Below are 47,078 nucleotides of genomic sequence, written 5' to 3'. Positions count from 1 at the left end.
GTTCCCCAGGAAAATCAACCACTTATACCGTTCCAATCCCAAAACGTTGGGACGCTACTGATTCTTCGTATGGGCTTTCGTAACCACTCGAGCGTGCTGCTGCAGTGGGGCTACACATCTCTCACTTATCGGCGCGGCGCGCGGCTCATCACCGGCCGGCTTCGGTACGGCGGTGCGGTGTACTACGACCCGCTTCCGTACGCCGCCAACGCAGCAGCCGAGGTATTAGTCAACGCACCGCACCCTTTATCCTCGGGGGTTGGTAGAAGGCGTTCTCGACACACTCCTTCTGTCGCCGGTGACAGCCGTTGACAACCCACTTGGTGAGGATCGCCAATTCAATGTCCGAACATAGAGCGACGATCACATGGGCGCGTCACGGCGTCGACTTTGGCTACAAGACGTTTCCACGCGACCACGTGTAGCACTTCGAAAGCGGCGTCGAGGTTCCAGCATCTTCCGCGCCCGGATATCTCGGCAACGCGCAGCGTGTTGACCCCGAAGCGGCGTTCGTCGCGGCGCTGTCGAGCTGCCACATGTTGACATTTCTTGCGCTCGCTTCGAACAAGGGATTCGTTGTCGACAGCTACGACGACACTGCGGTCGGACATCTGGAGAAGAATGCGAACGGCAAGCTGGCAGTCAGCCGTGTGGAACTGCATCCGAAGATCGTGTACAGCGGTGCCAAACAACCGACGCAAGCCGATCTCGACTGGCTACACGACAAAGCGCATCGCGAGTGCTTCATCGCCAATTCGGTGACAACTGAAGTCAGCGTGGTGTCGGCGTCCTGAAAGCCTGCCGATTGGCCGCCGGATCGACGACGGTGCGGGGCTCCCCGAGCCAGCGCACGCCTTTGCGCACGAAGCGCATCACTTCGCGCATGGAGACCTCCAGATGGAGCGCCGGCGCGATGGAGTAGTAAATGACGTGTGCCGGCAGGTCACGCTCCCGCTGACTGACGCGCTCCGTCTCGAATAGTGCCTGCTCGACGGTGTCCAAATGGAAACCGCGGAATCAACACGCCCAGGCTGATGTAATCGGTCAGGCGTGTCGCGGAGGGAAGCCCTGCGACCGTCCCCGCCATCTCCGGCTTTGAGATAAGTGTCCGAATCGTCTATGCGATGCGAGTCATCAAGTGAAGAGTGTTGGCTCTAGCTGCAGATAAGGAGGAAGCGGCGCGTAATGGGGGCGCCGTCGGCCCTGCCGGCCACCTGGAGCGTGTCGGTGCCTATCACACACCGTGGGGCCTGGATTCGTACTTCGTAGCGTCCTTCGGGCAGCGAGAGGGCACGGGCGCTGTCGGCGCGCAGTTCGACTGACGGCCCCCCGTCCAAGGGGGTGAACGTGACCCGCGCATCGCGGGGCGTCACGTCGTAGCTCACCACGGCACAGCCTCGAACGGGCAGGGTCAGGTTTACGCGGTCACCGGCTTTGAGCGAGAGCAAGGTGTCTCGAACCGCGACCGTACACGACGTTGCCGCGCTGGCGATGACGGCCCGCACCGAGAGTTTGGAACCGGCCGGAAAGTCACCGCTGTAGTGCCCGGTCCCGACCAGACGATTGTCGATGTACAGCCGCGCGGAATCGGGAGCGGAGATTTCGACGCGCGCGGTGCGAACCGGCGCGGCGCGCGTGGGGCGCGTGGAGGGCACTGTGCGCAGGCTGTCACCGACGGGCGGAGGCGTGGCGCGCGATGCGGCAGGATTACCAAGAGGAACATCGCGCGCTCCGCGGGCACTGTCGGCGATCGGTCCGGAGCCAAGCGTCGGAGCGGCCGTGAGCGACGCGGAGTCGCCGGCGGTGCCTTCGCTCAACGCGGGCGAGGCGGAGCGATCCCGCAGCGTCAGCCAGGCAACAGCGGCACCGATCACGAGGATCGTGCCCGCGACGGCGACCCGCGATGTCGAGGCGCGCACGGCCGGAAAGGCATCGACAGTATGCGAGCCAAAACCCGGTGTGAATCCGCTGCGCTCGGACGCGCTGGAGAGCGAACCGAGGGCGTCGAGCAGCTGCGTGGCCGACTGGTAGCGCTGCTCGGGTTGTTTGGCGAGGAGGCGTAGAATCACCGCCTCGAACTCCGGGCTGATATCAGGGACAAACGTGCGCGGTGGTGCGGGCGCCGTCTCGATGTGGTGCTTGGCGACGGCGTACCAATCATCGCCGTCGAATGGCAAGTGGCCGGTGGCGGCGCGATAGAGCGTGACGCCCAGCGAGTAGAGATCGCTGCGCGCGTCGATCTCCTGTCCGCGGGCCTGTTCCGGGCTGAAGTAATGGGGCGTGCCCATGACGTGATTCGTGGCGCTCAGGGACGGTGCGCCGGCCAGAGCGCGCGCCAAGCCGAAATCGGCCACGACCGCTTCACCGTCGGTCCCGAGCAGGATGTTGTCGGGCTTGATGTCGCGATGAATCACGCCGCCGGCGTGCGCGACGGCGAGGGCGGCAGCGACGTCGGTGCCAAGTCGGATGCATTCGGCCTCGGGCAGTCGGCCGGCCAACGCGAGTCGGCGCCCGAGCGTGAGCGGATGAAGATCCATGGCCACGAACACCGTGCCGTCGATCTGACCGACGTCACGGATCGTGACGATATTCCGGTGTCGCAGACGGGCGGCGGTGGCGGCTTCCCGACGGAAGCGCGCTTCCGCGATGTCCTGTCCGGAAAATTCCGGACGCAGGATCTTGAGGGCGACCGGGATCTCTAAATCCTGGTCTACCGCCTCGTATACCCACGAAAAGGCCCCCGAGCCGAGAAACCGGGTGACCCGATATTTGCCGATTATTTGCCCCAAATAGCGTTCAGGCACGTCGAGGTCCTTTACAGGCGGGGCAAGGTGGACTAAGCTTTTGTGCTTCCTACTATTGCGCGCACAAAAGGCTGCGCACGACACGCGCTGAGAATATTACGACGATGGCGTTCGATAAGGCACTCACGATAGACAAGTACCGGTCCCACGATGTGGATACCGGATCGACCCGGGTTCAGATTGCCATCCTCACGGATCGCATCAACTACCTCACGGGACACTTTCGTACGCACGCGAAGGACCATCACGGTCGCCGCGGGCTACTCAAGATGGTGGGCAAGCGTCGTCGCCTGCTCGACTATTTGAAACGTACGGACGTGCAGCAGTATCGCACGCTCGTGCAGGAACTTGGTCTCCGATACTAAGTCGGACCACGCCATGTTGTCGCGCGGGGGCATTCATGCCTCCCGCGCGATTTGCGTTCTCATGAGGCTATTCAGCAGATGATGCATCGAATCGAGCGGACGTTCGCCGGTCGCCCCCTGGTTATCGAGACCGGTCGGATGGCGAAGCAGGCGGCGGGTTCCGCGGTCGTACAATTCGGCGAAACGATGGTTCTCGCCGCCGTTACCGTGAGCGAGAACCAGAGTCCGCTCCCCTTCTTCCCCTTGACGGTCGAGTACAAGGAGAAGACCTACGCCGCCGGCAAGATTCCGGGCGGATTCATCAAGCGCGAAGGGCGTCCCCACGATCACGAGATCCTGGCGTGCCGCATCATCGACCGCTCGATCCGCCCACTGTTCCCGGAAGGCTTCAAGAACGAAGTGCAGGTGTTCGTTTACGTCATCTCGGCCGACCAGGAGAATGACGCCGACGTGCTGGCGCTGCTCGCCACGTCGTTTGCGCTGAACGCCTCGAAGATCCCGTTCATGGGACCGATCGGCGGCGTACGCGTGGGTCGCGTGCAGGGACACTGGGTGCTCAACCCGACGTTCCAGCAGCTGGCCTTCTCCGATATGGAGCTGATCGTCGCCGGTTCGCAGGATTCGATCGTGATGGTGGAAGGCGGCGCGCTCGAAGTGTCGGAATCCGACGTGCTCGAATCGCTACGTCTCTCGCACGACGGCATCCGCGAGCTCATCGCGATGCAGAACGAACTGTTGGCCAAGGTGCAGGTGCCGAAGATGGCGTGGACGAAGACGGTCGCGCCCGAGACGGTCATCACCCGCGCCACGGCGCATGCCTCGGGTCGTATTCGTGAAGCGCTGAATCAGAAGGACAAGCACACGCGCATCGAAGCGATCGAAAAGGTCAAGAAGGAAGCGGCGGCCGAACTGCTCGTCGAGTTCCCCGACAACGCGAAGGACATCTACAGCGTCCTCGGCGATGTCGAGTACAATGAGCTGCGCGCGCAGGTGCTGACCACGAATCTGCGCGTCGACGGCCGCAAGCCCGCCGAAGTGCGCGGCATCAGCATCGACAACAGCGTGCTGCCGCGTGCGCACGGCTCCTCGCTCTTCACGCGTGGCCAGACGCAGGCGCTCGTCGCCGCGACGCTCGGCACCGCGAAGGATGCGCAGCGTCTCGACACGATCAACGAAGCGGGCGAGACCACGCGCTCCTTCATGCTGCACTACAACTTCCCGCCGTTCTCGACCGGCGAAGTGCGTCCGATGCGTGGCACCAGCCGTCGCGAGATCGGCCACGGGAACCTGGCCGAGCGCGCGCTGCAGGGCGTGCTCCCCGACTTTGCCGATTTCCCGTACACGATCCGTATCGTCTCGGAAGTTCTCGAGTCGAATGGTTCGTCGTCGATGGCGTCCGTATGTGGCGGCTCGCTCGCCCTGTTCGATGCCGGCGTTCCGATGAAGGCGGCCGTCGCCGGCGTGGCGATGGGTCTCATCAAGGAAGGCGACAAGTACGCCATCCTCACTGACATCCTCGGCACCGAAGATCATCTCGGCGACATGGACTTCAAGGTCGCGGGCACGAAGGACGGCATCACGTCGATCCAGATGGATATCAAGATCGAGGGGCTCGACCTCAAGATCATGGAAGAGGCACTGTTGCAGGCCAAGGAAGGCCGTCTGCATATCCTCGCCGAAATGGACAAGGCGCTGGCCGCGCCGCGCGCCGAGCTCTCGCCGTACGCGCCGCGCATCGTGACGGTGCAGATCCCGGTCGACAAGATCGGCGAGCTGATCGGACCGAAGGGCAAGAACATTCGTGGCATTCAGGAAGAGACCGGCGCCGAGCTCACGGTCGACGACGATGGAACGGTAACGATTGCCGCCGTCGGTGCCGAATCGATGGAGCGTGCGCGTCAGATGGTGCAGGCCATGACCGCCGAGGCGGTGGTGGGCGACACGTACGAAGGCACGGTCAAGACCGTGACGGCGTTCGGCGCGTTCATTGAAATCATGCCGGGTACCGAGGCGCTCCTGCACGTGTCCGAGATGAAGTGGGAACGCGTCGAGAAGCCGGAAGACGTGGTCAAGAAGGGCGATCGCGTGACAGTCAAGTTGGTCGATCGCGATGAGCGTGGTCGTCTGCGTTTGTCGATGAAGGCGCTGCTCCCGCGCCCCGAAGGCATGCCGGAAGAGACGCCGGGTGAGCGCCCGCCGCGCCGTGAAGACGGTGGCGATCGTGGTGGTCGTAGCGGTGGACGGAGCGGTGGTGGCGGTCGCGATCGGCGCTGATACGTCGGGTGCTCAGGCGCCCACGTTGCAACGCACGGACCTGCCCAATGGACTGACCGTGCTCTCGGAATCCGTTCCGGGAGCGCGGTCGGTTGCTTTCGGGGCGTGGGTCCGCGCCGCAACGCTTCATGAACGACCCGAACAGATGGGCGTGTCGCATCTGCTCGAGCACATGGTGTTCAAGGGAACGCGCACGCGCACGGCCCAGCAGATCGCCCTCGCGCTCGAAACGCTGGGTGGTTCGCTCGATGCGTACACCGAGCGTGAACACACGTCGTATCAGGCACGTGTGCTCGACGAACATCTTCCCGAGGCCGCATCGGTCATCGGGGAGTTGATCTTCGAGCCGTTGTTGCGTCAGGCGGATCTCACCCTCGAGCGAAAGGTGATTCTCGAGGAGATCAGCATGGTCGACGACACGCCCGACGACATCATCTTCGATGTGCACAATCGTGCCGTCTGGGGTGATCATCCGCACGGCTTCCCGATCCTTGGCACGCGCGCTACGGTGAAGGCGCTCTCGGTAGCCGATCTCCATGATCTGCACGAGCGTGCGTACCATCCTGGTCGCCTCGTCGTTGCCGCATCGGGACGCGTGGAGCATGATCAGCTGCTCGAAGTGCTGCACAACACGGGGTGGAGCACGAGGGCACGCGGTGACATGACGCCGTTTCCGCTCGACCCCGTCGAGGCGGCCGGGCCGCACGCCGAGCATGTGTCGCGCAAGGACATCGCGCAGACGCACATCGTGCTCGGTTCACAGGGTATCGCCTTCGGCGACTCCCGCCGCTACGCGTTCGCGTTGCTCGACATGCTCATCGGCGGCGGCATGAGCTCCCGCCTGTTTCAGAAGGTGCGCGAAGAGCTGGGGCTCGCGTATAGCGTGCAGACCTTCAGCAGCTCGTATGCCGACACCGGCGCGCATGGCGTGTATCTCGCCAGTGCCCCGGACACGGCGCAGGAAGCGCTGGATGCCGTTCGCGATGTGCTGCGTGATGTCGCGGCGAACGGCCTGTCGGAGGCCGATCTGGCCGCTGGCAAGCGCCAGCTGCGCGGACAGCTCGTGTTGTCCATGGAAGGCGTGTCGTCGCGCATGTATCGGGCGGCGCTCACGGCGTTGTACGGCGAGCCGTACCGCAGCATCGACGAGCTCAAGGCGCTGGTCGATGCCATCGACCTGGAGCACGTGCGCGACGTCGCGCGCGAGTTCTTCGACCCCGATCGACAAATTCTCGTCAGCCTCGGCCCCAAGGCCGTTCGCTGACGTCTTACCCTTCCCGGACATGACGACTATGCGCCTCGGTGTACCCAAAGAAATCAAGACCAACGAGAATCGGGTGGCCCTCGTCCCCGCCGGCGCGGAAGCGCTCACGGCGTCAGGCCATCAGGTGTTCATCGAGTCGGGCGCCGGGATCGGCAGCGGCTTCGATGACGACGCGTACCGCGCCGTTGGCGCCGAGATCGTGCCTGACGCCGCGACGGCGTGGGGCAGCGCCGAGCTGCTGTTGAAGGTGAAGGAGCCGATCGAGAAGGAGTGGGGGTTCCTGCGTCGCGACCTGACGCTCTTCACATACTTCCATTTCGCGGCCGACGAGAAGCTCACCAACGCGCACCTGGCCAGTGGCGCCACGTGCATCGCGTACGAAACGGTCGAGCTGCCGAACCGTGATCTGCCGCTTCTGATCCCGATGTCCGAAGTGGCGGGCCGGATGGCGGTGCAGGAAGGCGCGAAGTACCTCGAGAAGCTCTACGGTGGCCGCGGCGTGTTGTTGGGTGGTGTGCCGGGCGTCGCGCCGGCCAAGGTAGTGATCCTTGGTGGCGGTATCGTGGGTGTGAACGCGGCGAAGATGGCGGCGGGGCTAGGCGCCAAGGTCGTAGTGCTCGATCTGTCGCTGGAGCGACTGCGTTACCTCTCCGACGTGATGCCGGCCAACGTGCAGCTGGTGCACTCGAACCGTCACAACATCCTCGAGCAGATCAGCACCTGCGATCTGGTGATCGGTGGCGTACTGATTCCCGGGGCCAAGGCGCCGAAGCTGGTGCGCCGTGAGGACCTGGCCCGCATGCGTCCGGGAGCGGTCATCGTGGACGTGGCCGTAGACCAAGGTGGCTGCGTCGAGACGATCCATCCGACGACGCACGAGAACCCGACGTACACGGTGGATGGAATCATCCACTACGGGGTGGCGAACATGCCGGGAGCGGTGCCGCGTACTTCGACGCTCGCTCTGACGAATGCCACGCTGCCGTACACCCTGCTGCTGGCCAACAAGGGTTGGAAGAAGGCGCTTCGTGAGAATGGTGCGCTTCTGAAGGGGCTCAACATGACCGAGGGCAAGCTCACCTATCAGGGCGTTTCCGACGCTTTCGGTATGGAGTTCACAGACCCGGCAACGTTCGTCGCATAGCGCGACCCGTGGGACCATCAGAGGCCACCGGGACGATTGTCCGGTGGCCTCTCGTCGTTTCCATCCCGGATTGCGTGACGTGAGCTAGGTCACGCTGCCGCAACGGCTTGTAACTGCTCTGACGCGTACGTACCTTACCGATCACTGCTGCTGCCGCATGCCCTTTCCCGGCGCCCCGCGCCGTCGAGCACATACCTGGATGTTCTGGCCCTTCAATAAGTCCAACTCGTTCTTCCCGGCGAATGCCATCGCCGTCGATCTCGGCACCGCCAATACGCTGATTTACGTGAAGGGCGAGGGGATTGTGCTGAACGAGCCCTCGGTCGTCGCGCTCGATCGCGAGACGAAGAAGATCAAGGGCGTCGGTCTGGAAGCGAAGCGCATGCTCGGTCGCACGCCCGACGGCATCATGGCGGTCCGCCCCATGAAGGACGGCGTGATCGCCGACTTCGATGTGACCGAGAAGATGCTGCGCTATTTCCTGACGCTCGTCATCGACAAGCACGTGTTCAAGGTGAAGCCGCGCGTCATCGTGTGCGTTCCCTCCGGCATCACGGAAGTGGAGAAGCGCGCGGTGCGTGACTCGGCGCTCGGTGCTGGCGCCAAGGAAGTGTTCATGGTGACGGAGCCGATGGCGGCGGCGATTGGTGTCGGACTTCCCGTGGAATCGCCCACCGGCAACATGGTGATCGACATCGGCGGTGGTACGACGGAAATCGCGGTGATCGCGCTGTCGGGCATTGTGAGCGACACCTCGATTCGTACCGGCGGTGACGAGCTCGATATCAGCATCGTACAGTTCATGCGCAAGAACTACAATCTGCTGATCGGTGAGCCGACAGCGGAGCAGATCAAGATTCAAATCGGTTCGGCGTATCCCGTGGGCGACGAACGCGAGATGGAAGTGAAGGGTCGTGATCTCGTGTCGGGTATTCCGAAAACGGTGCGCGTGCACTCCAGCGAAATCCGTGAAGCGATTCAGGAACCGATTCAGCAGATCGTTGACGCGGTGCGCCGCGCGCTGGAGATCACGCCGCCCGAATTGGCGTCGGACATCGTGGATCGCGGCATCGTGATGACCGGTGGTGGTGCATTGATCCGCGGGCTCGACGTGTTGCTCAGTCAGGAAACCGGATTGCCGATTCACGTGGACGAAGATCCGCTGACGTGTGTGGTGCGTGGTACCGGCAAGATCCTCGATGACGAGGAGAAGTACTGGTCCGTGCTCACGACCTGATCGCGCGGTGGCCCGAAGCGTCCGCTCCGATGGGCGACTCGATACCGGCCTCGGGCTGGTGTGTGTCCTCTTGGCTGTCTTTGCCCTGATTCTTCCGCGGCGTACGCGCGAAGGTCTCGCCGCGACGTTGCGTACGACGGTACTGTCGCCGCTCGTGACGCTCGAAGGGCGTGCCTCGTCCGTGCGTGCGGCGATTGTCGCGCGTAACGATGTTCTGGTCACGCGCGGGCAGGTGGCTACGCAAGCATTGCAGGTGAAGGCTGTGGCTGACGAGAACACCACGTTGCGCAAATTGCTCGGTCTTTCGGCGCGGCTGCAGGATGGATTTGTGCCGGCCGAGTTGTTGCCGTCGCGCGGCGCGGGCGATGAGTTCACCATCGCCCTGGCAACCGGCTCCGATGCGGGCGTCCAGCCGTTCCTTCCCGTCGTCACGGCGGATGGTCTCGTGGGCATGGTGCAGAGTGTAGACCGCGCCACGAGCTTCGCCATTACGTGGGCGCACCCCGACTTTCGCGTGAGTGCAATGAGCGCGGACGAAGGCGCGTTCGGCATCGTACAGCCGCACCTCGGAGCCGGCGCGGAGCGCTGGCTGCTCGAGATGCGTGGTGTGCCATTTCGCGCCAAGCTCGAACCGGGCACCCTGATCGTGAGTTCGGGCCTGGGCGCCACGTATCCGCGTGGCATTCCCGTCGGTACCGTGCTCGGCGAGCTCTCCACGCCGGAGAAGTGGGCGCGCACGTATCTGGTCAAGCCGTCGGTGCTGCCGGCAGCGATCGGTCCGGTGCTCGTGCTGTTGTCGTCGCGTACCCAGCGCGGCGTGAACGGTGTGTGGACGACCGTGAGCGCGGCCGACAGTGCGGCGCGCGCTGTCGCCGCCGCCGGTGATTCGCTGGCACGCGTCGCCGCGCTCGATGAACTTGCCGCGCGCCGCGCGGCGCTCGATGCGGCGGTCGATACGTTGGCCGATTCGACGCTGGCCTTCGTGGCCGGCGGTCGCGGCACAGCGGCCGACAGCGCGCGCGCCGACAGTGCGCGCATTCGTGCCCGCGCCGACAGCGGCGCTCGTGCGCGTGTGCGCCCCGACACGAGCAAGCCGCGCCCTACGGTGCCGCCGCCTGCGCCGCGCACCGGCCCTCCGCCGGCGGGCTGGCAATGATGCAGACGACGAGGCAGGTCGCATGAGTCGTCCGCAGCAACAGACGCCGGGCATCGGCAGCGCGCTCCGCGCTTGGTTGGGATTCACGATTCTGCTGACGGCGCATTTCGCCGTGCGTCCGCTGTTCAGCGGCCGCGCGAACGTCGACTTCGTCGTTATCGCGATCTTGTTCTCGGCCGTCCGTATGCGCCCCGGCCTGGCGGCGCTGACCGGCTTTGCGACCGGCCTCGCCGTCGATGCACTCGCACCGGGGTCGTTCGGGGCAGCGGCACTCGTGCTCACGCTCGTCGCCTTCGGCGCCTCGTGGCTCAAGGCCGTGTTCTTCGCCGATCATGTGGCGCTTACCGGACTGTTCATATTCGCCGGCAAGTGGCTATTCGACATCGCGATGACGTTGCTCACTGGCGGCCCGTCCGGCGCCTCGTTGGTCGTAACGCTGTTGCTCTGGTCTCCGCTATCCGCGGCGCTGACCGCGTTGCTGGCGGTGTTGTTGCTCACGGTGTTTCGTCCGTTGTATCGACCGCACACCTATTGAGGCTCTCCATGCATTGCATCCGGAACACCCGGACGTCGGGCCGCGTGTGAAGTCGTGAGCTACCATCCGAACGCGATTCTTCGTCGTGCGCGTCTCGCTCGCGTGCTGCTGTTCGCCGCCTTTGTGGCGCTCGGTGGCGCGTTCTTTCGCGCCCAGGTGCTGCAGAATGCCGAGTACGTGCTGCAGTCGGAGAACAACCGCTTGCGTGAAGTGCCGCTGCCCGGTGCCCGCGGCACGATCTATGACCGGCATGGCGAAGTGATCGCTGAGAATCTTCCGGGGTACTCGGTGTCGATCCTGAGTCCGACGGAGGATTCGCTGCGGTCGGCGCTCACCACGCTGTCGAAGGTGATTCAGATCGACTCGGCGCAGCAGGAGCTGGCCGTGCGGCGTTTCCGTCGTGCGCGTACGCGGCCGGCGGTGATCTTCAACGACGCGTCGTTCCAGGTCGTGTCGGTGCTGGAAGAGCGTCGCGTCGAATTTCCCGGACTGATCATTCAGAGTTCTCCGAAGCGGTACTATCCGGATGGCGCGGCGATGGCGGCGCTGGTCGGATACACCGGCGAAATCTCGGAAGCCGATCTCTCGAAGGATAAGTACGAGAGCTACAAGGCTGGACAGCAAGTCGGCAAGACCGGTCTCGAACTGCAGTACGAGGCGCAGCTGCGTGGAAAGGAAGGCCGTCGATTCGTTGAAGTCGATGCGCGGAATCGCGTGGTGCGCGACGCCGGCGTGCGACCGGAAGAGCAGCCGGAAGCACCGCCGGCGCTGCGCACGAATATCGACCTCGATTTGCAACGGTACGCGCATCAGTACTTCGGCGATTCGCTGCGTGGCGCGGTGGTCGCGCTGGAACCGACGACCGGTGCCGTGCTGGCGCTGTACAGCGCCCCCTCCTACGACATCAACAAGTTCATCGGTGGCGCATCGAGCAGCTTTGTCGAGAGTCTGCGCCTCGATCCGCATCGGCCGCAGTTCAATCGGGCGATCTCCGGAACGTATGCGCCGGCTTCTACGTGGAAATTAGCGACGGCTATAATGGGCTTGGAGCGCGGCCTGGTCACGATGGAGACTCGCATGCCGCAGCCGTGCACGGGTGGCTACTACTACGGCCGCGTCTTCAAATGCTGGGACAAGCGCGGGCATGGTGATGTCACGCTGGCGCAGGCCATCGCGAAATCGTGCGATGTGTATTTTTATCAACTCGGCCTCAAGATCGGATTGTCCAATCTGCTGGCAGGAGGGATCAGTCTTGGCTTCGCCGACAAGACACAGATCGACCTGCCCAGTGAGCGAAAGCCGACGTGGTTCGCGAACACGACGTACTTCGACCGAAAGTACGGCGCGCGCGGTTGGAATCGTTCCGTGCTGTTGAGCTTGTCCATCGGACAGGCGGACAACGCGCAAACGCCGGTGAGCATGGCGCGCTTCTACACAGCGCTCGCCACCGACGGCTCGGCGGCGACGCCGCAGATCGTTTCGCGCGAGCCGGAGCGCAAGCAGATCCTCAATCTCGACAAGACGCAGTTGGCGGGCATCCAGCTGGCGCTGGCTGATGTCGTCTCCCGCGGCACCGCTGCCGGAGCGCAAATTCAAGGACTCACGATCGCCGGTAAGACGGGTACGGCACAGGTGAACGGCCAGCTCGACAATGCGTGGTTTGTGGGATACGCACCGGCCAACGATCCCAGGATCGTGGTCGCCATCATCATCGAGGAAGGATTGCACGGCTCTACCGCCGCGCGCGTGGCGACCAAGTTGATGGAGCGGTATCTCAAGGCGCGGTTGACGATGACCGCCATCGTCAACGACTGAGGCAGCGAGCACATGGCCGGAATCTCCGTGTTGCGTCGAAAAGGTATCGACGTTCCGCTGCTGGTGATCGCGTTGCTGCTTACCGGTTTCGGCATCGCGATGGTGTTCTCGGCAGGGCAGATCGACAGCCCTTCGCCGATCATCGAGAACGCGTGGAAGCGGCAACTCGGGTGGTTCGGCGTGTCGCTGGCGGCCACGTGGATCATTTCGCGTGGGTCGGTGCGCTTGATCGAGTGGAGCGCATGGCCGCTGTACGCACTGAGTTGCACGCTGCTCCTGCTGGTGCTGTTCGTGGGCACGGGCGCCGGAACGGCCGCCAGTGTGAAGGGGTGGCTCAGCATCGGTGGCGTGCGTATCGGACAGCCAGCGGAATTGGCGAAACTGGCCACCACGCTCATGCTCGCGCGCGTTCTCGCCGCGCAACGTGAATCGATTCGCTCGCTGGTCGACCTGTGGCGACCGCTACTCGTGGTCGGCATTCCGTGGCTGCTGGTCATGGCGCAACCCGACCTTGGCACCGGCATCGTGTTCATCGGTATCTGCTTCGCGATGCTCTTCTGGGCCGGCGTCGCGTGGCCGCTGTTGCTGTTGTTGGCGAGCCCCGGCATCAGCCTCGTGCTGGCCTTCAGCACGGGCATCTGGGGCGCGTGGTTCCTCATTCTCGTCGCGTTGGTGCTCTGGTACCGTCCCTACCTGCTGGAGGGCGTCGTCATCGTGATGATGAACGTCATCATGGGTGGGGTGGCACCGATTCTGTGGGACAAGCTCAAGCCGTATCAGCAGAAGCGACTACTCGTATTCCTCGATCCGAACGTCGATCCGCAGGGCTCGAGCTATCACGTTATTCAAAGCAAGGTGGCCATCGGCTCCGGTGGACTGTTCGGCAAAGGCTTTACGCTGGGGAGTCAGAAGCGTCTCAAGTTCCTGCCTGAACGACACACCGACTTCATCTTCTCGGTGGTCGGAGAGGAGCTCGGGTTCATCGGCGTCAGTATCGCACTCACGTTATTTCTGGCGCTCTTCCTGCGAACGACGCGCGTGGCATCGCGCGCCAACGACGCCTTCCCGAGTCTTGTGGCCTTCGGGCTGGTCTCGGCGTGGTTCGTGCACGTCATGGTGAACGTCGGCATGACGCTCAATCTGATGCCAGTCACCGGTATTCCGCTGCCGTTCTTCAGCTACGGTGGTTCGTTCCTGCTGGTCAGTTGGACGGCGGTTGCCGTCCTCCTCCGAATTTCCGCCGAAGGACGCGGTCAGCCAGACGCGATCGGTCTCTGAACGATCAGGGAAACGATCTCGGCTGTGCGCAAGGGCTAGCCTTCGAAGGCTAGACCGCCAACATTAAGAGTCTATGGCTTGGTTCAGGAAGGATAAAACGCCCCGACAGCCGCGTCGCGAGCGCCTCGAGATTCCTCCCGACACGTGGGAGAAGTGCGAGGCCTGCGGGCATACGGATATCCGCGACAAGTTTCTGCGGAATCTCAATGTCTGCCCCGCTTGCGATTTCCACCGCCGTGTACGGGCGTGGGATTACGCGGCGATGTTACTCGATGAAGGCTCGACCGTCGAGGTGGGAAGCGAGTTGCGTTCTGTCGATCCGCTGGGCTTCCCCGAATATCCTGCCCGCCTCAAGCGCGCGCTCACGAACGCTGGCGACAGCGATGCCATTCTCACGGTCGCGGGGCTCCTCGAGGGGCTACCCGTCGGGATCGGTATTATGGACTTCGCGTTCATGGGCGGGTCGATGGGCTCGGTGGTCGGCGAAAAGATTGCGCGCCTCGGGCAGCGGTCGCTCGAGAAGAAGCATCCACTGGTCATCGTCTGCGCCTCGGGCGGCGCGCGCATGCAGGAGGGCATCCTCTCCCTGATGCAAATGGCGAAGACGTCGGCCGTGCTGTCACAGCTGGCCGAACGGCGGATTCCCTACATTTCCGTGCTCACCAATCCGACCACCGGTGGCGTCAGTGCGAGCTTTGCGATGCTCGGCGATGCGATCCTGGCCGAGCCGGGGGCGGTCATCGGCTTCGCTGGACCACGCGTGATCAAACAGACACTGGGGCAGGATCTGCCGGAAGGATTCCAGACTGCGGAGTTCCTGCTGGAGAAGGGTATGGTTGATCAGGTCGTGCACCGGAAAGAGTTGCGCGATACGCTCTCGCGACTCATGCGGCATATGACCGGACGTCCCGCGGCGGCGGGGCACGTGCAGGAAAGCTTACCTTCAATCCACTGGCCCCCCCGCCGACGTCAGCGGCTGAACGGGCCTCGCTGCCCGATTCGGCATATCACGACGCGCTCCGCCGACTGTTCTTGCGTACCGGCGGCGCTTGGCGTCTCGGGCTGGAGCGTGTCTCGGAGTTGCTGGCGTTGCTCGGCAATCCCCATCGTACCTATCCCGTATTCCACGTGGCGGGCACGAACGGGAAGGGCAGCACGGTCGCCACGTTGGACGCGATGCTACGCGGATCCGGATTGCGCGTTGGTCGCTATACGTCTCCGCACCTCGTGGATTTCGCTGAGCGTGTGGTGATCAACGGTGCGCCGATGCCACATGACGCGATCACTGCCTGGCTCGATCAGTGGGAGCCGGAGATGACCCGCCTCGGTGCAACCTTCTTCGAGGCGACCACATCGATGGCCCTCGACTGGTTCGCCGCGCAGCGGGTCGATGTGGCCATCGTCGAAGTGGGTTTGGGCGGTCGGCTCGACGCCACGAACACCGTGGAGCCGCTGGCGAGCGCCGTGACGCAAATCGGCTTTGACCACATGGAGTTTCTCGGCGATACGCTCGAGCTGATCGCTGGCGAGAAGGCCGGCATCTACAAGCGCGGTGCGGTGGCGGTCGTGGGCGAGACGCGGCCAGAGATTCGAGCGCTCCTCACCGCTCGCGCCGAGGCCGTGGGTGCAGGTCCCGTGCTGGTCACTGGTCGTGACTGGCAGGTGCGGGACATTTCAGTCGGCGGTGTCGGCACGAGCTTCACCTTGGTTACGCCAGACGGTGAGCGTCGATTGACGACACCGTTGATTGGCGACTTTCAAGCCCACAACGCCGGTGTGGCTCTGGCAATGCTGCGTGGAGCCGGCGGGCGCTGGGTCGATATCGAGCGAAACGCGGCGGCGCTGTTGCCCGGGGTGCGTCTGTCGGGACGCTTCCATCGCGCTGGTCCGTGGCTCTTTGATGTGGCGCATAACGCAGACGGCGCGGCGACGGTGGCGGCCAATCTGCTCGAGGTCGGCGTGCCGCTGCCGGTAACTGCCGTGGTGTGTGTGCTGCGCGACAAGGACTGGGCGGGGATCCTGCGGGCGGTTGCGCGGGTGGCGACGCACATCGTGGTGACGATGGCTCCCACGGCACCGGTGGCGCGTGCCTGGAATCTGGACGAGGTCACGGCATGGGCGGCGGCAGCGGGGTTGCCGGTGCAGCGTGTGGACAATTTCGCCTTGGCGCTCGACTACGCGCGCGAACGGGCCGCCACGGTGCTCGTGACGGGATCATTTCATACGGTCGGCGATGCCATGGAGCGGTTGCAGGTCGATCCGCTCGCTCGGTAACTTTCAAGGATGCCTCCAAAGCTCCTCCCGGGTTTCCGAGATTTCTATCCCGAGCAGTTCGCCGAGCGAGCCCACATCTTCGCGACCTGGCGCCGCGTCGTGCGGCGCTATGCGTTTCAGGAGTATGACGGGCCACCCCTCGAGCCGCTCGAGCTTTACACGCAGAAGAGCGGCGACGAAATCGTGGGCCAGCTGTTCGGGTTCGTCGATAAAGGCGGACGCGCCGTCGCGATGCGTCCCGAGATGACGCCGACCTTCGCACGAATGGTCGGTGCACGCGCGCAGACGCTGCGCAAGCCGGTGCGTTGGTTCTCGATGCCGCAGCTGTTCCGCTACGAGCGGACGCAGAAGGGTCGTCTCCGTGAACACTTTCAGCTCAACGTCGATATCGTCGGTGAGTCGGATGTGCTCGCGGACGCCGAGCTGCTGTCGATGGCGGTGGAGATCATGGCGGCCTTCGGGCTGACGGCCAGTGATGTGCGCGCGCGCGTCAGCGATCGCCGGTTGCTGAACGGTCTGCTGGCGCACCTTGCCATCGACGAGGCGACGTGGCCGGCGGTGTATGCCGTGCTCGACAAACTCGAACGTCAGCCGCAAGAGATCTCGGCCGAGAAACTCTCGGTCGCCGGCTTGCCACCCGTGACCGTCGAAGCGATTCTCGGGTTCGCGACGCTCGACTTGGCGACGCTGCAGTCGCGTTATGGACATGCGCCGGATGTGGCGCCGCACGTGGAGCGGTTCGCGCAGTACGTCGCACATTGTGAGGCACTGGGGATCGGCGCGTGGCTGCGCTTCGATCTGACGATCGTGCGCGGCCTCGCGTACTACACCGGAATCGTGTTCGAACTGTTCGACAACGTCGGAGAGTTTCGGGCGATCTGCGGCGGCGGCCGATACGACAATCTGCTCAAGTCGCTCGGCGGCATCGATCTGCCGGCGCTCGGTTTCGGCATGGGCGATGTCGTGCTCGGTGAGCTGCTCAGGGCACGCGGGCTGATGAAAGCCGCAGCGCCCGCCGTGGCACTGTGGATCGCGCAGGCGCCGGACAGCGCGTCGTATCCAGCCGCGATGCTGCGCGCGGCATCGCGGCTGAGAGCCGATGGCTACTCGGTGGAGTTCGCGCTGCGTGAGCAGCGTGTGGAGAAGCAGTTGGAAGCCGCCCGGAAAGCCGGCAGTCTCGCCACGATCGTGGTGGACACGACCGGTGACGCCGTGAACTATCGCGCGCGAGCAGTTGGTGCACAGGAAGAGATCGTGCAGACCCTTGATGCCCTGAGCACGTGGGCATCGTCGACGTTGAATCGAACGGATACCGCCCATGAGTGACGACAAGAAGCTGCCCACGCGCGCTGACAACTTCAGCGAGTGGTACAACGAGTTGGTCCTGCGTTCGGAGCTCGCCGACTACTCGCCGGTGCGCGGGTGCATGGTCATTCGACCGCACGGCTACGGCATCTGGGAGCGTATGCAGCGCGCGCTCGACGACATGTTCAAAGCCACGGGCCACGTGAATGCCTACTTCCCGCTGTTCATTCCCGAGAGCTTCCTCTCGAAGGAAGCGGAACACGTGGAAGGCTTCGCGCCGGAGTGTGCGGTCGTCACCATGGGTGGCGGTAAGCAGCTCGAAGAGCGGCTCGTGGTGCGTCCCACGTCGGAGACGATCGTCTACTCGATGTTCGCGAAGTGGGTGCAGAGTTACCGCGATCTGCCGTTGCTCTACAACCAGTGGGCCAACGTGGTGCGTTGGGAAATGCGCACGCGTCTGTTCTTGCGTACGATGGAGTTTCTGTGGCAGGAAGGCCATACGGCGCACACCACGCACGACGAGGCCGAAGAGGAGACGCGTCGCATGCTCGGCGTATACCGGGAATTCATGGAAGGTTACATGGCCATGCCGGTGATCACCGGTCAGAAGACGAACTCCGAGAAGTTCGCGGGTGCGCTCCGGACGTATTCGTGTGAGGCGATGATGCAGGACAACAAGGCGCTGCAGGCCGGCACCTCGCACAACCTCGGGCAGAACTTCGCGAAGGCGTTCGATCTCAGCTTCCAGAACGAGCAGGGTGAACAGGCGTTTGCGTGGAATACCAGCTGGGGCGTCTCGACGCGTCTGGTCGGCGGCCTCGTGATGACGCACGGTGACGACGCGGGACTGCGCCTGCCACCGAAGCTGACGCCGATTCAGTTGGTGATCGTGCCGATCTGGAAGACCGAGGAGGAGCGCGCGGCCACGGTGGAGATGGCCAAGCGCATCGCCGACGATCTGGGCAGCTTCAAGCGTCCGGACCACGAGCGGATCCGGGCACATGTCGACGACCGCATCGGCGTGAAGCCCGGCGCCAAATACTATCACTGGGAGCTCCGCGGCATTCCGCTGCGCATGGAAATCGGCCCCCGCGATCTGGCGTCGAACACCGGTATGCTGGTACGTCGCGATACGCGCGAGAAGCGTCCGATCAGCTTCGATACGCTTCGCACCGAGTTGCCGGTCGTGCTCGACACGATCCAGGCGGACATGTTGGCCGCCGCCCGCGCACGGGTCGAGGCGAACACGATTCGTGAACGCATCAGCTACGACCGGTTCAAGGAAGTCATGGACGGCCCTGGCGCGTTCGTGTATGCGGGGTGGAACGGCGACCCTGCCGTCGAGCAACAGGTGAAGGAAGAGACCAAAGCGACGATCCGCGTGATCCCCGATCCGGAGTATCGGTCGCCCGAAGCGCCGACGACGTGCATGGTCACGGGTGAGCCGGCGAAGTACGAGGTCGTGTGGGCTCGCTCGTACTGAACGACGCGATGCCTTCCTCAGGATCCGAACCGGCATTCCCCCGGCGGGGCGGTGTGCTGTACGCGGAACAGGTGCCCATCCCGGTCATCGCGGCAGCGGTGGGTACCCCGACGTACGTGTATTGCGCGAACACGATTCGCGCACGATTGCAACGCCTCGAGCAGGCGTTCGTGAGCGTGCCGCATCGCATTCACTTCGCGATGAAGGCGAATTCGAACCTCGCCGTGTTGCGTCTGCTCCATGAGCTCGGCGCTGGCGTCGATATCGTGTCGGGTGGGGAACTGTTCCGCGCCCGCGAAGCCGGCTTCACCGGCCGCGATGTGGTCTTCAGCGGTGTCGGCAAGACCGTAGGAGAAATCGAGCACGCGCTCGAAGCACGCGTGCTGCTGATCAATGTCGAGTCGGAAGCGGAGCTGGTCACGATCGACGCGGTGGCGGGCCGCCAGGGCGTCGTGGCGCCCATCGCGATCCGGGTGAACCCCGAAGTGACCGTCGACACGCCGCACGCGTACATCAAGACCGGCGAGAAGGGACAGAAGTTCGGTATTCCGCGCGATGACGTGTCGCGTCTCGTCGCCATGGTGCACGATCTGCCGAACGTGGAGCTCCGCGGCTTGGGCATGCACCTCGGTTCGCAGATCGGTAATGCCGATCCGATGCGCGACGCACTGCCGCGTTTGCTCTCGGCGATCGCCGCGGCTCGCGCCGATGGTCATGCCATTGCCTACATGGACGTCGGTGGCGGATTAGCCGTACCGTATCACGCCGATGACGCGGATGCCGACGTGGACGATTACGCCGCGATCGTGCTCGCAGCAGCCCGGGAGACCGGGCTGACGCTGCTGCTCGAGCCGGGGCGGTTCCTGGTGGCGGAGTCCGGCGTACTCATCACGGAAGTGCTGTATCGGAAGCACGCCGCCGGCAAGGATTTCATCGTGACAGACGCCGGTATGAACGATCTCGTACGTCCGGCGCTGTATCAGGCGTACCATCGGATCGACGCCGTCGAAGCCACCGAAGGAACCGTCGTCGCGGATGTCGTTGGACCGATTTGCGAGTCGGGAGACTTCTACGCGAAAGACCGACCGATGCCGGATGTCGTGGCCGGTGCCTTGCTCGCCGTGCAGACGGCCGGTGCCTATGGCTATACGATGTCGTCCAACTACAACTCCCGTCCGCGCCCTGCCGAAGTCCTGGTGGATGGAGATCGCTTCGCCGTGATCACCGAGCGCGAACGCCTCGAAGATCTCGTACGCCTCGAGCGTGCGCACCTCCAGTGGAGAACTGCCTGATGCGGATCGGCTTACTGTCGGATACCCATGACCGCGTGCCTGCCGTCCGCGAACTCCTCGAGCAGATGATCGCCGGTGGTGTATCGATCGTGATGCACGCCGGCGACTACTGCTCGCCGTTCACGTTGCAGCCGTTCCACGATCTGTCGGTTCCACTACTCGGCGTGTTCGGACGCAATGATGGTGATCACGATGCGCTGCAGGCGGCCGCCAAGTCCGGGTTCGGCGCTACGGAGCTGTACGAATCGCCGCACAGCTTCGATCTCGGTGGCAAGTCGGTCTTGCTCATCCACGACCTCGCCGATGTGCATCAGCGCTCGATCGACGGACATGAAGTGGTGGTACACGGGTTCACGCACATCCCCGAGATGAAGTCGCGCGGAGATTCCTTGCTGGTGAATCCGGGTGAAGGGTGCGGCTGGCTGAACGGCGCGCCCACGGGTGCGATTCTCGATCTCCATACCAAGGCCGTCGAGTTTCTCAAGCTTACCGGTCCGGAGTGGAAGTACTGATGAACAGCCGTATCCTCATCCTCGATTGCGGTTCGCAGTTTACGCAGTTGATCGCCCGCCGTGTGCGTGAAGCCCGCGTGTACTCCGAGATTCATCCGCCGTCGAAGTCGCTCGAGTGGATTCGTGCCTGGAAGCCCGACGGCATCATCCTGTCCGGTGGACCGAGTTCCGTCACAGACGAAGGGGCCCCGACGATCTCTCGTGCGCTGCTCGACATCGCGCCGGTGCTGGGCGTGTGTTACGGCATGCAGTTGATCGCGCATCTCGAGGGTGGTGCCGTGGTCGGTGGCGGCCGTCGCGAATACGGCCGCGCGGAAGTCACGATCGTCGAACCGTCCGGGCTGTTCGATGGGTTCGGCGCCGGCGAGCGCACCACCGTCTGGATGAGCCATGGCGACCACGTGGAGCAGGTGCCGCCCGGCTACGTGGCCACCGCACACAGCGGTCACACGCTGGCGGGTTTCCGCCACACCACGCGGCCTATCCACGCCGTCCAGTTCCATTCGGAAGTCGCCCATACGGTGCGCGGCGCCGAGATCATTCAGAATTTCCTGTTCGGCGTATGCGGGTGCACGCCCGATTGGACGCCGGGACATTTCATCGATCAGGAAGTCGCCCGCATTCGGGAACTCGTCGGCGACAAACAGGTCATCTGTGGGTTGTCCGGCGGCGTGGACTCGAGTGTCGCGGCGGCGCTCGTACACAAGGCGATCGGCGATCAGCTCACGTGCATCTTCGTGGATACGGGTTTGCTGCGCTTGCACGAGCGAGAGCAGGTCGAGCGCACGATGCGCGCACACCTTGGTATCAAACTGATCACGGTACGGGCGGAAGATCGCTTCTTGACGGGGCTGGCTGGCGAGGGCGATCCGGAGAAGAAGCGCAAGATCATCGGGCACACGTTCATCGACGTGTTCGAGGATGCGTCGGAGGAGGCGGGGCAGGGCGCCGAGTTCCTGGTGCAGGGGACGCTGTATCCGGATGTGATCGAGTCGGTGAGTGCGAAGGGCGGACCGTCGGCCACGATCAAGACGCACCATAACGTGGGTGGCCTCAAGCCGGACATGAAGTTCCGTCTGATCGAGCCGCTGCGTGAGTTGTTCAAGGACGAGGTACGTAACGTCGGTCGTGAGCTCGGGCTGCCCGAGGAGATGGTCGGCCGTCATCCGTTCCCGGGCCCGGGTCTCGCTATTCGCGTCCTTGGCGAAGTCACGCCGTACGCCGTCGATATTCTCCGGCGCGCCGATGCCATCTATCTCGAGGAGATTCGCGCGGCCGGACTCTATCAGGAGATCTGGCAGGCCTTCGCGGTGTTCCTGCCCGTACGCTCGGTGGGCGTGATGGGCGATGGTCGGACGTACGAACATGTGATCGCCTTGCGCGCGGTGACGAGCACGGACGGCATGACCGCTGACTGGTTCGCGTTCCCGCATGAGGTGCTTGGCCGGATTTCGAGTCGTATCATCAACGAGGTCGACGGCGTGAACCGTGTAGTCTACGACATCAGCTCGAAGCCGCCGGCCACCATTGAATGGGAGTAGTGCGATGCGCCTGACGAAACTCTCCGCTTTCCTGGCTATTGTTGCACCGATGTGTCTCACGATGAGCGGGACACTCGATGCGCAGTCGGCCCCCACGCACGGAGTGCGACCCGCACGACTGGTGATCCGCGGGGCGACGATCATCGAGGGCAACGGCACGCCGGCCGAAGGCCCGAAGGACATCGTGATCGAGGGGAATCGCATTGCGCAGATCGTTTCGCTCGATCCGGTGGCGATCAAGGATGGTACGGCGCGACGTCCCGCAGGCGACGTGATCATCGATGCCACCGGAAAGTATGTGATGCCGGGGCTCATCAACATTCACGGTCATGTGCAGGATGAGCGTGGAGGTATTGCGCAGCCGCTCGAGTATCAGATGAAGCTCTGGCTTGGCATGGGGATCACCACCGTTCGCGATGTCTCGAGTGACACTCCGAAGACGATCCAGTTGCGGGCGCGCAGCCTGAGTGGCGATCTGGTCGGGCCGCGTTTGTACGTGTATGCGCGCTACGCGTACATGCCGGTGCCGCGTAACGAGGTCGAGGCACGGCAGCGGGTTCGTGATCTCAAGGCGCAGGGTGCCGACGGACTCAAGTTGTTCGGGATGGACAAGGATGTGTATCCGGCGGTTCTCGACGAAGCGAGAAAGCTCGGACTGCGCACCGCACACCACATGGCCGTAGACGAGACCAACGCGTGGGACGCCGCCGCGGGCGGACTGACGAGCATCGAACACTGGTATGGCGTGCCGGATGCGGCCATCACCGATGGACTGCAGCAGTTTCCTTCAAACTTCAATTACGCCGACGAGGGCATGCGCTTCCGGTACGCCGGTCGGCTCTGGCGCGAAGCCGATCCGACGCGACTGCAAGACGTACTGAAGGCCATGGTGAAGGGGAATGTCGCATGGAATCCGACGCTCGAGATCTATGAGGCCAGCCGTGACCTGCAGCGCGCGGAAACGCAGCCGTGGTTCGCCGAGTATCTGCATCCAACGCTCGACAAGTACTTCAAGCCGGATCTGTCGAACCATGGTTCGTACTTCGCGAATTGGAGCAGCACCGACGAAGCGTACTGGAAGGAGAATTATCGGATCTGGTTTCAGGCTGTGCGCGATTTCGAGCGGCTTGGCGGTGTCGTGGGCGCCGGTGAAGATGCCGGCTTTATTTATCAGGTGTACGGCTTCGGCCTGATTCGTGAACTCGAGCTGCATCAGGAGGCGGGATTCGCCCCGCTCCGCGTGCTGCAGCATGCCACGGCGAACAACGCGAAGATTCTTGGCGAAGAATCGCGGCTGGGGCGGGTGCGTCCTGGTTTCCTCGCCGATCTGGTGGTGATCAACGGCAATCCGCTCGAGGATCTCAAGATGTTCTATCCGCCTCGGGCCGATGCGGCGGCGGGACCCGGTGGTGGCGTGGCGTGGACGATCAAGGACGGCATTCCCTACGATGCGCCGCGCTTGCTTCGCGAGGTGCGCGAGTTGGTGTCCTCGGCGAAGCGCACCAACGGGCGTTGATCGTCGCCGTCGAGTCCAGTCGGGACTGGCGAGGGGATCTGCGTGACATGGCGCGAATCGCCATGCCGATTGTATTGATCAATCTTGGCATTCAGGCGATGGGCGTGGTCGATGCGCTCATGGTCGGCAAGCTCGGTGGTGCAGCGATCGCAGCGGTCGCGTTGGGCAATTTCTATTTCTTCAACGCCAGTGTGTTCGGCCTGGGCCTGCTCTGCGCGATCGATCCGGTCGTCGCGCAGGCGGTCGGTGCCGGTGATCACGCGGCGGTCGCGCGCGGTGTGCAACGTGGGTTCGTGCTTGCTGCACTCGTTTCCATCGTGGTATTGCTGGCGCTGCTGCCGGTCGAATGGATGTTGCTCGCCCTGGATCAGCCGGCCGATGTGGTGAAGGAGACGACGGTTTACACGCATCGGCGCGCGCTGGCGATCGTGCCGTTCTTCGCGTTCAACGTGTTCAGACAGACGCTGCAAGCGATGGGCCCGGTACGGCATATCCTCGTTGCCGCGGCGGTCGCCAATGTCGTGAACGTCGTCGTGAACTGGCTGCTGATTTTCGGCAATGCCGGTGCGCCGGCGCTCGGTGTCGAAGGGGCGGGCTATGCGACGGCCATCTCGACGTGGGTGATGGCGCTCGTACTACTCGCATTGGCGTGGCCGCTGCTCCGTCCGGCGATCGTGCCGTGGCGTGCGGAGTCACTGCACTGGGCGCCCTTCTTGCGCGTGCTTCGCATCGGTGTGCCGATCGGTATCCAGTGGTTCTTCGAAAGCTTCGCGTTCGGCCTCACCGCGATTTTCATGGGCTGGATGGGCACGGCATCACTCGCCGGTCATGAGATCGCGCTCAACATGGCCGCCATGACGTTCATGGTGCCGCTCGGCATTTCGGGCGCGGCGGCGGCGGTGGTGGGGCGAGCGATCGGACGCGGCGACATGCCGTCGGCGCGTCGCGATGCCGTGGCGGCGATCGCGTGCGGCGGCGGCGTGATGTGCATCAGCGGCGTGATCTTCATGGTCGCGCCGGAATGGCTCGCGACGCGATACACCACGGAGGCCGCCACGGTGGCCGTCGCGGTGTCGTTGATCCCACTGGCGGGCATGTTCCAGGTGTTCGACGGCCTTCAGGCGGTCACCAGCGGCGTGCTGCGCGGCACGGGCGACACACGTGTGCCCGCCATCCTGCATCTGGTCGCGTTCTGGGGAGTCGGAATCCCGCTCGGGATGTACCTGGGATTCCGGACGCCACTCCGAGAACGCGGGCTATGGATGGGACTCGTCGCCGGCTTGGCCGCCGCCGCAATCCTGCAGAGTCTTCGCGTCGTGAACCGACTGCGATTGGACATCGGCCGCGTCGTCGTCGATCACTGACCGCTGATCGACGGCAACGCGAGCGCCGGTTAGACGCGTTTCTCTTCGAGTAACGCCATGAACTCAGCCGGCGAGGCGACCTCCAGTAGGCGACCTGGCACGTCGCTCTCCTTGCTGAACTGCGCGATCTTCCCCAGTACCGGCAGGTACTGGTTCGAGACCTCGAGCGGCGGCGCGACGATGAGGAAGAAGAAGTTGACGGGCTTGTCGTCGATGGCCTTGAAGTCGACGCCGTCTGTCTTGCGGCCAAAGGCCACTCGCAGGCGGTTGACGACGAGGCTGCGACAATGCGGAATCGCGATTCCACGGCCAATGCCGGTGGAGCCGAGATTTTCGCGCCGCTTGAGCATCTTGAACAGCATGCCCTCGGATTTCTCATCGAGCTTGAGCAGCCCAATCAGTTCCTTGAGAATTTCGTCCTTGCTCGTACCCTGAAGCTCGAGCTGGACAGCGTCTTCGGAGAAAAACTCGCGCAGTTCCATAGCCTTCTATCCTAACCGTGCGGACGCCGCTGTCAAACCTCCGCGTTGCTCACCCGATGGCGCCGCGCTAGCTTCAACTCTATGCCCCGCAAGACGTTTCCCTTCCGTGTGCCCTATTCGGTGCCGCTTTATCTCGCGCCGATGGCCGGCGTGTCGGAATCTCCCTTCCGGCGCTTGTGCCATGCGCACGGTGCCGACGTGGTCGTCACCGAGTTCCTGTCGGCTGAAGGCATTCGCCGGGAAAACGAAGCGACGATCAGCAAGCTACGATTTTCGCCCGATGAACACCCGATCGGCGTCCAGATTTTCGGCGCGGATCCCGCAGCCATGGCCGACGCTGCCGCACTGGTCACCGACCTTTTCATGCCGGACTTCGTCGACATCAACTTCGGGTGTCCGGTCAAGAAAGTCGTTCGGCGCAATGGCGGTTCGGGATGCCTCCGCGATCTCGATCTCGTGCAGGAAATCATCCGCGCCGTCTCCAGGGCGACGTCGCTGCCGGTGACGTGCAAGATCCGCAGTGGATGGAGCGAAGAGATGCGCGACCCCGTGGGCATCGCGCTGCGCTGTCAGGACGCCGGTGTCCGCGTGCTGGCGCTGCACGCGCGGACCCGGACACAGATGTATACGGGGCAGGCCAATTGGGACGAGATCGCCAAGGTGGCCGAAGCGCTGGATATCCCGGTGCTCGGCAACGGCGATATCAAGACGGCCGCCGATGCCAAACGCATGCTCGATCACACGCAGGCCGACGGCATCATGCTGGGGCGCGGGTCGTACGGGCAGCCGTGGGTGTTCAACCAGGCGCGTGCGCTGTTCGAAGGACAGCCCATGCCGGAGACGCCGGGCGTCCATGAACGCTTCGCGATCGCGCTCGATCACGCCCGGTTGGTGCAGGCGTATGAGATCGACGCCATCGGTGCGGCGCTCGAATTCCGCAAGCATCTGGGCTGGTACGTGAAGGGGCTCCCCAATTCGGCCGATTTGCGGAAACTGCTGCACCAAGTACGCGACTTCAGCGAGGTTGAAGAGATCTTCTCTAACTACTTGCTGCACTACGAGGAGTACCGGGCGCAGCGACTTGCGGCCGTTGATCCGGATGTCTCGGATCTAACCTGCGAGGTAGCGTAAAGGCGCCGGGTCGGGCGGGGAGTTGCGGGAACCGACCGTGCTCCCCTAGTGTACAGCATAGTGCAGTACCGTTAGCCGGGGGTGACTGGCTTCGACGGGGTTGGTGAAGCTCTGGTTGCGTGCCCAGGTCCTCGAGCACCTGGTAAAACACTCGGGAAAATTCCAATCGCGAACAACAACCTCGCGCTCGCCGCCTAACCTTCGGGTTACCGGCAGTGCTCACAAGGCAGCCCGCCCGGGGCGGCATGTGAGTATCGAAAATCTGGGCTAGTCCGACGTCGCGCCTGCAGGCGTTGGGCAAAACTTTAGCAGGCTTGTTCGGACGTGGGCTTTCTGTTGGCCAGCGGACGGAGACCTCAATCAACAGAATACGCACGTAGACGCTGGGGTCGATTCAGTCTCGGACAGGGGTTCGATTCCCCTCACCTCCACTTAGGCGCCTCACCGCACTCGCGGTGGGGCGCTTTTGTTTGTGGCACCGCCGCGCCAGTACCCTCCGAGCGCCAGGTCGCCGGCAGCTGTTTCATCAGCCGTGCCTTGAACTTGTGGTAGTCCACCGTGATCGTGTGGCGCGGCTTATCGAGCTGCGCCTGGTCGGGATGGGCCAGTTCCTCGGCGATCGCCGCTTCGAGGTCGCTCGGGGGATCCCAGGCCCCGGAAAGGCGTCTCGCCAGCACCTCGGCCGCCGGCCAGATGCAACCCAGTGGTTGGAAGAGCCCCACGAACGAGAGCGTGCCCGTCGAAGCGCGCGATGTCCGGCCGCGGGGTGATGTGGCCGTGGCGCAGCGCGTAGAACAACTCCGAGTTGACCGTGGGATGCGTGGCACCGAACGCCTGATCCGGTTCGGGCAGGCCATAGTCACGATTGGAGCCTTGCAGGAGACGCAGGAGAAACTGATTGACCTTCGACCGAGCGGCGCGCGGCATCCACTGCGTGCGTTGTCCAACGACGTCACTCAATTGTCCGAAGAGAAACTTCGGGAACGATCCTATGACCTTGGCGCCAAGAGATGTCGGTCGTCGCCGACACACGTGCGGTTTCCACCGTCACACCGCACGCTGAATTGCCGCTGCCGATCACGAGTACTCGTTGGCCTGCAAACGGTGCAGCCCGATGGAAGTCGTGGGAATGCATCGTCGGTGAACCCGGCATCGAGCAGGTTCTTCACCGCGGCAATGCCGGATGGGCCGGCACTGATCACCGCGATGCCTGCCCTGCGCGGCAACATGGTCAGGCGAGCGCGGCGTGCGCGGCAGCGAGGCGGGCAACCGGCACGCGATACGGTGAGCAGGACACGTAGTCGAATCCGGCCTGGTGGCAGAACGCGACACTCTGCGGCTCACCACCGTGCTCACCGCAGATGCCGACTTTGAGGTCGGCACGTGTGGCGCGGCCGTCGCGCACAGCCCAAGAGATCAGTTTCCCCACGCCCTTGCGATCGAGGACTTGAAACGGATCCTCGGCCAGCAGTCCCTTCTCTATGTAATGCGGCAGGAAGCGGCCGGCGTCGTCGCGACTCAGACCGAAGGTGGTCTGTGTGAGATCGTTGGTACCGAACGAGAAGAAATCCGCCTCGGTGGCAATCTCGTCGGCCGTCAGCGCTGCACGCGGCAATTCGATCATCGTACCGATGAGGTATGGTACCCGCTCGCCCATGACGCCCATGACTTGTTCAGCGGCGCGCTCGATGATCGCACGCTGATGGCGGAGTTCAGATACGTCGGAGACCAGCGGGACCATGATTTCCGGACGCACGTCGATGCCGCGGCGATGCGCGCGCACGGCGGCTTCGAAGATCGCACGCGCTTGCATTTCGGTAATCTCAGGGTACACGATACCGAGTCGACAGCCGCGATGGCCAAGCATCGGGTTGGTCTCGTGCAGCCCTGCCACGATGCGAGCCAGCTCCGGACGCGTCAGTCCCAACGACTGCGCCAGCATGGTGGACTCCTCGCCGCCATGCGGAAGAAACTCGTGAAGCGGCGGATCGAGCAGGCGGATGGTGACGGGAAAACCATCCATCGCCTGAAAAATGCCCTCGAAGTCGGCCCGTTGCATCGGCATCAACTTCTCGAGGGCGCGACGGCGTCCGCTCAGGTCGCGCGCGACGATCATTTCACGCATCGCGGTGATGCGTTCACCTTCGAAGAACATGTGTTCCGTGCGGCACAGGCCGATGCCTTCCGCGCCGAAGTTGCGCGCCACACGGGCATCGCGCGGCGTATCGGCATTGGCGCGCACGCGGAGGCGACGATCTTCGTCGGCCCATGTCATCAGCTTCGCAAACCCGAGATACGTGGGCGCCTCGGCGGCGGCGAGCACGCCATTGGTCACGCGCATCACTTCGCTGGGTTGCGTGGGCAAGTCACCGGAGAACACCCGACCGGTACCGCCGTCGAGCGTGATCCACTCCCCCTCGTTGATCACGTGCTCGCCGATCCGCATCAGACGCTGCTCGTGAGAGATCTCGAGTGCCGCACAGCCTACGATCGCGCACTTGCCCATGCCGCGCGCCACGACTGCGGCGTGACTCGTCATGCCACCGCGGGCGGTCAGCACCGCTCGCGCCGCGACGATGCCATGAAAGTCCTCGGGCGTCGTCTCTTCACGCACGAGAATGACCTGCTCGCCCGCCGCATGACGCCGCTCGGCCACATCGGGGTCGAACACCACCATGCCGCTCGCGGCACCCGGACTGGCCGGCAAGCCGACCGCGAGGGCTGTGGCGCGCACGTCCGAACTGATCACCGGATGCAGGAGCTGGTCGAGCTGATTGGGCTGCATGCGAAGCACGGCTTCGCGCTGCGTGATCAACCCCTCGTTCACCATGTCGAGTGCGATGCGCAGCGCGGCGGCCGTCGTGCGCTTTCCGGTGCGTGTTTGCAACAGGTAGAGTGCGCCGCGCTCAACGGTGAACTCGATATCCTGCATGTCCCGAAAATGCTGTTCGAGGCGATCCTGCGTGGCCATGAGGGCGGTATACGCGCCGGGAAGCATGGTCGCCATGTCATCGATATGGAGCGGCGTACGGATACCGGCCACCACATCTTCGCCCTGCGCGTTCACCAGAAATTCGCCGTAGAAGCGGCGTTCCCCCGTGGACGGATCGCGGGTGAACGCGACGCCGGTGCCGGAGTCTTCGCCCATGTTGCCGAACACCATCGACACGATGTTGACGCCCGTACCGAGCGTGTGCGAGATGCCGTTCACGCGCCGGTAGTCGACGGCCTTCTTCAGCGTCCACGAATTCCACACGGCCTCGATCGCGCCCCACAGCTGCACCTGCGGATCCATCGGAAAGTCGTGCCCAGAGGTGAAGCGGATCAGTTGCTGGTATTCGTGCACCAGTGACCGCAACGCGTCGGCACTGAGCTCGCTGTCGGTTCCGACGCCGGTCGTGAGGCGCTTGCTGCCAAGCAGCTGCTCGAACCTGGCAATCGGCACGCCCAGCACGACATCGGCATACATTTGCAAAAAACGGCGATAGGAATCATAGGCGAATCGCGTGTTGCCGCTCGCCTTCGCCAGCCCTTCGACCGTCTCGTCGTTGAGACCGAGGTTGAGGATCGTCTCCATCATGCCCGGCATCGATACGGAAGCGCCGGAGCGGACCGACACGAGCAGTGGATTCGACGCGTCGCCAAAGCGCTTACCGCTGACTTCCTCGAGACGCACGAGCGCGCGAGTGACTTCCTCGCGAAACGCCTCGTCGACCAATCCATCGGCGAGATACGATACGCACCGATGAGCGGCAATGGTGAAGCCGGGTGGAACGGGAACGCCGAGATTCGTCATCTCGGCGAGATTCGCGCCCTTTCCACCCAATAGTGTTTTCATCTCCCGCGTACCGTCGGCGCTACCGTTTCCGAAGAAATAGACGGAGCGGGTCATTCAGTTCTCCCTTGCAGTGTGTGACACGATGATCAGGCGATTCCGACGGGAAGACCCGCGCCGCCGCCGGCGCGTAACAGTTCCGGTTCGCTCGGCGTCGCGGTCGGGTACTTGCCCGAGAAGCACGCGTGGCAATAACCACCAGGCCCTTCGGGCATCACAGACAACATACCATCGATCGAGAGATAGCCGAGCGAGTCGACGCCGAGGTGCCGCACCAGCTCGTCGTGCGTCATCTGCGCCGCAATGAGCTCCTCACGACGTGGGGTATCGATGCCATAGTAGCACGGGCTGATGATCGGTGCGCTGGACACGCGCATGTGCACTTCGCGGGCACCTGCTGCGCGTACCAACGAGACCAACCCACGCGTAGTGGTACCACGCACGATCGAGTCGTCGACCATCACCACGCTCTTACCCTCCAGCAGTTCTCGCACCGGATTGTACTTGACCTTCACCTTCGCATCGCGGCCGGCCTGTGTCGGCAGGATGAACGTACGCCCGATGTAGTGATTGCGGATCAGCGCCAATTCGTACGAGGTTCCGGACTCGTCGGCGAAACCGAGGGCGGCCGAGTTCGACGAGTCAGGCACCGCGAACACGATATCGGCACCCGGCGCCGGACATTCGCGCGCCAACTGGCGACCGAGCGCGCGACGGGACCGGTCCACAGAGCCACTGAACACCGCGCTGTCGGGACGAGCGAAGTACACATGTTCGAACACGCAGCGATGGATCGGCGCCGGCGGCAGCGCATACACCGACCGCAGCCCCTGTGCATCGACGGCAATGATCTCGCCCGGCTGCACTTCGCGTTCATAAACAGCACCGACGATGTCGAGAGCGCACGTCTCCGAGGCGAACACCCACCCGTCGCCGAGCCGACCCATCACGAGCGGACGCCAGCCGTGCGGATCACGCGCCACGAGCACCGTGTCGTCGAGGATGATCAGCAAGCAGTACGCGCCCTCGATGCCCTGCAGCGCTTCCGCCACGCGGTCCTCCGGTGTCGCGCCGTGAGCCCGGGCGATCCGGTGTACGATCGCCTCGGAGTCCATGGTGGACGAGAAGATTGCGCCGCCGTCTTCCAGATCGCGGCGCAGTTCCACCGCGTTCGTCAGGTTGCCGTTGTGGGCAAGGGCGATGTGACTGCGGCGCACGCGTGCGAGAATCGGCTGCGCGTTCTCGATCGCCGATGCGCCGGCCGTACTGTACCGCGTGTGGCCGATCGCGATCGGTCCACGCAGCGCCTCCATCTCCTCGTCGCCGAATCCTTCGGAGACGAGTCCCATCGCACGGCTCACCCGTGCATGCCGCGCGTCGTCGACGGCTACGATGCCCGCCGACTCCTGGCCGCGATGCTGCAGCGAGTACAACCCGAGTTGCGTCAATGCTGCTGCGTCCCGAACCCCATAGACGCCGAAAATACCACACATGGGAAAACTCCCGATCAGTCGTTGGTAGGAGCGTGCGATGAGGCCACCGCATGCTCAGCCGGCGTCTCGCCATCCATGGCGAGCGGAATCGCCTCATGAAACGCCTTCGCGAGCCAATCCATCGGCGCCGAGAAGGTATCGTCTGAAATCGTGAAGTGCGCGCCGCTGTCCGCGGCGGTGACGGTGCCGATGATACGCGCCGGTACGCCGTGGCGCTGCGCGGTCTGCCGTACAGCGGCGCTGTCCGCCGTGGACACGACCACGCGTCCGTGGGCCTCACCAAACAAGAGCGCGCGGTGGGGCAGTGTGGCCCACGCCGACAGGTCGACGCGGAAGCCGAACACCCGGTCGCGATCTGCCATCGCGCACTCGGACAGTGCTACGGCCAGCCCGCCATCGCTACAGTCATGCGCCGAGCACACCACACCTCCGCGGATCGATTCCAGCAAGGCGTCGATCAGCGCACGTTCGCGCTTTGGGTCACAGACCGGCGGTTCGCCGATCGTCAGCCCGTGAATCGCCAGCAGGTACTCACTCGCCCCGAGTTCATCGGTGCAGTCGCCCAGCAACACGATGTCGTCGCCGGCCGTCTGGAATCCCGACGGCGTGACATGGGAGAGCGACTCGATGAGCCCCACCATACCGATCGTCGGCGTCGGATGAATGGCTCCTTGCGGGTTCTCGTTGTACAGCGACACGTTGCCGCCGGTCACCGGTGTCTCGAGCACGGTGCAGGCTTCGCCGATGCCGGCGATCACCTCGCTCAGCTGGAAGTACACTTCCGGCTTCTTCGGATTACCGAAGTTGAGGTTGTTGGTGATGGCCATTGGTCGCGCGCCGGTGCACGCCACATTGCGCGCGGCCTCGGAGACAGCCGCCCGACCGCCGTTGCGCGGCGACAGCGCCACGTGCCGGCCGTTGCCATCGATACAGAGCGCGATGGCCTTGTCGGTACCGCGGAGCTTCACCACGGCGGCATCGCTGCCGGGACCGCGCATGGTGCTCGTACGCACCGTGGAGTCGTACTGCTGCCACACCCACTTCTTGCTCGCGATCGTCGGCGATGAGAGCAAGCGCTCCAACGTCCACGCATGATCGCGTTCTTCGGCAAGCGCAACGACGGCGTGGGCTGATCGTGCACGCGCCGCCTTCAGCGCTTCGCTTTCTTTCGGCTCGAGCACGTACTGTGGGCACTCGGTCACCAGGCGCGACCCGGGGAATTCCGCCACCACGCGGTCGCCTTCGGTCACGCGGTACACCGGATCGGCGATGACTTCCCCGATCACGGCGGCCTCCAGATCCCACTTGGCTAGGATCGCGCGCACATCGTCCTCATGCCCGAGCTTCGCGACGACAAGCATGCGTTCCTGCGATTCCGACAGCAGAATCTCGTACGGCGTCATGCCCTGTTCGCGCACCGGCACCTTCGTCACGTCGATCGTGACCCCGACATCGCCGCGCTCGGCCATCTCGGCCGACGACGACGTGAGACCGGCCGCGCCCATGTCCTGAATCGCGACGATGTGTCCGCTGCGAATCAACTCGAGCGACGCCTCCAGCAACAACTTCTCGGTGAACGGATCGCCAACCTGCACCATGGGGCGCTTGGCTTCACTCGCCGCCGAGAGATCTTCGGAGGCGAACGACGCGCCGTGGATACCATCACGACCGGTGCGCGCACCAACCGCCATGATCGGATTACCGACACCCGATGCTACGGCGGTGATCAGCTCGCTCTCGCGCATGAGGCCGACGCACATCGCGTTCACCAGAGGATTGCCTTCGTACGACGGGTCGAACACGACCTCGCCGCCAACCGTCGGAACACCGACACAATTGCCGTAGTCGCCGATGCCTTTCACGACGCCGGCGAAGAGCCAACGTACGCGGCTCGATGTGAGCGGCCCGAAACGCAGCGAGTTGAGCAGCGCAATCGGCCGCGCGCCCATCGTGAACACGTCACGCAGAATGCCGCCGACGCCGGTGGCCGCGCCCTGATACGGCTCGACGGCCGACGGGTGATTGTGCGATTCGATCTTGAACGCGACGGCCCATCCGTCACCGACGGAGATGACACCGGCATTCTCACCCGGTCCCTGGAGGACCCACGGCGCCTTGGTCGGCAGGGTCTTCAGCATCGGACGCGAATGCTTGTACGAGCAATGCTCGCTCCACAACGCGCTCACCACGCCAAGCTCGGTAAACGTCGGCGTGCGGCCGAGCATCGCCAGCAGGCGCTCGTACTCGAACTCCGTGATGCCGTGTTCGGCAACCATCGCCGGCGTGATCACCGGATCGCCCGGACGAGATTCAACGGGACGGGCGTAGGACGCGGCGGTCATGCTTTCACCTCGGCGAGCATCGATTCCAGGATTGACGCGAACAAGGGTACGCCGTCGGTCGACCCGAGCGTCGTGTCGAGTGCGCGCTCTGGATGCGGCATCATACCCAGCACGTTCCGCGCTGCGTTGACGATGCCGGCGATGTTACGCAGCGAGCCGTTCGGATTTGCCGACGCCGAGGACTCGCCGTCGGTGTCGACGTAGCGGAACACGACACGCCCATCGCCTTCGAGGCGGGCCAGCGTGTCGGCATCCGCCGTAAAGCGACCGTCGCCGTGAGCCACGGGAATGGAGATGACCTGACCGATGTGATACTGCGACGTAAAACGGGTCGCGATCGAGTCGACGCGCAGCCGCGCCGGTGCACTGACGAAGCGCAAGCTCGCATTACGCAGAAGGGCACCGGGAAGCAGGCCGGCCTCGCACGCGATCTGAAATCCGTTGCAGATGCCGAGCACCGGCCCACCGCGCTTGGCGAACGCAATGACTTCCTGCATGATCGGGCTGAAGCGCGCAATGGCTCCTGCTCGCAGGTAATCACCATAGCTGAAACCACCGGGGAGGATGACGAGATCCACGTTCTGGAGGTCGTGATCCTTGTGCCAGAGGTACACGGCGTCCTGGCCAAGGTGATCAGCGATCGCGTGGAAGGCATCCTCGTCGCAATTCGAACCGGGAAAGCGAACGATACCGGCCTTCACGCGTGCTCCACTGAGGCGATCTCGAAGTCTTCGGTGACCGGATTGGCCAGCAGCTTCTCGCACATGGCCGTGATGCGCGCGCGGGCGGCATCGGCGGTCGTCGCTTCGGTCTCGACGATCACGTGGCGTCCGACGCGCACGTCACTCACGTCGGCGAAGCCAAGTGAATGGAGTGCGTCGGCGACCGCCTTGCCTTGGGGATCGAGGATCCCGCGACGCGGAACAATGTGGATGGCGCAGCGGAAACGGGTCATGCCAAGGGCTCCTCGCGACCGGCGTCCGGCGCGATGTTCGGTCGTGAAGGACGACGGCGTCGACGACGGCGTCGGGCATCGAGGGGTACGTCGAATTCATCATCGGTCGCGTCGTCATCCTCACGCGCGCTGGGAATGCGATCGAGCAACCCGAGAAAGACGGTGCGGCCGATGCCATAGAGCACATAGGCCATCAGGGCGGGGAAGAAGAACTTCTTGGGCAGGAAGATCACGCCCACGAAGGTGCCGACGACCAACAGAAATCCGAGGATGCCATTGATCGTGCGGAAGTTCACCGTCGGCACCTTCGCATACTGCACATTGCTGATCATCAGCATGCCCAGTCCGAGCATCACCCACCGTAGCATCTGGTGCCACGGCAGATCACCGATCATGGTTTCGGTGTACAGCGGCGTCTGACTGAACCAGTAATACGTCGCGAGCGTCATGCCGGCGGCGGGACTGGGCAACCCGGTGAAGTGCGTATTCTTCGTGCCGGCCTGTTCGACGTTGAAGCGTGCCAGACGCATGACGGCGCAGGCTGTGAAGAAGAAGCAGAAGATCCAATCCCACCGTGTGCTCTGGAACACGGCGAAGTACATGATCAGCGCCGGCGCGGTGCCGAATGAAATGGCGTCGACCAGCGAATCGAGTTCCTCGCCGAATCGCGAACCTGATTTCGTCGCACGTGCAATGCGACCGTCGAGCGTATCCGCTATCGCGCCGAACACGATGAATCGTGCGGCCGCGTCGAAGTCGCCACGCGATGCCGCCACGATGGCAAAGATGCCGAAGAACAGGTTGGCGAGCGTGAAGCCGTTGGGGAGGGCCACCGCGACGCCAGGGCGCGGCCGGCGTGGGCGCTCAGCGCCATCGGTGCCGGTTCCACGCGTTTCCGGACGGGTCATGTGGGCATTCCGACTGGTGTACGGTAGACCCACGCCACGGATAGGGCGACCAGCATCAGGACGAATCCGGCAAGCCACAACGGCCACGAGCGGAAGCGCAGCGCGGTCGCAAACGTCAGGACGGCCAGTCCGGCGGCGCTGAGCAGTAGCGAATAACCCTCACGCGCGAACATCAAACGACATCCTGAGGAAGTCCCAACTGCACCAGGTCCATCGGCGCTCCCGTGAGTCGCGTGAAGGCATCGCGATAGCGAAGGCTGGTCGCCCGAATGATCTCGTCCGGCAGCGTCGGGGCCGGCGCGTCACCACTCCATCGCTCCGCGCGCCGTTCCGCATCGAGCCAGTCCCGCAGAGGTTGCTTGTCGAAGCTCGGTTGACCGCGCCCTGGTGTGTAGCTCTCCGCCGACCAGAATCGCGAGCTATCGGGCGTGAGCACCTCATCGATCAGCAGCAAGCGTCCTTCACGCCAGCCGAACTCGAACTTCGTATCGGCCACGATGATGCCACGCGGTTCGGCGGCGGCGCGTCCGAATTCGTACACTGTCCGAGCCAGTCGCTCGAGCGCCGCGGCGGTATCGGCACCCACCGCTGCGACCACACTGCTGATCGTGATGTTTTCGTCGTGTCCGGTCTCTGCCTTGGTCGCGGGGCTGAAGATCGGCGGATCGAGGCGATCACTCTCATGCAACCCAACGGCCAGGGCTTCGCCGGCCAGCGTGCCGTGTCCCTGATACTCTTTCCACGCCGAGCCGGTGATATAGCCGCGGATCACGCACTCGATCGGCACGACATCGGCGCGTACACACAACATGCTGCGGCCGGCGAGCGCCTCGCGATACGGGGCGAGCGCCGGGACCTCGCGCACGATCTCGTCGGTGTCGGCGGACAGCAGATGATGCTCGACCACGCCCGACAATTGCGACAACCACCACGCGGTGAGTTGCGTAAGTACCGCGCCCTTGTACGGAATCGCCTCGTTCATCACGACGTCGAACGCGCTGATGCGATCAGTCGTCACCAACAGCAGACGATCGTCGTCCACCGCATACACGTCGCGCACTTTCCCCCGACGAAGCAGCGGCAGCGGTAGCGACGTCTCGATCATCGCCGTGGGAAGGCCCTCGCTCATACGCGCACCTCTTCCACTTCGACGCCAGCGCGCGCACGCGCGAGCCACGGCGCAACGTGCTCGTCGAGGAATTCCATCACCTGCTCAGGCGAACGACCGACGAAACGCTTCGGCTCGGTCACGGCCTGCAAGTCCTCGAGCGCGATGCCGAACGCCGGATCAGCGGCGAGCCGTTCCAGCATATCGTTTCGGGGCGCGCCATCTTTCACGGCGCGCGCCGCCTCGATGCTGTGGCCGCGAATGAGCTCGTGGGCCTCCTGGCGATCACCGCCGGCGCGCACGAACCGCACGATGATCTCCTCGGTCGCCATGAACGGTAGTTCGTCATCGACGCGACGACGAATTCGGGCCGGATGCACCTCGAGTCCGCGCACCACGTTCTGCATCAACACCAGAATCGCGTCGGTGGCGAGAAAAGATTCAGGAATCACCAGACGACGGTTCGCGGAGTCGTCGAGCGTGCGCTCGAAGTACTGCACGGCATGCGTTTGATTCGCGTTGGGCTCCAACGACAATACGAACCGCGCGAGCGACGCCATCCGCTCCGAGCGCATCGGGTTCCGCTTGTACGCCATGGCGGATGACCCGATCTGATTCTTCTCAAACGGCTCTTCGATTTCGCCGAACGCCTGCAACATGCGAATGTCGCCGGAGAACTTCGACGCCGTGGCTGCGATGCCGGCAACCACGCTCAGCACCTGCGCATCCACTTTCCGGGAGTAGGTCTGGCCACTCACGGGAATCGACGCTGTAAAGCCCATGCGCGTCGTCACGAGCCGATCGAGCTCGCGGACCTTCGCGTGATCACCGTCGAACAGCGAGAGAAAGCTCGCCTGCGTTCCGGTCGTCCCCTTCACTCCGCGGAAGGGCAACTGGGCGATGCGGTACTCCAGATCCTCGAGATCGAGCAGGATGTCCTGCATCCACAGCGTCGCGCGCTTGCCGACCGTCGTGAGCTGCGCCGGCTGCAGGTGCGTGTAACCCAAGGCCGGCTCATCCTTCCACTCTCGTGCAAACACGCCGAGGGCGTCGAGCGCGTCGAGCAGCTTCTCGCGCAGCAGGTGCAGCCCGCGGCGCATGAGAATCAGCTCGGCGTTGTCCGTGACGAAGCAGCTCGTAGCACCGAGATGAATGAATTTCCTCGCCGCCGGGGCAACATCACCGAACGCGTGTACGTGCGCCATGACATCATGACGGAACTTCTTCTCGTAGACGGCGACCGCGTCGAAGTCGATGTCGTTCAGATGCGCACGCATCTCCTCGATCGCGGCGTCAGGAATCGCGATACCAAGACTCTGCTGCGCTTCAGCCAGGGCGAGCCAGAGCTGGCGCCAGAGGCCGTACCGCATCTGCGGGCCCCACAGCGTGAGCATGGCGCGCGATGCGTAGCGGTCGGCGAGCGGGGAGGAATACGAAGTGCGGTCGGGTGCGGTCACGGAATCAGCGGAGAGAGAACGACGTCTGGAGATATTGGCGATTACGCTCGAAAACCACGTACACGGGACCGCGCGCGCCGTACCGGTCGATGGCCGCAGACGCCGCCTCGGCCGAATTCACGCGCGACTGTCCCACTTGCACGATCACATCGCCGTCCTGCAATCCGATCTCGTCGCGAATCCGATCGGATACGCGATAGACCAGTGCGCCGGCATTCGAAGCCACCCCCCGTTCCTGGCGGATCACATCGGTGAGCGACACCAGCTGCAGCTCGCGCAGCACGGTGACCTTGGGTGCGCTCACTTCCGGCGCGTCAGCCACCTGCAGCGTAACACGCAATTCGCGGCCGCCACGGCGCACCGTCACCGGCAGCTGCTCGCCGACACGCAGGTCGAGCAGACGCGCTTCCCAGTCAAACGGATTCTTCACGGGGCGCGTACCGGCGGCGATCACCTGATCACCGGCGCGCACACCGGCCCGATCTGCCGGCGAGCCGGGCACCACCCGTGCGACGATCGCGCCGACCGCTGCGGCTTCACGCGCGCTTTGCACATCGGGCGTCTGCAGTCGAATGCCGACCCACGGCTGACGCACGGCGCCATGGTCGAGCAGGTCTTCCACGATGCGCTTCGTGCGATCGATCGGGATCGCGAAGCCGAGTCCAACGGACCCACCACTTGGCGAGTAGATCGAGCTGTTGACACCGACCACTTCGCCCAACGCGTTCACCAGCGGCCCGCCGGAGTTTCCGGGGTTGATCGCCGCGTCGGTCTGAATCATGTCGACGTAGATACCGCCACCGTCGCCGCGACCGGCCAAATTGCGGCCCACCGCGCTGACGACGCCGACCGACACGCTGGGCTCACTGTTGCCGAGGACGAATCCGAACGGGTTGCCGATCGCGATCGACCACTCGCCCACAATCAACGTCGATGAACTGCCCAACGGCGCAACCGGCAAATCCTTCGCCTTGATGCGTACCACCGCGAGGTCGTTCGTTTCATCGATCCCGACCACCGTGGCATCGTACGAGGTGCCGTCGCGCATGCCGATAGACACTTTCGTGGCGCCCGAGATGACATGTGCGTTGGTGACGATGATGCCATCACTGCGCACCACGAACCCGGAGCCGATGCCCGCGTTGCGGCGTTCGCCCGTGCGTCCGCCCATGAAGTACTCGAAGAAGTCGACCGGTACCTTTTGCACCGTCTCCGTCTGCACGGTGACGACGGCCGGAGCAACGCGCTCGACCGCGGCCGTGATGGCGGTCCGCCGCGAGGCATCGATGGACTGCGCCGGGACCGGACCGACCGGCTTGGTGGGGCCGGGCGGCAGCGTGCGGGCCTGCGCGTTCGACGTGCTGGGGTTGGCTCCCTCGCAGCCGACGAGCGCCAGAGAGAGCAGCAGCGTGAGCGTGGAACGCTGCACCATCACCGGGATCCACGAGTCACGAGGCATCGATGTAGAGCTCGGCCGGATACCTAACCTCACGCAGCGAGAGACCCTGAGCCGGCGCTGGAGCCGGCGTCCCCGAATTGTCGGGCGCGACGAGCAACCGCGCGATCGTACCGCGCGGACGACGCCCCTGCGCCACTTCAACCATCGTTCCAACTAAAAAACGCACCATGTGATGGAGAAAACGGTTCGCCGCAACTTCGAACACCCAGCCGCCGTCGCGCTCGACCCACCGGGCATGCTGTATGATGCAGCGGTGGTGATCATCGACGGGCGCCGTGTGCGCGACAGCGAACGCACGGAACGTGTGTTCACCCAACACACTCTCGGCTTCGCCCTGGAGCGCTGACGGATCGAGCGGGTGGCGGACCGCCCACTCGTACCGCCGACGGAACGGGGACCGTGCCCCCTCGTCCGTTCCGATAAGATAACTGTATCGACGGGCGATCGCGCTTCGGCGTGGGTGGAATTCGGGGGCCATCCGGTGCGACTCCGCGACCCAGATATCGCTGGGTAGGATGGCATTCATGGCCCGGCGAAGGGTCTCTGGATTCCAGCGCTCCGGGACGCGTACGCCAACGCCTTGTCCATGCGCGTGGACCCCCGCGTCGGTCCGGCCGGCACCGAGGGCCGGAACAGCGGTCGCGCAGAGGCGCGCCAAGGCCACTTCCATGTCGCCTTGCACGGTGCGGACGACGGGCTGACGCTGCCAGCCGGCGAAGCGCCCCCCGTCATACTGCGTTACCAGGAGGATCGGTCGCGGGTCCATGACAGGGGGAAGCTAGGCACCAGAGGCGTTCGCTTCAACTGATGCGAGTTCAAAGGCGCTCGACTATTGCGCTGTCGCGTCCGCCGACGTTTCCTCCACACGCCATGCCTCCTCGCTCACTTGCCTCGCTGGCGTACGCGCTGTCCGCCACATCCGATCTCGACGGTGCCCTTATCGCTCTCGGTGAGTGTCTCGCCGAGTTGGACCGCGGCGCGTCGGTCGCGCTGATACAGTATGACGCCCGGCGCGATATGCTTCGCGACCGGCTCACACCCATCGGCGCGCAGGTCGTCCGCACATCGATGGAGACAACGTTCGATCATCTCCCAGAGGCCGCTCGTGCCAAGATTCTGGCGGGTGGGCCCTTTGTGGATGTAAATGATCGGTCGGCTGACTACGCACGGCTGTGCGGGTTCACGGCGGCGCTCGACGGCGGGATCCTCGCCGTGCGTGGCCTCAAAGTAGAGGGCCTGCTGGGTGCCGTGCTGGCGCTCTATGAGCCCCGCAAGATCTTCGGCACGCGCACGACCGAGCGGCTGGCACCGGCCGTGGCGCTCTTCGACCTGGCCTATGTGCGCCTCGCCGAGCGGGACGCCCGTGAAGAGGCGGTGCGGACGCTCGAGGACGTAACGCAGCGCGTGCACGGGGAATACGTGCGCAAGCTCACGGCCCTGGAGGCCGAGCTGCGCGAGGTTCGCAACACGCCTGCGAACATCGCCGCGCTCAACCCAGCGGAGGCCATTGCCATACAGGCCGACTCGGCACGGTCCGGTGAGGAAGCCCGTCGGTCGCTACGACGGGCGGAACTCGCCGACCAACAACTGACGTCTGCGGTGGGGCAACTCGAGCAGGCCCACGTCGAGCTGCATCGCCGCAGCGAAGCTCTTCGGCAACGCACACGCACGCTGTATCTGCTCGACCGCGCGCTTTCGCTCGATGCCGAGACCACAGATGCCCGGAAACTGGTGGACGGATTGCTGGCGTTGGTGGGCGATGACATGCAAGCACAGCGGTGCTCCCTCATGCTGCGAGCGCCGGAGCCCGACTATCTCTACCTCGCCGCCGCGCGCGGCATCGCGCCGAATATTGTGGAGGGTATGCGCATCCGTATCGGCGAAGGCGTCGCGGGACGCGTGGCAGCCGCGCGGGAGCCGCTGCTGGTGCAAGACGTCCGGGAAGCGTCGCAGCATCCACTGCTTCGTGACCAGTATTTCACCACCGGAAGCTTCATCAGTTTCCCGCTCGTCTATCACGATGAACTGGTCGGCGTGCTCAATCTCACTAACCGGGCGCAGCGCGGCATCTACACCGACGAGGACGTCGAGCGTGTACGACTGCTCGGCCTGGTGATTTCCCTCATCATGACGCGGAATACGCTTGCGGACCGTCTGCTCGAGGCGATCAATGTCCACTGAGTCGTTGAGCCTCGCGATTCGGCGTCTGGCCGCTCATGAGTCGCTCGACGCCGATGAGGTGCGGAGCGCGTTCGGAGTCATCATGCGCGGCGAAGGCACGCCGGTGCAGGTGGCGGCGCTCCTGATGGCGCTGCGGGTCAAGGGCGAGACGCCGGCCGAAGTGGCCGGCGTGGTCGAGGCGCTACGCGAAGCCATGATCGTACTTTCGGCCGACCGTCCCGACGAGTTGGTCGATACGTGCGGAACCGGCGGCGGCTCGCTGACCACGTTCAACATCTCCACGGCGGCGGCACTGGTCGCCGCGGGTATGGGGGTGCGCGTCGCAAAGCACGGCAATCGGTCATTCACCTCCCGGTCAGGCAGTGCCGACGTGCTCGAGGCGCTTGGGGTGATCATCGATACGACGCCGGCGGCGATGGCGGCCACGTTGGCCGACGCCGGCATCGTGTTCATGTTCGCGCCGCTGATGCACCCCGCACTTCGCCACGTCGGCCCGGTGCGCCGTGAACTCGCGGTGCCGACGGTGATGAACATCGTGGGTCCGCTCGCGAACCCGGCGCGCGCCGGTCGTCAGGTCGTCGGTGTGGCCGAACTTGCGCGCCTCGAACTACTCGCCGATACGCTGTTGGCACTGGGTACCATTCGGGCGATGGTGGTTCATGGGGAGCCGGGACTGGACGAAATCTCGCCCCTCGGCCCCACGCATGTGACCGAAGTGCGCGACGGGCGCACGGCGTCGTGGACGATCGATCCCGCCGCCCACGGAATCTCTGGGATTGCGCTCGACGATCTGGTCGGCGGTGATCCCGCTCACAATGCGGCGCTGATCGAGACCGTGCTCAGCGGCGGTGGTTCGCATGGGGCGCAATCCGCCGTGCTGCTGAACGCCGCGGCCGCGCTGTATGTCAGCCGTGACGACAGGAGTTATGCTTACGCGGTCGAGCTGACGCGGCGGGCGATGGCAGACGGGGTCGGCCTCGCCGCGCTGCAGCGACTGCGCCGCGCGTCGCACGCGACCCGCCGCGCGGCGGGTCGCACCGGTCAGTAGCGGCGTAGCACGCCGACCACGATGCCTTGAATGCGCACATCGTCTTCGTGCACGAACAGGGGGGACATCGTTTCGTTGGCCGGCTGCAGGCGAATGCGTCCGTCTCGCTCGCGATAGTAGCGCTTGACCGTGGCACCGGACCCGTCGAGCATCGCGATCACCATCTCACCGTTGTCCGCCGCATTCCGATCGTTGATGACGACGTAGTCGCCGTCCTTGATCTGCTCCTCGATCATCGAGTCGCCGCGCACCTTCAGGACGTAATGACTACCGCTGCGCCGCAGGAAACCATCCGGCACCGACATCGTTTCACCCGTATGCATCGCCTCGATCGGTGCACCGGCCGCAACGGAGCCGAGCAACGGGAGCTCTACGGAACGTTGAAACAGCTCGGAGGGCAGGATCTCGATGGCGCGACTCTCGTTGTACGAGCGCTTGATGTAGCCTTTGCGTTCGAGGTTGGTGAGGTGCTCGTGCACCGTTGCCAGCGAGTTATAGTTGAATCGCGATGCGATCTCTTCGAAACTCGGGGCGTATCCGTTCTCTTCGTTGTAGCCGGAGAGAAAAGACAGGATTTCCCGCTGTCGCTTGGTGAGCGGCATGGTTGCTCCACGAAAGGGGACCTACAGAGTCGGCCCCCGAATGCAGGCCGAATCCACCAAACGCCACGCTAACCGAACACAGGCCGAAGTGCAAGCATTTTCTTCACGACTGGTGTGGACCTTCCCGTCCGGGACGCTCGGCGAGCTCACGCGCGCGGCCCATGAACGGGCCAACCTCGTTCGATCCACGCTGCCCGACCTGCGGAGCGCGGCCCGCGATATGCCGCCCGCGCCCTTGGCGGCCGAGGCCTTTGCCACCGCCCTTCGCGGTCCGGCGATTCGGGTAATCGCCGAGGTCAAGCGTGCCTCCCCGTCGAAGGGAGCGATCAACGCCGGCATCGATGCTGCATCACAGGCCGCGCACTATGCCGCCGGCGGCGCCGCGGCCATTTCCGTGCTGACCGAACCCACGCGCTTCGGCGGGTCGCTCGACGACCTCTCGGCCGTGGCCGCGCGGGTGGGAGTGCCGGCCATTCGCAAGGACTTCCTGGTCCATCCCGTCCAACTCTGGGAGGCGCGGGTTCGCGGCGCCACCGCCGCGCTGTTGATCGTACGCGCGCTCTCACCGGACGAGCTGCCGATGTTGATGGACGCCGCCCGCGAATGCGGCTTGGCGACGCTCGTGGAAATCCGCAACGAGGCGGAGCTCGAACGCGCACTCGCGGTTGGGGCCACGGTGATCGGGGTGAACAATCGAAACCTTGAAACGCTCACCATCGACCCTGCCACGGCCCCCGCGCTGATCCCACGGATTCCGGTGCATTGTGTGGCCGTGGCCGAGAGTGGCATGCAGCACGCGCACGATGTCACGCCCTCGGCCCTCGCGGGTGCCGATGCGATTCTCGTGGGCAGCGCCATCTCCGCGTCGGCCGATCCAGCGGCGGCGGTGCGCGCGCTCTCCGGGATCGCTCGGTCGACCACGGCGCGCCGGTGATGCCGGAGGACGCAACGGGCCACGTGCGGACCGCGACCATCGCGGTCAAGATCTGCGGGCTGACGCGCGTCGGTGATGCCGCGCACGCGGCGCACACCGGGGCGGCCTACCTGGGTGCAATCATGGCCGGTGGTCCCCGACTGCTCACGTTGGATCGGGCCCGTGCCGTGCTGGGCCCGCGCCGTCACGATGTGCAGCGCGTCGTCGTGTTCGGCGAGCAGCATCTTGATGAAGTAATCGTCATGGTGAGAGCGCTCGATCTCGACATCGCGCAGATGCACGGTACGTGCACGCCGGACGTCATCGAAACTATTCGGCGTGAGACCGGGCGAGCGGTGTGGCCGGTACTGCGCGTCGCCGGAACTACCTTACCCGATGGTGCCGCGGCGCTCGCCGCCGCGGCCGGAGTGGTGGTGCTCGATACCCATGTGCTGGGGCAGCTCGGAGGTACCGGCGTCGCATTGGACTGGTCTGGACTTCAGCATGCCGTTCTCGCGCTTCGCGCGTCTGTACCAGGGGTACGTGTCGTCCTCGCTGGTGGCTTACGTCCGGCGAACGTGATCGACGCCGTCCGATTGCTTTCTCCTGACGTCGTCGACGTATCTTCAGGAGTGGAGTCCGTGACGGGTGTCAAGGATCCGGTGTTGGTCGAACAGTTCGTCGCGGCCGTACGGTCGGCCGCAGGAATACAGCGATGACCATGGTGGATACGGCGACCGGCGCGATCGCGTCGAAGGATCGTTTTGGCCCGTTCGGTGGACGGTATGTTCCGGAAACGCTGATCCCGGCGCTGGATGCGCTCGAGGCGGCGTTCGAGGAGACGCGTCACGATGCGGCGTTTCAGGCTGAGCTCGACGCGTTGCTCCGCGAGTACGTGGGACGTCCGACCGCGCTCTCGTTCGCGCCGCGTTTGAGCGCGCGCATCGGCGCGCCGGTGTGGATGAAGCGCGAAGATCTCTGCCACACGGGTGCACACAAGATCAACAATACGGTTGGGCAAGCGATGCTGGCGCGTGTGATGGGAAAGCGCCGCATCATCGCCGAAACCGGTGCCGGCCAGCACGGCGTGGCCACGGCCACGATCTGCGCGCGCTTCGGCCTCGAGTGCGTCGTGTACATGGGCGAAGAGGACATGCAGCGTCAGGCGCTCAACGTGTTCCGCATGGGCCTCCTGGGCGCCAAGGTCGTTCCGGTGTTGTCGGGTACTCGCACGCTCAAGGATGCGACCACGGAAGCGATCCGCGATTGGGTGGGGTCGGTAAACGACAGCCACTACATCATCGGATCGGTAGTTGGGCCGGCACCGTATCCGCGCATGGTGCGCGAGTTCCAGTCGGTCATCGGGCGTGAAGCACGGGCGCAGATGTTGGCGCGCGCGGGCGCGCTGCCGAAGACGGTCGTGGCGTGCGTCGGTGGCGGATCGAACGCGATGGGGATCTTCGCCGGATTCGTGGACGATGCCGCTGTGGAACTCGTCGGTGTCGAAGCGGCGGGTGAAGGACTCCACACCGAGCGTCACAGCGCGTCGATCACTCGCGGGACGCCTGGTGTACTGCACGGGTCGCTCAGCTACCTCCTACAAGATGCGAACGGACAGGTGCACCCGGCGCATAGCATATCGGCCGGACTGGACTATCCCGGCGTCGGCCCGGAGCATGCGTGGATGCACGACACCGGTCGCGCCGAGTACGTATCGGTCGACGACACCGAAGCGCTTCGTGGTGTGGCGTTGTTGAGCCGGCTCGAGGGCATTATCCCGGCGCTCGAGACCGCGCATGCGGTCGCGTGGATCGAGCGCGAAGCGGGACGCTGGTCGGAACAGGAGCCGGTGCTGCTGTGCGTCAGTGGCCGCGGTGACAAGGACATCGGCACGATCAATCAGTACACGCTGCCCGAGGTATGACACCGACGGGGCACGAGGTGACGGCGTCGCCGCCAGCGGGGGCGGCGATCGCGGTAACGGCGATCGCGGTAACGGCGATCG

At 64.3% G+C, this 47,078-nt stretch carries 41 protein-coding genes, 1 other RNA gene and 1 pseudogene; 26 read left to right on the top strand and 17 right to left on the bottom strand.

Going from position 1 to position 47,078, the window contains the following annotated elements:
* Positions 1-536: 536 nt before the first annotated feature.
* Entirely contained in the window at positions 537-794 is a 258-nt protein-coding gene (locus ACESNG_RS06825; protein ID WP_373068318.1) for an OsmC family protein, read from the top strand.
* On the opposite strand, the gene ACESNG_RS06820 is transcribed toward ACESNG_RS06825, so the two are convergent.
* Positions 772-1,002 (bottom strand): transposase domain-containing protein, encoded by a 231-nt coding sequence (locus ACESNG_RS06820; RefSeq protein WP_373059657.1) that lies wholly within the window; start codon positions 1,000-1,002, stop codon positions 772-774. The genes ACESNG_RS06825 and ACESNG_RS06820 overlap by 23 nt on opposite strands.
* Positions 1,003-1,154: 152 nt before the next feature.
* The gene (locus ACESNG_RS06815; RefSeq protein WP_373059659.1) at positions 1,155-2,804 is read right to left on the bottom strand and encodes a serine/threonine-protein kinase; all 1,650 of its coding nucleotides are present in this window, start codon (positions 2,802-2,804) and stop codon (positions 1,155-1,157) included.
* A 104-nt stretch (positions 2,805-2,908) separates the two neighbouring features.
* Here ACESNG_RS06815 and rpsO point away from each other — a divergent pair, with 104 nt between their 5' ends.
* From rpsO to ACESNG_RS06725, 18 genes and pseudogenes are all read left to right on the top strand, one after another.
* A complete protein-coding gene (gene rpsO, locus ACESNG_RS06810) occupies positions 2,909-3,169 on the top strand; it encodes a 30S ribosomal protein S15 (protein WP_373059661.1) in 261 nt (86 codons plus the stop codon).
* Positions 3,170-3,247: 78 nt separating this feature from the next.
* Complete coding sequence (locus ACESNG_RS06805; RefSeq protein ID WP_373059663.1) at positions 3,248-5,443, top strand: polyribonucleotide nucleotidyltransferase; 2,196 nt, start codon at positions 3,248-3,250, stop codon at positions 5,441-5,443.
* Positions 5,355-6,707, top strand: coding sequence for a M16 family metallopeptidase (locus ACESNG_RS06800; protein ID WP_373059665.1), 1,353 nt, complete (start codon positions 5,355-5,357; stop codon positions 6,705-6,707). Before ACESNG_RS06805 ends, ACESNG_RS06800 begins: the two co-directional genes overlap by 89 nt.
* 28 nt (positions 6,708-6,735) lie before the next feature.
* On the top strand, positions 6,736-7,851 hold the full coding sequence (gene ald / locus ACESNG_RS06795; RefSeq protein ID WP_373059675.1) for an alanine dehydrogenase: 1,116 nt from the start codon (positions 6,736-6,738) through the stop codon (positions 7,849-7,851).
* Positions 7,852-8,050: 199 nt separating this feature from the next.
* Complete coding sequence (locus ACESNG_RS06790; protein WP_373059667.1) at positions 8,051-9,088, top strand: rod shape-determining protein; 1,038 nt, start codon at positions 8,051-8,053, stop codon at positions 9,086-9,088.
* A gap of 7 nt (positions 9,089-9,095) precedes the next feature.
* Complete coding sequence (mreC, locus tag ACESNG_RS06785; RefSeq protein ID WP_373059669.1) at positions 9,096-10,244, top strand: rod shape-determining protein MreC; 1,149 nt, start codon at positions 9,096-9,098, stop codon at positions 10,242-10,244.
* 22 nt (positions 10,245-10,266) lie between these two features.
* A complete protein-coding gene (locus ACESNG_RS06780; protein WP_373059671.1) occupies positions 10,267-10,779 on the top strand; it encodes a hypothetical protein in 513 nt (170 codons plus the stop codon).
* A gap of 54 nt (positions 10,780-10,833) precedes the next feature.
* Positions 10,834-12,594, top strand: a complete 1,761-nt coding sequence (gene mrdA / locus ACESNG_RS06775; RefSeq protein ID WP_373068316.1) for a penicillin-binding protein 2 — start codon at positions 10,834-10,836, stop codon at positions 12,592-12,594.
* Positions 12,595-12,621: 27 nt separating this feature from the next.
* Complete coding sequence (gene rodA / locus ACESNG_RS06770; RefSeq protein WP_373068314.1) at positions 12,622-13,872, top strand: rod shape-determining protein RodA; 1,251 nt, start codon at positions 12,622-12,624, stop codon at positions 13,870-13,872.
* A 73-nt stretch (positions 13,873-13,945) separates the two neighbouring features.
* Positions 13,946-14,806 (top strand): annotated as a pseudogene (gene accD / locus ACESNG_RS06765) (acetyl-CoA carboxylase, carboxyltransferase subunit beta); the annotation flags it as partial.
* A gap of 155 nt (positions 14,807-14,961) precedes the next feature.
* Positions 14,962-16,146 carry a folylpolyglutamate synthase/dihydrofolate synthase family protein gene (locus tag ACESNG_RS06760; protein WP_373068312.1) on the top strand — a complete coding sequence of 395 codons (1,185 nt, stop codon included), beginning with the start codon at positions 14,962-14,964 and terminating at the stop codon, positions 16,144-16,146.
* 9 nt (positions 16,147-16,155) lie between these two features.
* A complete protein-coding gene (hisS, locus tag ACESNG_RS06755; RefSeq protein ID WP_373060543.1) occupies positions 16,156-17,472 on the top strand; it encodes a histidine--tRNA ligase in 1,317 nt (438 codons plus the stop codon).
* Positions 17,465-18,934, top strand: a complete 1,470-nt coding sequence (gene proS / locus ACESNG_RS06750) for a proline--tRNA ligase (RefSeq protein WP_373068310.1) — start codon at positions 17,465-17,467, stop codon at positions 18,932-18,934. The genes hisS and proS overlap by 8 nt, the downstream gene beginning before the upstream one ends.
* 8 nt (positions 18,935-18,942) lie before the next feature.
* The gene (gene lysA, locus ACESNG_RS06745; RefSeq protein WP_373060545.1) at positions 18,943-20,226 is read left to right on the top strand and encodes a diaminopimelate decarboxylase; all 1,284 of its coding nucleotides are present in this window, start codon (positions 18,943-18,945) and stop codon (positions 20,224-20,226) included.
* On the top strand, positions 20,226-20,738 hold the full coding sequence (locus tag ACESNG_RS06740) for a YfcE family phosphodiesterase (RefSeq protein WP_373060546.1): 513 nt from the start codon (positions 20,226-20,228) through the stop codon (positions 20,736-20,738). The genes lysA and ACESNG_RS06740 overlap by 1 nt, the downstream gene beginning before the upstream one ends.
* Positions 20,738-22,279, top strand: a complete 1,542-nt coding sequence (guaA, locus tag ACESNG_RS06735) for a glutamine-hydrolyzing GMP synthase (protein ID WP_373060547.1) — start codon at positions 20,738-20,740, stop codon at positions 22,277-22,279. Before ACESNG_RS06740 ends, guaA begins: the two co-directional genes overlap by 1 nt.
* Before the next feature lie 4 nt (positions 22,280-22,283).
* The gene (locus ACESNG_RS06730; RefSeq protein ID WP_373060548.1) at positions 22,284-23,795 is read left to right on the top strand and encodes an amidohydrolase family protein; all 1,512 of its coding nucleotides are present in this window, start codon (positions 22,284-22,286) and stop codon (positions 23,793-23,795) included.
* A 47-nt stretch (positions 23,796-23,842) separates the two neighbouring features.
* Complete coding sequence (locus tag ACESNG_RS06725) at positions 23,843-25,159, top strand: MATE family efflux transporter (RefSeq protein WP_373060549.1); 1,317 nt, start codon at positions 23,843-23,845, stop codon at positions 25,157-25,159.
* Between the two features lie 29 nt (positions 25,160-25,188).
* On the opposite strand, the gene ACESNG_RS06720 is transcribed toward ACESNG_RS06725, so the two are convergent.
* Positions 25,189-25,641 (bottom strand): PTS sugar transporter subunit IIA, encoded by a 453-nt coding sequence (locus tag ACESNG_RS06720; RefSeq protein WP_373060550.1) that lies wholly within the window; start codon positions 25,639-25,641, stop codon positions 25,189-25,191.
* 81 nt (positions 25,642-25,722) lie between these two features.
* Here ACESNG_RS06720 and dusB point away from each other — a divergent pair, with 81 nt between their 5' ends.
* Both dusB and ssrA read left to right on the top strand, forming a co-directional pair.
* Positions 25,723-26,772: a tRNA dihydrouridine synthase DusB gene (gene dusB / locus ACESNG_RS06715; protein WP_373060551.1), complete on the top strand. Its 1,050-nt coding sequence runs from the start codon at positions 25,723-25,725 to the stop codon at positions 26,770-26,772.
* A 77-nt stretch (positions 26,773-26,849) separates the two neighbouring features.
* Positions 26,850-27,206, top strand: a transfer-messenger RNA (tmRNA) gene (gene ssrA / locus ACESNG_RS06710).
* Here ssrA and ACESNG_RS06705 read toward each other — a convergent pair.
* The 13 genes from ACESNG_RS06705 to truA all read right to left on the bottom strand — a co-directional run bounded on the left by ACESNG_RS06705 (position 27,195) and on the right by truA (position 41,095).
* On the bottom strand, positions 27,195-27,494 hold the full coding sequence (locus tag ACESNG_RS06705) for a hypothetical protein (RefSeq protein WP_373060552.1): 300 nt from the start codon (positions 27,492-27,494) through the stop codon (positions 27,195-27,197). The genes ssrA and ACESNG_RS06705 overlap by 12 nt on opposite strands.
* Before the next feature lie 230 nt (positions 27,495-27,724).
* The gene (locus ACESNG_RS06700; RefSeq protein ID WP_373068308.1) at positions 27,725-27,907 is read right to left on the bottom strand and encodes a hypothetical protein; all 183 of its coding nucleotides are present in this window, start codon (positions 27,905-27,907) and stop codon (positions 27,725-27,727) included.
* 96 nt (positions 27,908-28,003) lie between these two features.
* Positions 28,004-30,664, bottom strand: coding sequence for a pyruvate, phosphate dikinase (ppdK, locus tag ACESNG_RS06695; protein ID WP_373068306.1), 2,661 nt, complete (start codon positions 30,662-30,664; stop codon positions 28,004-28,006).
* A 32-nt stretch (positions 30,665-30,696) separates the two neighbouring features.
* Positions 30,697-32,100 (bottom strand): amidophosphoribosyltransferase, encoded by a 1,404-nt coding sequence (gene purF, locus ACESNG_RS06690; protein WP_373060555.1) that lies wholly within the window; start codon positions 32,098-32,100, stop codon positions 30,697-30,699.
* 14 nt (positions 32,101-32,114) lie between these two features.
* Entirely contained in the window at positions 32,115-34,442 is a 2,328-nt protein-coding gene (gene purL, locus ACESNG_RS06685) for a phosphoribosylformylglycinamidine synthase subunit PurL (RefSeq protein ID WP_373068304.1), read from the bottom strand.
* On the bottom strand, positions 34,439-35,143 hold the full coding sequence (purQ, locus tag ACESNG_RS06680) for a phosphoribosylformylglycinamidine synthase subunit PurQ (protein WP_373060557.1): 705 nt from the start codon (positions 35,141-35,143) through the stop codon (positions 34,439-34,441). Before purQ ends, purL begins: the two co-directional genes overlap by 4 nt.
* Complete coding sequence (purS, locus tag ACESNG_RS06675; protein WP_373060558.1) at positions 35,140-35,397, bottom strand: phosphoribosylformylglycinamidine synthase subunit PurS; 258 nt, start codon at positions 35,395-35,397, stop codon at positions 35,140-35,142. Before purS ends, purQ begins: the two co-directional genes overlap by 4 nt.
* Entirely contained in the window at positions 35,394-36,305 is a 912-nt protein-coding gene (gene pssA, locus ACESNG_RS06670) for a CDP-diacylglycerol--serine O-phosphatidyltransferase (protein WP_373060559.1), read from the bottom strand. The genes purS and pssA overlap by 4 nt, the downstream gene beginning before the upstream one ends.
* Positions 36,302-36,478, bottom strand: coding sequence for a hypothetical protein (locus ACESNG_RS06665; RefSeq protein WP_373060560.1), 177 nt, complete (start codon positions 36,476-36,478; stop codon positions 36,302-36,304). Before ACESNG_RS06665 ends, pssA begins: the two co-directional genes overlap by 4 nt.
* A complete protein-coding gene (locus tag ACESNG_RS06660) occupies positions 36,478-37,434 on the bottom strand; it encodes a phosphoribosylaminoimidazolesuccinocarboxamide synthase (RefSeq protein ID WP_373060561.1) in 957 nt (318 codons plus the stop codon). The genes ACESNG_RS06665 and ACESNG_RS06660 overlap by 1 nt, the downstream gene beginning before the upstream one ends.
* Positions 37,431-38,870, bottom strand: a complete 1,440-nt coding sequence (gene purB / locus ACESNG_RS06655) for an adenylosuccinate lyase (RefSeq protein WP_373060562.1) — start codon at positions 38,868-38,870, stop codon at positions 37,431-37,433. The genes ACESNG_RS06660 and purB overlap by 4 nt, the downstream gene beginning before the upstream one ends.
* A 4-nt stretch (positions 38,871-38,874) precedes the next feature.
* Positions 38,875-40,329: a trypsin-like peptidase domain-containing protein gene (locus ACESNG_RS06650; RefSeq protein ID WP_373060563.1), complete on the bottom strand. Its 1,455-nt coding sequence runs from the start codon at positions 40,327-40,329 to the stop codon at positions 38,875-38,877.
* Positions 40,319-41,095: a tRNA pseudouridine(38-40) synthase TruA gene (gene truA, locus ACESNG_RS06645; protein WP_373060564.1), complete on the bottom strand. Its 777-nt coding sequence runs from the start codon at positions 41,093-41,095 to the stop codon at positions 40,319-40,321. The genes ACESNG_RS06650 and truA overlap by 11 nt, the downstream gene beginning before the upstream one ends.
* 104 nt (positions 41,096-41,199) lie before the next feature.
* On the opposite strand from truA, the gene ACESNG_RS06640 reads away from it, so the two are divergent.
* Both ACESNG_RS06640 and trpD read left to right on the top strand, forming a co-directional pair.
* Positions 41,200-42,510 (top strand): GAF domain-containing protein, encoded by a 1,311-nt coding sequence (locus tag ACESNG_RS06640; RefSeq protein ID WP_373060565.1) that lies wholly within the window; start codon positions 41,200-41,202, stop codon positions 42,508-42,510.
* A complete protein-coding gene (gene trpD / locus ACESNG_RS06635) occupies positions 42,500-43,558 on the top strand; it encodes an anthranilate phosphoribosyltransferase (protein ID WP_373060566.1) in 1,059 nt (352 codons plus the stop codon). Before ACESNG_RS06640 ends, trpD begins: the two co-directional genes overlap by 11 nt.
* On the opposite strand, the gene lexA is transcribed toward trpD, so the two are convergent.
* Positions 43,552-44,160 (bottom strand): transcriptional repressor LexA, encoded by a 609-nt coding sequence (lexA, locus tag ACESNG_RS06630; protein WP_373060567.1) that lies wholly within the window; start codon positions 44,158-44,160, stop codon positions 43,552-43,554. The genes trpD and lexA overlap by 7 nt on opposite strands.
* A gap of 88 nt (positions 44,161-44,248) precedes the next feature.
* Between lexA and ACESNG_RS06625 the strand changes: the two genes are divergently transcribed.
* From ACESNG_RS06625 to trpB, 3 genes are read left to right on the top strand one after another with little or no spacing between them, the layout of a single operon-like run.
* On the top strand, positions 44,249-45,094 hold the full coding sequence (locus tag ACESNG_RS06625) for an indole-3-glycerol-phosphate synthase (RefSeq protein WP_373060568.1): 846 nt from the start codon (positions 44,249-44,251) through the stop codon (positions 45,092-45,094).
* A gap of 23 nt (positions 45,095-45,117) precedes the next feature.
* Positions 45,118-45,792: a hypothetical protein gene (locus tag ACESNG_RS06620; RefSeq protein ID WP_373068302.1), complete on the top strand. Its 675-nt coding sequence runs from the start codon at positions 45,118-45,120 to the stop codon at positions 45,790-45,792.
* The gene (gene trpB, locus ACESNG_RS06615; RefSeq protein WP_373060570.1) at positions 45,789-46,997 is read left to right on the top strand and encodes a tryptophan synthase subunit beta; all 1,209 of its coding nucleotides are present in this window, start codon (positions 45,789-45,791) and stop codon (positions 46,995-46,997) included. The genes ACESNG_RS06620 and trpB overlap by 4 nt, the downstream gene beginning before the upstream one ends.
* The last annotated feature ends 81 nt before the right edge of the window (positions 46,998-47,078 follow it).

The sequence above is a fragment of the Gemmatimonas sp. genome (assembly GCF_041689975.1).
GTDB lineage: Bacteria > Gemmatimonadota > Gemmatimonadetes > Gemmatimonadales > Gemmatimonadaceae > Gemmatimonas.
This window is presented reverse-complemented; position numbering and strand designations above follow the sequence as displayed.

Coding starts and splice junctions, on each gene's coding strand:
- ACESNG_RS06825 (WP_373068318.1), top strand. CDS start 537: ATGTTGACATTTCTTGCGCTCGCTTCGAACAAGGGATTCGTTGTCGAC.
- rpsO (WP_373059661.1), top strand. CDS start 2,909: ATGGCGTTCGATAAGGCACTCACGATAGACAAGTACCGGTCCCACGAT.
- ACESNG_RS06805 (WP_373059663.1), top strand. CDS start 3,248: ATGATGCATCGAATCGAGCGGACGTTCGCCGGTCGCCCCCTGGTTATC.
- ald (WP_373059675.1), top strand. CDS start 6,736: ATGCGCCTCGGTGTACCCAAAGAAATCAAGACCAACGAGAATCGGGTG.
- ACESNG_RS06790 (WP_373059667.1), top strand. CDS start 8,051: ATGTTCTGGCCCTTCAATAAGTCCAACTCGTTCTTCCCGGCGAATGCC.
- ACESNG_RS06780 (WP_373059671.1), top strand. CDS start 10,267: ATGAGTCGTCCGCAGCAACAGACGCCGGGCATCGGCAGCGCGCTCCGC.
- hisS (WP_373060543.1), top strand. CDS start 16,156: ATGCCTCCAAAGCTCCTCCCGGGTTTCCGAGATTTCTATCCCGAGCAG.
- proS (WP_373068310.1), top strand. CDS start 17,465: ATGAGTGACGACAAGAAGCTGCCCACGCGCGCTGACAACTTCAGCGAG.
- lysA (WP_373060545.1), top strand. CDS start 18,943: ATGCCTTCCTCAGGATCCGAACCGGCATTCCCCCGGCGGGGCGGTGTG.
- ACESNG_RS06740 (WP_373060546.1), top strand. CDS start 20,226: ATGCGGATCGGCTTACTGTCGGATACCCATGACCGCGTGCCTGCCGTC.
- guaA (WP_373060547.1), top strand. CDS start 20,738: ATGAACAGCCGTATCCTCATCCTCGATTGCGGTTCGCAGTTTACGCAG.
- ACESNG_RS06730 (WP_373060548.1), top strand. CDS start 22,284: ATGCGCCTGACGAAACTCTCCGCTTTCCTGGCTATTGTTGCACCGATG.
- ACESNG_RS06725 (WP_373060549.1), top strand. CDS start 23,843: ATGGCGCGAATCGCCATGCCGATTGTATTGATCAATCTTGGCATTCAG.
- ACESNG_RS06720 (WP_373060550.1), bottom strand. CDS start 25,641: ATGGAACTGCGCGAGTTTTTCTCCGAAGACGCTGTCCAGCTCGAGCTT.
- dusB (WP_373060551.1), top strand. CDS start 25,723: ATGCCCCGCAAGACGTTTCCCTTCCGTGTGCCCTATTCGGTGCCGCTT.
- ACESNG_RS06700 (WP_373068308.1), bottom strand. CDS start 27,907: ATGCATTCCCACGACTTCCATCGGGCTGCACCGTTTGCAGGCCAACGA.
- ppdK (WP_373068306.1), bottom strand. CDS start 30,664: ATGACCCGCTCCGTCTATTTCTTCGGAAACGGTAGCGCCGACGGTACG.
- purF (WP_373060555.1), bottom strand. CDS start 32,100: ATGTGTGGTATTTTCGGCGTCTATGGGGTTCGGGACGCAGCAGCATTG.
- purL (WP_373068304.1), bottom strand. CDS start 34,442: ATGACCGCCGCGTCCTACGCCCGTCCCGTTGAATCTCGTCCGGGCGAT.
- purS (WP_373060558.1), bottom strand. CDS start 35,397: ATGACCCGTTTCCGCTGCGCCATCCACATTGTTCCGCGTCGCGGGATC.
- pssA (WP_373060559.1), bottom strand. CDS start 36,305: ATGACCCGTCCGGAAACGCGTGGAACCGGCACCGATGGCGCTGAGCGC.
- ACESNG_RS06665 (WP_373060560.1), bottom strand. CDS start 36,478: ATGTTCGCGCGTGAGGGTTATTCGCTACTGCTCAGCGCCGCCGGACTG.
- ACESNG_RS06660 (WP_373060561.1), bottom strand. CDS start 37,434: ATGAGCGAGGGCCTTCCCACGGCGATGATCGAGACGTCGCTACCGCTG.
- ACESNG_RS06650 (WP_373060563.1), bottom strand. CDS start 40,329: ATGCCTCGTGACTCGTGGATCCCGGTGATGGTGCAGCGTTCCACGCTC.
- truA (WP_373060564.1), bottom strand. CDS start 41,095: ATGGACCCGCGACCGATCCTCCTGGTAACGCAGTATGACGGGGGGCGC.
- ACESNG_RS06640 (WP_373060565.1), top strand. CDS start 41,200: ATGCCTCCTCGCTCACTTGCCTCGCTGGCGTACGCGCTGTCCGCCACA.
- trpD (WP_373060566.1), top strand. CDS start 42,500: ATGTCCACTGAGTCGTTGAGCCTCGCGATTCGGCGTCTGGCCGCTCAT.
- lexA (WP_373060567.1), bottom strand. CDS start 44,160: ATGCCGCTCACCAAGCGACAGCGGGAAATCCTGTCTTTTCTCTCCGGC.
- trpB (WP_373060570.1), top strand. CDS start 45,789: ATGACCATGGTGGATACGGCGACCGGCGCGATCGCGTCGAAGGATCGT.